Source organism: Flavobacterium sp. LMO8, from assembly GCF_009495755.1.
In the GTDB taxonomy this organism is placed as follows: Bacteria; Bacteroidota; Bacteroidia; order Flavobacteriales; family Flavobacteriaceae; genus Flavobacterium.
In genome coordinates, this window is record NZ_WIBJ01000031.1 from 230,686 (window position 1) to 288,356 (window position 57,671).

55 protein-coding genes (1 of these 55 running past the window's edge) are annotated in these 57,671 nt (G+C 32.6%); 23 read left to right on the forward strand and 32 right to left on the reverse strand.

The genetic code is table 11. From position 1 onward, the window contains the following. From GFJ94_RS08960 to GFJ94_RS08980, 5 genes are all read right to left on the reverse strand, one after another. Positions 1–1,513, reverse strand: partial view of an RND family transporter gene (locus GFJ94_RS08960; protein WP_153201208.1) — the 5' portion only. Its footprint begins 899 nt before the window's first position; the window shows 1,513 of its 2,412 coding nt (coding positions 1–1,513); it begins with the start codon at positions 1,511–1,513; the stop codon falls past the left edge of the window. Positions 1,514–1,588: 75 nt separating this feature from the next. Continuing rightward, a complete protein-coding gene (locus GFJ94_RS08965) occupies positions 1,589–4,072 on the reverse strand; it encodes a DUF5686 family protein (protein WP_153201209.1) in 2,484 nt (827 codons plus the stop codon). 162 nt (positions 4,073–4,234) lie between these two features. Continuing rightward, the gene (frr, locus tag GFJ94_RS08970; RefSeq protein WP_153201210.1) at positions 4,235–4,798 is read right to left on the reverse strand and encodes a ribosome recycling factor; all 564 of its coding nucleotides are present in this window, start codon (positions 4,796–4,798) and stop codon (positions 4,235–4,237) included. Positions 4,799–4,868: 70 nt separating this feature from the next. Further along, complete coding sequence (pyrH, locus tag GFJ94_RS08975) at positions 4,869–5,576, reverse strand: UMP kinase (protein WP_153201211.1); 708 nt, start codon at positions 5,574–5,576, stop codon at positions 4,869–4,871. A 119-nt stretch (positions 5,577–5,695) separates the two neighbouring features. After that, on the reverse strand, positions 5,696–6,478 hold the full coding sequence (locus GFJ94_RS08980) for a patatin-like phospholipase family protein (RefSeq protein WP_153201212.1): 783 nt from the start codon (positions 6,476–6,478) through the stop codon (positions 5,696–5,698). Positions 6,479–6,542: 64 nt separating this feature from the next. Between GFJ94_RS08980 and GFJ94_RS08985 the strand changes: the two genes are divergently transcribed. Then, positions 6,543–7,148: a thioredoxin family protein gene (locus tag GFJ94_RS08985; protein WP_153201213.1), complete on the forward strand. Its 606-nt coding sequence runs from the start codon at positions 6,543–6,545 to the stop codon at positions 7,146–7,148. Between the two features lie 77 nt (positions 7,149–7,225). Here the strand turns inward: GFJ94_RS08985 and GFJ94_RS08990 are convergent, their stop codons facing one another. The 6 genes from GFJ94_RS08990 to GFJ94_RS09015 form a co-directional block, all read right to left on the reverse strand. Beyond that, positions 7,226–7,843, reverse strand: a complete 618-nt coding sequence (locus GFJ94_RS08990) for a YiiX/YebB-like N1pC/P60 family cysteine hydrolase (protein WP_153201214.1) — start codon at positions 7,841–7,843, stop codon at positions 7,226–7,228. Position 7,844: 1 nt separating this feature from the next. After that, complete coding sequence (locus GFJ94_RS08995) at positions 7,845–8,405, reverse strand: hypothetical protein (protein WP_153201215.1); 561 nt, start codon at positions 8,403–8,405, stop codon at positions 7,845–7,847. Beyond that, positions 8,395–9,093, reverse strand: a complete 699-nt coding sequence (gene truB, locus GFJ94_RS09000; RefSeq protein ID WP_153201216.1) for a tRNA pseudouridine(55) synthase TruB — start codon at positions 9,091–9,093, stop codon at positions 8,395–8,397. The genes GFJ94_RS08995 and truB overlap by 11 nt, the downstream gene beginning before the upstream one ends. Next, the gene (locus GFJ94_RS09005) at positions 9,093–9,878 is read right to left on the reverse strand and encodes an undecaprenyl-diphosphate phosphatase (RefSeq protein WP_153201217.1); all 786 of its coding nucleotides are present in this window, start codon (positions 9,876–9,878) and stop codon (positions 9,093–9,095) included. The genes truB and GFJ94_RS09005 overlap by 1 nt, the downstream gene beginning before the upstream one ends. A gap of 67 nt (positions 9,879–9,945) precedes the next feature. Then, positions 9,946–10,185 carry a DUF3098 domain-containing protein gene (locus tag GFJ94_RS09010; RefSeq protein WP_153201218.1) on the reverse strand — a complete coding sequence of 80 codons (240 nt, stop codon included), beginning with the start codon at positions 10,183–10,185 and terminating at the stop codon, positions 9,946–9,948. A gap of 48 nt (positions 10,186–10,233) precedes the next feature. Then, positions 10,234–11,109: an ABC transporter permease gene (locus GFJ94_RS09015; protein WP_153201219.1), complete on the reverse strand. Its 876-nt coding sequence runs from the start codon at positions 11,107–11,109 to the stop codon at positions 10,234–10,236. A gap of 137 nt (positions 11,110–11,246) precedes the next feature. Between GFJ94_RS09015 and leuS the strand changes: the two genes are divergently transcribed. From leuS to GFJ94_RS09035, 4 genes are all read left to right on the forward strand, one after another. Next, positions 11,247–14,204, forward strand: coding sequence for a leucine--tRNA ligase (gene leuS / locus GFJ94_RS09020; protein WP_153201220.1), 2,958 nt, complete (start codon positions 11,247–11,249; stop codon positions 14,202–14,204). A gap of 256 nt (positions 14,205–14,460) precedes the next feature. Continuing rightward, complete coding sequence (locus GFJ94_RS09025; RefSeq protein ID WP_153201221.1) at positions 14,461–15,057, forward strand: hypothetical protein; 597 nt, start codon at positions 14,461–14,463, stop codon at positions 15,055–15,057. 139 nt (positions 15,058–15,196) lie between these two features. Next, entirely contained in the window at positions 15,197–15,619 is a 423-nt protein-coding gene (locus GFJ94_RS09030) for a hypothetical protein (protein WP_153201222.1), read from the forward strand. A 104-nt stretch (positions 15,620–15,723) separates the two neighbouring features. Further along, positions 15,724–16,419, forward strand: coding sequence for a zinc metallopeptidase (locus tag GFJ94_RS09035; protein WP_153201223.1), 696 nt, complete (start codon positions 15,724–15,726; stop codon positions 16,417–16,419). Between the two features lie 161 nt (positions 16,420–16,580). Here the strand turns inward: GFJ94_RS09035 and GFJ94_RS09040 are convergent, their stop codons facing one another. Next, positions 16,581–17,051, reverse strand: coding sequence for an Lrp/AsnC family transcriptional regulator (locus GFJ94_RS09040; protein ID WP_153201224.1), 471 nt, complete (start codon positions 17,049–17,051; stop codon positions 16,581–16,583). Positions 17,052–17,154: 103 nt separating this feature from the next. Then, a complete protein-coding gene (locus GFJ94_RS09045; protein ID WP_153201225.1) occupies positions 17,155–18,525 on the reverse strand; it encodes a saccharopine dehydrogenase family protein in 1,371 nt (456 codons plus the stop codon). 126 nt (positions 18,526–18,651) lie between these two features. On the opposite strand from GFJ94_RS09045, the gene GFJ94_RS09050 reads away from it, so the two are divergent. Both GFJ94_RS09050 and pckA read left to right on the forward strand, forming a co-directional pair. Next, entirely contained in the window at positions 18,652–19,038 is a 387-nt protein-coding gene (locus GFJ94_RS09050) for a DUF423 domain-containing protein (RefSeq protein ID WP_153201226.1), read from the forward strand. Between the two features lie 72 nt (positions 19,039–19,110). Further along, positions 19,111–20,736, forward strand: coding sequence for a phosphoenolpyruvate carboxykinase (ATP) (gene pckA, locus GFJ94_RS09055; RefSeq protein WP_153201227.1), 1,626 nt, complete (start codon positions 19,111–19,113; stop codon positions 20,734–20,736). A 67-nt stretch (positions 20,737–20,803) separates the two neighbouring features. Here pckA and GFJ94_RS09060 read toward each other — a convergent pair whose 3' ends face one another. From GFJ94_RS09060 to GFJ94_RS09080, 5 genes are all read right to left on the reverse strand, one after another. After that, complete coding sequence (locus GFJ94_RS09060; RefSeq protein ID WP_153201228.1) at positions 20,804–21,001, reverse strand: hypothetical protein; 198 nt, start codon at positions 20,999–21,001, stop codon at positions 20,804–20,806. Beyond that, on the reverse strand, positions 20,998–21,579 hold the full coding sequence (locus GFJ94_RS09065; RefSeq protein ID WP_153201229.1) for a hypothetical protein: 582 nt from the start codon (positions 21,577–21,579) through the stop codon (positions 20,998–21,000). Before GFJ94_RS09065 ends, GFJ94_RS09060 begins: the two co-directional genes overlap by 4 nt. A 3-nt stretch (positions 21,580–21,582) precedes the next feature. After that, positions 21,583–23,058 carry a hypothetical protein gene (locus tag GFJ94_RS09070; protein ID WP_153201230.1) on the reverse strand — a complete coding sequence of 492 codons (1,476 nt, stop codon included), beginning with the start codon at positions 23,056–23,058 and terminating at the stop codon, positions 21,583–21,585. 309 nt (positions 23,059–23,367) lie between these two features. Then, positions 23,368–24,117, reverse strand: coding sequence for a uroporphyrinogen-III synthase (locus GFJ94_RS09075; RefSeq protein ID WP_153201648.1), 750 nt, complete (start codon positions 24,115–24,117; stop codon positions 23,368–23,370). 17 nt (positions 24,118–24,134) lie between these two features. Continuing rightward, entirely contained in the window at positions 24,135–24,800 is a 666-nt protein-coding gene (locus GFJ94_RS09080) for a DUF4271 domain-containing protein (protein WP_153201231.1), read from the reverse strand. Between the two features lie 105 nt (positions 24,801–24,905). Between GFJ94_RS09080 and GFJ94_RS09085 the strand changes: the two genes are divergently transcribed. Genes GFJ94_RS09085 through GFJ94_RS09095 form a run of 3 tightly spaced genes read left to right on the forward strand, consistent with a single transcriptional unit; the run spans position 24,906 to position 27,366 of the window. Beyond that, entirely contained in the window at positions 24,906–25,628 is a 723-nt protein-coding gene (locus tag GFJ94_RS09085; RefSeq protein WP_153201649.1) for a polyprenol monophosphomannose synthase, read from the forward strand. Continuing rightward, positions 25,628–26,980, forward strand: coding sequence for a dihydroorotase (locus GFJ94_RS09090; protein WP_153201232.1), 1,353 nt, complete (start codon positions 25,628–25,630; stop codon positions 26,978–26,980). The genes GFJ94_RS09085 and GFJ94_RS09090 overlap by 1 nt, the downstream gene beginning before the upstream one ends. Next, positions 26,980–27,366, forward strand: a complete 387-nt coding sequence (locus GFJ94_RS09095) for a DUF4296 domain-containing protein (protein WP_153201233.1) — start codon at positions 26,980–26,982, stop codon at positions 27,364–27,366. Before GFJ94_RS09090 ends, GFJ94_RS09095 begins: the two co-directional genes overlap by 1 nt. Here GFJ94_RS09095 and GFJ94_RS09100 read toward each other — a convergent pair. Next, positions 27,344–28,339, reverse strand: a complete 996-nt coding sequence (locus GFJ94_RS09100; protein WP_153201234.1) for an NAD-dependent epimerase/dehydratase family protein — start codon at positions 28,337–28,339, stop codon at positions 27,344–27,346. The two genes, GFJ94_RS09095 and GFJ94_RS09100, sit on opposite strands and share 23 nt — an antisense overlap. A 178-nt stretch (positions 28,340–28,517) precedes the next feature. Between GFJ94_RS09100 and tyrS the strand changes: the two genes are divergently transcribed. Next, entirely contained in the window at positions 28,518–29,807 is a 1,290-nt protein-coding gene (tyrS, locus tag GFJ94_RS09105) for a tyrosine--tRNA ligase (protein WP_153201235.1), read from the forward strand. Between the two features lie 70 nt (positions 29,808–29,877). Here tyrS and GFJ94_RS09110 read toward each other — a convergent pair whose 3' ends face one another. The 6 genes from GFJ94_RS09110 to GFJ94_RS09135 form a co-directional block, all read right to left on the reverse strand. Next, positions 29,878–30,858, reverse strand: coding sequence for an acyl transferase (locus GFJ94_RS09110; protein WP_153201236.1), 981 nt, complete (start codon positions 30,856–30,858; stop codon positions 29,878–29,880). Between the two features lie 83 nt (positions 30,859–30,941). Beyond that, on the reverse strand, positions 30,942–32,996 hold the full coding sequence (locus GFJ94_RS09115; protein ID WP_153201237.1) for a T9SS type A sorting domain-containing protein: 2,055 nt from the start codon (positions 32,994–32,996) through the stop codon (positions 30,942–30,944). 171 nt (positions 32,997–33,167) lie between these two features. Then, positions 33,168–34,085: a T9SS type A sorting domain-containing protein gene (locus GFJ94_RS09120; RefSeq protein WP_153201238.1), complete on the reverse strand. Its 918-nt coding sequence runs from the start codon at positions 34,083–34,085 to the stop codon at positions 33,168–33,170. Positions 34,086–34,176: 91 nt separating this feature from the next. Further along, complete coding sequence (locus tag GFJ94_RS09125; protein WP_133608599.1) at positions 34,177–34,518, reverse strand: T9SS type A sorting domain-containing protein; 342 nt, start codon at positions 34,516–34,518, stop codon at positions 34,177–34,179. Positions 34,519–34,625: 107 nt separating this feature from the next. Continuing rightward, positions 34,626–35,774, reverse strand: coding sequence for a hypothetical protein (locus GFJ94_RS09130; protein ID WP_153201239.1), 1,149 nt, complete (start codon positions 35,772–35,774; stop codon positions 34,626–34,628). 142 nt (positions 35,775–35,916) lie between these two features. Continuing rightward, positions 35,917–38,700, reverse strand: coding sequence for a TonB-dependent receptor (locus tag GFJ94_RS09135; protein ID WP_153201240.1), 2,784 nt, complete (start codon positions 38,698–38,700; stop codon positions 35,917–35,919). A gap of 178 nt (positions 38,701–38,878) precedes the next feature. Here GFJ94_RS09135 and GFJ94_RS09140 point away from each other — a divergent pair, with 178 nt between their 5' ends. Then, complete coding sequence (locus GFJ94_RS09140) at positions 38,879–39,568, forward strand: response regulator transcription factor (protein WP_153201241.1); 690 nt, start codon at positions 38,879–38,881, stop codon at positions 39,566–39,568. Beyond that, on the forward strand, positions 39,568–40,611 hold the full coding sequence (locus GFJ94_RS09145) for a cell wall metabolism sensor histidine kinase WalK (protein ID WP_153201242.1): 1,044 nt from the start codon (positions 39,568–39,570) through the stop codon (positions 40,609–40,611). Before GFJ94_RS09140 ends, GFJ94_RS09145 begins: the two co-directional genes overlap by 1 nt. On the opposite strand, the gene GFJ94_RS09150 is transcribed toward GFJ94_RS09145, so the two are convergent. Then, complete coding sequence (locus GFJ94_RS09150; protein WP_153201243.1) at positions 40,585–41,640, reverse strand: glycosyltransferase; 1,056 nt, start codon at positions 41,638–41,640, stop codon at positions 40,585–40,587. The genes GFJ94_RS09145 and GFJ94_RS09150 overlap by 27 nt on opposite strands. Then, positions 41,640–42,461 carry a UDP-2,3-diacylglucosamine diphosphatase gene (locus tag GFJ94_RS09155; protein ID WP_153201244.1) on the reverse strand — a complete coding sequence of 274 codons (822 nt, stop codon included), beginning with the start codon at positions 42,459–42,461 and terminating at the stop codon, positions 41,640–41,642. The genes GFJ94_RS09150 and GFJ94_RS09155 overlap by 1 nt, the downstream gene beginning before the upstream one ends. 119 nt (positions 42,462–42,580) lie before the next feature. Between GFJ94_RS09155 and trmB the strand changes: the two genes are divergently transcribed. The 7 genes from trmB to GFJ94_RS09190 all read left to right on the forward strand — a co-directional run bounded on the left by trmB (position 42,581) and on the right by GFJ94_RS09190 (position 47,295). After that, entirely contained in the window at positions 42,581–43,255 is a 675-nt protein-coding gene (gene trmB / locus GFJ94_RS09160) for a tRNA (guanosine(46)-N7)-methyltransferase TrmB (RefSeq protein ID WP_162523831.1), read from the forward strand. 3 nt (positions 43,256–43,258) lie between these two features. Further along, positions 43,259–43,885, forward strand: a complete 627-nt coding sequence (locus tag GFJ94_RS09165; RefSeq protein WP_153201245.1) for a LysE family transporter — start codon at positions 43,259–43,261, stop codon at positions 43,883–43,885. A gap of 1 nt (position 43,886) precedes the next feature. After that, positions 43,887–44,225, forward strand: coding sequence for a methylated-DNA--[protein]-cysteine S-methyltransferase (locus GFJ94_RS09170; RefSeq protein WP_162523832.1), 339 nt, complete (start codon positions 43,887–43,889; stop codon positions 44,223–44,225). Between the two features lie 145 nt (positions 44,226–44,370). Beyond that, positions 44,371–45,513: an Mrp/NBP35 family ATP-binding protein gene (locus GFJ94_RS09175; RefSeq protein WP_153201246.1), complete on the forward strand. Its 1,143-nt coding sequence runs from the start codon at positions 44,371–44,373 to the stop codon at positions 45,511–45,513. Between the two features lies 1 nt (position 45,514). Beyond that, entirely contained in the window at positions 45,515–45,754 is a 240-nt protein-coding gene (locus GFJ94_RS09180; RefSeq protein WP_153201247.1) for a NifU family protein, read from the forward strand. A 74-nt stretch (positions 45,755–45,828) separates the two neighbouring features. Continuing rightward, positions 45,829–46,887, forward strand: a complete 1,059-nt coding sequence (locus GFJ94_RS09185; protein ID WP_153201248.1) for an NAD(P)/FAD-dependent oxidoreductase — start codon at positions 45,829–45,831, stop codon at positions 46,885–46,887. Positions 46,888–46,962: 75 nt separating this feature from the next. Continuing rightward, on the forward strand, positions 46,963–47,295 hold the full coding sequence (locus tag GFJ94_RS09190; RefSeq protein WP_153201249.1) for a 2Fe-2S iron-sulfur cluster-binding protein: 333 nt from the start codon (positions 46,963–46,965) through the stop codon (positions 47,293–47,295). A gap of 31 nt (positions 47,296–47,326) precedes the next feature. On the opposite strand, the gene GFJ94_RS09195 is transcribed toward GFJ94_RS09190, so the two are convergent. The 5 genes from GFJ94_RS09195 to GFJ94_RS09215 form a co-directional block, all read right to left on the reverse strand. Continuing rightward, complete coding sequence (locus GFJ94_RS09195; protein WP_153201250.1) at positions 47,327–48,109, reverse strand: DUF3050 domain-containing protein; 783 nt, start codon at positions 48,107–48,109, stop codon at positions 47,327–47,329. A gap of 124 nt (positions 48,110–48,233) precedes the next feature. Then, entirely contained in the window at positions 48,234–49,412 is a 1,179-nt protein-coding gene (locus GFJ94_RS09200) for an acyl-CoA dehydrogenase family protein (RefSeq protein ID WP_133608551.1), read from the reverse strand. Positions 49,413–49,611: 199 nt separating this feature from the next. Continuing rightward, the gene (locus tag GFJ94_RS09205; protein WP_153201251.1) at positions 49,612–50,271 is read right to left on the reverse strand and encodes a tRNA1(Val) (adenine(37)-N6)-methyltransferase; all 660 of its coding nucleotides are present in this window, start codon (positions 50,269–50,271) and stop codon (positions 49,612–49,614) included. Between the two features lie 53 nt (positions 50,272–50,324). Further along, the gene (rimM, locus tag GFJ94_RS09210) at positions 50,325–50,852 is read right to left on the reverse strand and encodes a ribosome maturation factor RimM (RefSeq protein ID WP_153201252.1); all 528 of its coding nucleotides are present in this window, start codon (positions 50,850–50,852) and stop codon (positions 50,325–50,327) included. 15 nt (positions 50,853–50,867) lie between these two features. Beyond that, a complete protein-coding gene (locus GFJ94_RS09215; RefSeq protein ID WP_153201253.1) occupies positions 50,868–51,422 on the reverse strand; it encodes a 30S ribosomal protein S16 in 555 nt (184 codons plus the stop codon). A gap of 172 nt (positions 51,423–51,594) precedes the next feature. Between GFJ94_RS09215 and GFJ94_RS09220 the strand changes: the two genes are divergently transcribed. The 3 genes from GFJ94_RS09220 to GFJ94_RS09230 all read left to right on the forward strand — a co-directional run bounded on the left by GFJ94_RS09220 (position 51,595) and on the right by GFJ94_RS09230 (position 57,611). After that, positions 51,595–52,290 carry a DUF6252 family protein gene (locus GFJ94_RS09220; protein ID WP_153201254.1) on the forward strand — a complete coding sequence of 232 codons (696 nt, stop codon included), beginning with the start codon at positions 51,595–51,597 and terminating at the stop codon, positions 52,288–52,290. 156 nt (positions 52,291–52,446) lie between these two features. Beyond that, the gene (dnaE, locus tag GFJ94_RS09225; RefSeq protein WP_153201255.1) at positions 52,447–56,970 is read left to right on the forward strand and encodes a DNA polymerase III subunit alpha; all 4,524 of its coding nucleotides are present in this window, start codon (positions 52,447–52,449) and stop codon (positions 56,968–56,970) included. A 65-nt stretch (positions 56,971–57,035) separates the two neighbouring features. Then, positions 57,036–57,611, forward strand: coding sequence for a peroxiredoxin-like family protein (locus GFJ94_RS09230; protein WP_153201256.1), 576 nt, complete (start codon positions 57,036–57,038; stop codon positions 57,609–57,611). Positions 57,612–57,671: the final 60 nt, after the last annotated feature.

Below are 57,671 nucleotides of genomic sequence, written 5' to 3' on the forward strand. Positions count from 1 at the left end.
CGGGTTTTGATAATTCCGGAATTTCTTCAATAGTTTCCTGGAGTTCTTCAATTCGTTTTAATGTAACCGATTTCAAAGCACCTTTTGGTCTTTTGGTGTCAACTACAATTTCTAAAGGCATTACTCCGTCAAATTCTTTTTCGTAGAAAACAATATCTTTAAAGAAAGGTGCTTTTTTAGGCATATCTTCAATGATGCTTCCCGATACTTTAATTTGATAAATTCCGATAATTCCTGAAACTAGTATTCCAATTGCAATTGAAAAAACAGCTACGCGATGATGTCTGATTGTATTTTCAATCCAATTTATGAATGCTGCCATATAGTTTTTCCCTAGATGTGCCAAGTGTTTTTCTTTTGGCATTGGCATATAACTATAAACTATTGGGATGATGATTAAGCATAAAATAAACAAGAAAACAATGTTTAATGAAGCTACAGTTCCAAATTCACTTAACAGTTTACTATCGGTAAAAATAAAAGTACCAAAACCAGCGGCTGTTGTTATATTGGTTAATAATGTGGCATTTCCAACTTTTGAAATAACTCGTTGCAACGACTTGGCTTTATTGCCATGATTCTTAATTTCTTGTTGGTATTTATTGATAAGGAAAATACAATTTGGAATACCAATTACAATAATTAATGGTGGAATAATCGCAGTTAAAACTGTGATTTCATATCCCAGAAGACCAAGAGTACCAAACGACCACATTACACCAATGATTACTACAAACATGGAAATCATCGTAGCTCTAAAACTTCTAAAAAAGAAGAAAAACAACAAAGATGTGATTCCAAGTGCGGCTCCAACAAACAATCCAATTTCACTAATAATGCTATTTGCATTTAATGTTCGAATGTATGGCATTCCCGAAACGCGAAGATCTAATCCGGTTTCTTTTTCAAAAGCACTGATTTTTTCTTGGCTAAGATGTTTTTCGATAAAAGCTTTTCTAGCAGGTGTGTTTACAATTTTTTTATCCATATAAATTGCAAAACGAACAGCGCCACTTTCTTTGTTAAAAAGCATTCCTTCGTAAAAAGGTAAGTCGTTAAAGAATTCTTTTTCTTTTATTTTGAGATAAACATCAGAAATACTATCGTTGTTTATGAATGATTTGAGTTTGAATTTTTGAGTAATTGTATCTTTTTCTAATACTCGTAAATCTTCAATAGAAAGTGTAAGTTCAGTTGCTTTGTCTTTTTTGATTTCAGAAACAAATTTTTCCCAAGCTTTATAATTTTTTTCGGTAAAGAAATTTTTGTCTTTAAATCCTAGAACAACTAAATTTCCTTCTTCACCAAATTTTTCTAAAAACGAATTATACTGAATATTTACCTCATGATCATCAGGTAATAAGTTGGCTTCGGTAAAGGTAAAACGCATATTTTGCCATTGGAAAGCCATGAAAATGGTAAAAAGCAAAACAAGAATTAAAAGAAAAACGCGATTTCTTAAAATTTTACCGGCAATATAATCCCAAAAACTGGTGCTTAACCACTTTAACATCTCTCAAAAATTAGGGTGCAAAGGTAAAGGTTTTTGCTTAATTTATTGGTTTAGAGTGTAAGATTTAGTTTAATTTTACAGTCCTAAATCCAAATGATACGAAATTTTTATAGCAATATTGTCATCAAAATTAGCTAATTGATATGGTCCATATCTGTAAAAAGCTACTAAACCAATTCCTTTGTATATTTTATTACATTCAATTCCGCTTTCAAAAAAGCCGTCTTCCATAGTTTTGTAGTTGATACCAATATGCTGATTATTGTTGTTATCTGAACCGACTGCCATTCTTGTAACAATGGTAAATTCTGGGTTAATTTTATAACCTAATTTAATTTTATTAAAAGTATGTTTTAACTGTAATGAAGCGTATTTATTAGAGAAGAATTCATTAAAATACATGGTTTCAAAACTGTTTTTTCCTGCAAAAGTTACTCGTTGTAAGATAGCCTCACGATTTAAATTATTAGGAACAATACTGTATAAATGAGTAATTGGAACATCACCAAACGCTATACCAGTTTGAAACAAAAACGAACTTTTTTGTCCAGATAAATAAGGTAATTCATAGAAAGTTTTGAAATCTATTTTTGAAAAGGCAAAATCATTTTCTAACACACCAGGTAGAGTTTGTGTAAGTTGAAGCGAAAATTTTGGATGGCGTTTTTCATATTCAATTTTTCCAAATGGTGTTTGCATGTAATTGCTAAAAGGATTCCATTGAAAAGCTAGCTGAACTGCTGTTATATTATAATTGGTGAATGCTTTACCATTTTTTACAAAAGTATAATTAAACAGGGGTTGAATTTGATTATGAGAAACTCCTAAATAACTCGATGTTTTTGGTAAAACTTTACTTTCTATAAAAACCGAACTCATTCTATTGTTGTAAAAAGTGGAAATATTGATTGGTCGAGGATCATAAATTTTAAATCTTCGAGAATCTGTAATAAAATAGGTTTGTGCAATCTCGCTAATATCTTCTGAATAAGATGCACTAACCCATGTTTCAGATTTTGAGTGCGCCAAAAAGGAAGGTGTAATTCCGTATTTGAATTCGTCATCTTTTAATCCGTAGGCACAATAAAAAGTCACTTTGTATTTTTCAGAAAGTTTAGAATTTGTAACAGCTCCAGCTCCAAATCTAAAGCCTTCGAAATTATTATATTTAACAATACTTCTTAGGTCGATATCAAATATTGAAACTGGAAAATAGCCATTGATAATTTTTCTTCCCAAGAATAGTTTGTGTTCAATTCGTTCTGAAAGTGATAGACTGTCAATTGAAGTATAAGTTCGGAGTTTTCTCTTATCGAGTGAATCTTTTTTAAACGTATTCCAATACTCGCTTTCTTGTTTTAAACTCGATTGAGGAACTTCAATTTTTACTCTCGGTTTAGAAATAGTAATTGGTTTATTGATTTCAATATCAAAAGGTGTAGATTCTAAAGAAATATAGGCCTGATCAGTAGTGTTTTTACTTTCAACTTCACCTAAATCAGAACTAAATTTTATAGTACCTCCTAAGATTTTAATATCGTCTTGGTTATTTCCTTTTGAAACTTTGAATTTTCTGTTTTTTGGAAACCAAATATCAATATCTTTTCTATAATCAAATGTGTAAGTAGCATTGATATTTACAATGCCATAAATACGAAAATAGGCTTTACAAATAGCATAATTTTGAGAATCGATATAAAGTAGCCCTCTTAATCGATTGGTATTGAGCTTTTTTGGTTCAAAATAAATTCGGTAAGCATTTCTGCCATCTATTTTTACAGAATCAATTAATTTGTAATTGTAAAGATTACGTCCAAAATTTGAAATTGGATTTTGCACCGGAATTTCTAAAATCTCAAACGGATTTTCATACACTGAATAGGAGATTAGTTTTAAACCTAAATATTCATAAACAGGTTGCTCAAAACCTGCCATTCTAGTGGCTAAAACTGTTTCTTTGCTTTGATATTGATTATGTTGAATTAAATTAACTTTTTCAGTTTGATACAAATGTTGTCTTTCTGAGAACTTCTTAAATCTGTAATTTGATGAATCTAGTTTGATTAAAGATTTTCTAAAAAGTCTTTTTTTATAAATGGTATCAATTTTTGATGAAATACTATCCGGATTTGCTGTTACTTGAACGTATTCGTAGTTTTTATATTGAAAACTCGAAAGTGCTTTTTCAGGGTCATTCGATTTTCGATTTTCAATTACTTTTTTGATAATGTTGTTAACGCTGTTTTCTGTATAGATTTCGGTTTTTTTTTCGTTTAAATCGTTTATTAACTTAATCGTAACATTGACAACCCTTGGTTCTGGATAAGTTATTTTTTCATAATAACCTTTAAAATTTACTTTTATGGGTAATTTAAAATCTTTAACTTCAACTGTGAATTTTCCTTCCCAGTCGGCATTGAATTTAGTGTTGTTATAAGTAATTGTAGCAAAAGCAATAGGCACTTTTGAATCAAAGTCGATAATTTGTCCTTTTATTTTGGTTTGCGCTACTAAACTGTTGGTGATGATAAAGCACAAAAAAAGCCAAAAATATTTCATGTAAGTAATTTCAAGTATTTCTACAAATATATTGTTTTTTTTAGTTCAATATCATGATATTTAATCATTGAATTCTTTTAAAAATAAAAAAACTCCCAATATTGAATTGAGAGTTTAAATGTAATTTTATAAGAGTTCCGTAGGAACGAAATTTTGGTAAAATTATACTTTCATGATTTCAGCTTCTTTAACAGCTAAAAGTTCATCTATTTTCTTGATGAAAGAATCGGTTAATTTTTGAACATCTTCCTCTGCTTTTTTGCAAATATCTTCTGCAGTTCCGTCTTTTTCTTCTTTTTTGATGTCAGAATTAGCATCTTTTCTGTGGTTTCTGATGCCAATTTTAGCATCTTCAGCTTCAGCTTTTGCTTGTTTTACCAAGTCGCGTCTTCTTTCTTCAGTTAATGCTGGAATATTGATGATGATGTTGTCGCCGTTGTTCATTGGGTTTAACCCTAAATTAGCAATCATAATTGCTTTTTCAATAGGATGCAACATGTTTTTTTCCCAAGGTGTTACCGTTAATGTACGCGCATCAGGAGCATTAATGTTAGCAACTTGCGATAATGCAGTTTGTGAACCATAATAATCTACAAATACACCACCTAACATTTGAGGTGAAGCTTTCCCTGCTCTAATATTTAAAAATTCTTTCTCTAAATGCGCAACCGAACCTACCATAGCTTCTTTTGCACTGTCTAAAATAAAGTTAATTTCTTCTGTCATTTTTTTGTTTCAAGTTTAAGGTTTCAGGTTTCAAGTTAAGAACAATTACAACATGAAACGTGAAACAAAATTATATTGTTACCTTTGTTCCGATAGTTTCTCCTTCGCATACTTTTAATAAGTTACCATCTTTATTCATATCGAATACAATAATAGGCAATTTATTTTCTTGACTCAATGTAAAAGCAGTTGTGTCCATTACATTTAATCCTTTTGCTAATACATCTTCAAACGAAATAAAGTCAAATTTTACCGCATCAGCATTTTTTTCTGGATCTGAAGTGTAAACACCATCAACGCGAGTTCCTTTTAAGATTACGTCAGCACCTACTTCAATTCCTCTTAAAACTGCAGCAGTGTCAGTTGTGAAATACGGATTTCCTGTTCCTGCACCAAAAATCACGATTCTTCCTTTTTCTAAATGACGCGTTGCTCTTCTTTTGATATAAGGTTCAGCAATTGCTTCAATTTTTAAAGCCGTTTGTAAACGGGTTTGCATTCCAGCTTCTTCTAAAGCGCCTTGTAAAGCCATTCCATTGATAACTGTTGCTAACATTCCCATATAATCCCCTTGCACTCTATCCATGCCGTTACTCGCGCCAGCTACACCTCTAAAAATGTTTCCACCACCAATAACGATAGCGATTTCTACTCCTTTATCGTGAATTTGTTTTATCTCTTCAGCGTACTCAGCTAAGCGTTGTGGGTCAATTCCATATTGTCTTTCGCCCATTAAAGCTTCACCGCTTAATTTTAGAAGAATTCTTTTGTATTTCATTCCAGTTTATTTTTTTTATGGAGTCATGCTTTCGCAAGCTCAAGTCATTTTGTCGTGTTGTATTATTTGTGGTGCAAATATAGTTAAATAGCTTTTTTCTAAAAAAAATGTTTTGACATTTATGTTGCTAAATTTTCAAATGTCTTTTTTGCTTCGTTATAGCCTGTTTCAAATATTAAATCCATTTTAGATTTATTGGTTTCAAACGTACTAAAGTTAATCAATTCTTTGGGTTCTATGATTAAATCGCAATGATTAAATTTTTGAAGATTGGAATTAGCTGTTAATAATTCTAATGCGCGATATGTTACGGATTTGATTGAATTCAGATTTTTAGCTTCGATATTTTGAACTGGACTTACGTAAACACCGATAATTGAATCACATTTTCCTTGTAATAAATCGGCTGGGAAATGATTCAAAATGCCGCCATCACTGTATAATTTTTCTTTAATCACGTAAGGCGAAATCATGCCAGGGACTGCAGTTGAAGCTAAAACAGCATCTACAATTTTGGTTTCGGGACTAAAAATTTTTAGTTTTCCTTTTACCATATCGGTTGCCGTGATGTAAGTCGGAATTTTTAAATCGCTAAGTGTAGTAGTTTCTCCAAAAATCTCTTCAAAATATTTTTTGAATGATTCTGAATCTACAATTCCAGGTTTTTTAAACGTAAAATGTTTCCAATGAAAAAAATAAATCGACTTGAAAAAATCTAAAATTTCTTCTGGCTTTTTACCAAATGCATACATAGTTCCTACAATGGCTCCTGCGCTTGAGCCTGAAATACAAGAAGGTTCAATGCCTTGTTCGGTTAAGAATTTTAAAACTCCAGCATGAGCAATTCCTTTGGAACCACCACCAGAAAGCGCTAATCCGATTGATTTTGAAGTTAAATCCATATGTAACAATTCTTACATTTAATTTCCAAAATTAGACTTAAATTTGCCAAATAAAGTTAAGAAGATGATAAATACTTTAAAGCAAGCATTAGAAAATAGTTTTTCTTTTGCCGATTACAGAAAAAAAGTAACCAGTTTAATTGCTGAAGGAAAATCTACGGGTCATACACAATCGGAAGATTTATTAAAATATTCCGAACTAAACGAAACCAGAATGAATCGTTTAGAAAAAACTATAGAAGTTACACCTGAAACGAAAGCTAAACTCCAAAACTTAGATAAAAAATACATTTGGTTAGTGCTAAGCGAAGGTTGGTGCGGTGATGCTGCGCAAATTGTTCCTGTAATTCATAAAATGGCAGACGCAACAGATAAGGTTGAATTAAAAATTGCTTTGCGCGATGATAACGATGCTTTAATGCAACATTTTTTAACGAATGGAGGAAAAGCCATTCCAAAATTAATCGTTTTAGATGCTGAAACTTTAGAAGTAATTGCTGATTGGGGACCAAGACCTCATGATGCCAAACAATTGATTTTAGATTACAAAGCGGCTCATGGAGTAGTAGATGAAACGGCTAAAATTGAATTACAAAAATGGTATTTACACGATAAAGGAATTTCGATTCAGAATGAAATTGTGGAAATGCATGAGCAAGTTTTAAGTTAAAATATTGGAACGCGGATGACGCGGATGTTTTACAACACAGATTTAAACGGTTTTTATTAAACTTTGTGAAACAAAAATCATTTAATTGTTCCAATAATCCTCAACTTATCAGAAGTGGAAATTCCGCCAGGGTTACAACCAAGTTGCCCTTCCGGGATTTCCATTTTTAGTTTTTCATAATAGTCGGCCCAAACTTCAAAATATTCGTTCGATTTAGGTGATTTGAAAGTCATTGGATACAAATCAAATAAAGGTTTTTTGTACGAATGTAAAAACGCATCGTAAATTAATTCCGAACAATAATACTTTCCATTGTTGTACAAATATTCATCATCATAAGGAACGCCAACTTGCTGCAATGAAAAAGTAATGGCTTCTGGAATATATTTTCGGTATTTGCGTTTCAATCTTCCAACAAACATTTCTTCATTTGTGTAGCTTTTAAAGGTTTTATATGGTGCTATTTTAACCGCTTTTCCAGCAGCTTCAATTACAAATATTGAATCATTTTTGACATACACCATTCCTAAATGACTAAAATCTTTTCCTTGATAGCCTTCGGTAACTTCGTTAATGGCTTCACAAAGTGGACCGCAATTCATCGACTGAAATAAAATGTCGCCTGTTTTTAGTTTTATGTTTTGGGAAAAACTATAAAAAGAAAACCATAAGGTGAATAGGATAATTTTTTTCATTTTAAAAAGATATTAAAGCAATGCCAAGACTTATACTTCCTTGACTATTGTTGTTTAATTTAAATCCATAGGAAACAACTTCAATAAAAAGTTGCATTTCATCAGCTTCTAAGTTTAATTTTATTCTTTTAAATGTTCCAGATAATTCACCTCTTCCAATAGCAAATGTTTGTCCTAACCCAATATCAATTCCAATTCGAGTTTCTTCACCAATTTTTGGCATAATTCTAAGGTTTGAAAATAAGGGAGCTACCACTAATTTTTCAGAAAGTTTCATCCCTATACCTGAATTGATACTAAAGCCCAGCCATTTATTAAAATGCAAGCCATAGCCAAAATTAGCATTGATACCATCTGGAACAAACCAGCTGTTATTGGTTCTTCCATCTGGATAGACTTCTCCTCGATTTTTATTTCCTTGTAACGGAACGGAAATTTCAAATTGAGTATATGTAATTTTATTTTTCGTTGGAATAGAATCGGAATCTTCAATAGTATATTCTACCTGTCCAAATGACAAGTTGAAAACAAACATGACAAAAATTAGAATTTTATTTTTCATCAAGGAGTGATTTTTCAAAATCATCTGGTGTAACTCCGTTTTCAACAGCATAATCGCCAATTTTTGTACGACGAAGCGCCGTTAAATGCCCGCCCGATTGTAACGCTAATCCAAAATCATACGCTAACGAACGAATGTATGTTCCTTTGCTGCATTTAACTCTAAAATCAACTTCGGGCAATTGAATTCGTGTGATTTCAAATTCGTAAATCGTAGTTTTTCTGGATTGAATTTCTACTTCTTCGCCAGCGCGCGCGTGTTCGTACAAACGTTTTCCGTCTTTTTTAATAGCAGAAAAAACAGGTGGTTTTTGGTCGATTTCACCAATAAACTGTTTTGTAGTTTCTAAAATTAAAGCTTCTGTAATATGTGCTGTTGGAAAAGTGGCATCGACTTCAGTTTCTAAATCATAAGATGGAGTAGTAGCTCCTAAAACAATAGTTCCAGTATATTCTTTGGCTTGCGCCTGAATTTCGGTAATGTTTTTGGTGAATTTTCCAGTACAAATAATTAATAAACCAGTCGCTAACGGATCTAAAGTTCCGGCGTGACCAATTTTAAATTTCTTTGGTAAATCGTACTTGCGTTTTAAAATGTATTTCAATTTGTTCACCGCTTGAAAGGAAGACCATTTCAAGGGTTTGTCGATTAAAAGTACTTTTCCGGCTAAAATTTCTTCGGCATTCATTAGATAATAGTTAATTTTTGTACGAAGAAATGAATCAATAGAATTGCAAATCCGGCAACGATTCGGTAATAACCAAAGATTTTAAATCCGTGTTTGGTTAAAAATCCGATGAATGATTTGATAGCAATTAAGGCTACAATAAATCCGACTACATTTCCAATAATTAATAAATTAATTTGGTCGTCTGAAAGTACAAAACCATCTTTATAATAATCGTATGATTTTTTCAAAGTCGCTCCTAACATGGTTGGAATCGCTAAGAAAAACGAAAATTCGGCTGCTGTTGTTCGCGATAATTTTTGTGTCATTCCGCCTACAATGCTGGCACCACTTCTGGAAACACCAGGAATCATCGCTAAACATTGGAACAATCCAATTTTAAAAGCGGTTAAATACGAAATTTCTGTTCCTTCTGAATTTCCAAACCAATCATCGACTTTCAACAATAAAAATCCACCAATAATTAAGGAAATCGCTACTGTGATTGGATTTTCTAATAAACCATCAATAAAATCACTAAGCAATAATCCGAAAATTACGGCAGGAATAAAAGCAACAAATAATTTAAAGTAAAAATCAAGTGATTGAAAAAAACGTTTGAAATACAAAACAATTACAGAAAGTATTGTTCCTAATTGAATTACGATTGTAAAGAGTTTAGTAAAATCGTCTTGTGCAATGCCAAAAAAAGACGAAGCAATAATCATATGTCCCGTTGAAGAAACAGGTAAAAATTCGGTTATTCCTTCAATAATGGCAAGAATAATGGCTTGAAATGTATTCATTTTAGTAATTAGAGATTAGTGATTAGAGATTAGCAAAACCTGCTTACTAATAACTGAATACTGAACACTATTTTTTAGGGTTTTTTAAAATCGAATAAATCGTAATTCCGAATCCGATTAAAACAACTGTTGGAGCCAAACGAATTCTTCTGAAACTAAACAATTCTTCACCATTAAAAACGTTAGGATCTTCGCTTCCGCCACCACTCATTAAAATGAATCCTAGTCCAATTACGGCCAATCCAACCAAAAGGATTTTATAATTTACTTTATCAAAAAGAAATTCAGGTTTATTGTTATTTTCCATATTATAAATTTTTAAATCACTGTACACTTAATACTGGAACACTGATTACTAGTAAAGATCATCTGTTTTTAAATTCAAGAAACGTTGTGTTGCAAAGAATGTACTGATAGAAGTAATTACGATTCCAACTACTAACACTCCTAAAATTACGATTGCAATAGAAACATAATCTTTTGCAATGCCTAAACTTGGGAATAAACCATCTACATAAAACACTAAAGCCAATAAAGCAACAATAGCCAATCCAGAACCAATTAATCCTAATTTAATACTTCTCCAAATAAATGGTTTTCTGATGAACGATTTTGTTGCTCCCACCATTTGCATTGTTTTAATCGTAAATCGATGTGAATAAACAGAAAGACGTAACGAACTATTAATTAACAACATCGCAACAACGGTTAAAATAGCACTGATGATTAAAATCCAAAGACTAATTTTAGTCACGTTATTGTTTACCATATCTACTAGTTCTTTATCGTAGATAATTTCCGAAACCATTTCGTTTTTACGAATGTTTCGCTCAATTTTCTTGATGCTATCTGCAATTACATAATCACCTTTTAAGTGAATGTCAAATGAATTTTGTAATGGATTGAAACCTAAGAATTCCATAAAATCCTTACCCACAATATCTACATTGTTTTTAGCGGCACTGTCTTTATGAACAAAAACGAAGTCCTTAATGAATTTGGCATTTTTCATTTCTGTGTCAAATGCACTTATAGTAGAATCATTAGCATCGTTATTGAAGAAAACCGTCATAGGAATGTTTTCTTTAAAATCATTCGTTATCTTTTTTGAATTGATTACAAAAAGTCCTAAAGCTCCTAAAAGAAACAATACTAAAAAGATACTTAAAACTACCGAAAAGTAGGACGAGATTAAACGTCGCTTGTTGTAATTTTCAAAAGATGATGCCATAAAATTCTATTTAAGCCGTAAAAATAGTAAAGATATTTTGTTTACATAGAATATAACAACAAAGTTTTAACTTTAGTATTATAAAACGTATTTTTGCACCTTATTTTTTCGGATAAAACCGATAACAGAAAACTGACATGAAATACCACCACGAAAAAATCGAAGCCAAATGGCAACAATATTGGGCAGAAAACCAAACTTTTGCTGCATCAAATAACAGTGAAAAACCAAAATACTATGTATTAGATATGTTTCCTTATCCTTCTGGAGCTGGGTTACACGTTGGGCATCCACTGGGTTATATTGCTTCTGATATTGTCGCAAGATATAAAAGACATCAAGGGTTTAATGTGTTGCATCCACAAGGATATGATTCATTTGGTTTGCCAGCCGAACAATATGCGATTCAAACGGGTCAACATCCAGCGGATACGACTCGTATGAATATTGAAGGTGGTGTGGATAAATCAGGAAACACGATTCAAGGCTACAGAAATCAGTTGGATAGAATTGGTTTTTCTTTCGATTGGAGTCGTGAAGTGCGTACTTCTAATCCCGATTATTACAAGCATACGCAGTGGATTTTCATTCAATTATTCGAATCTTGGTACAATAAAAATTCGGATAAAGCGGAAAGCATTTGTACGTTAATACAAGAATTTGAAAAAAACGGAAATGCAAATGTAAATGCGGTTTGTGATGATAACATTGCGCCATTTTCAGCTGAAGATTGGAAAACATTTTCATCAGAAGAACAACAAAAAATACTTTTACAATACAGATTAACCTATTTAGCTGAAACCGAAGTAAACTGGTGCGCAGCTTTAGGAACCGTTTTAGCGAATGACGAAATTGTAAACGGCGTTTCAGAACGTGGTGGACATCCAGTGGTTCGTAAGAAAATGACACAATGGAGTATGCGAATTTCTGCTTATGCGGAACGTTTATTGCAAGGTCTAAACGAAATCGACTGGAGTGAATCGATCAAAGAATCGCAAAGAAATTGGATCGGAAAATCAGTTGGAGCAATGGTTTCGTTCAATGTAAACAATCACGATGAGAAAATTGATGTCTTTACAACTCGTCCTGATACCATTTTCGGAGTTACCTTTATGACATTAGCTCCAGAACACGATTTGGTTGCTCAAATTACCACTCCAGAACAAAAAGCTGCGGTGGAAGCCTATGTAGAAGCTACAGCAAAACGTTCAGAACGTGAAAGAATGGCAGATGTAAAGACCATTTCAGGAGTTTTCACAGGTGCTTATGCCGAACATCCATTTACAAAAGAACCAATTCCGGTTTGGATTGGCGATTACGTATTAGCAGGTTACGGAACTGGAGCTGTAATGGCCGTTCCATGTGGTGATGAGCGCGATTATGCTTTCGCGAATTTCTTCAAAGGAACGCAAGGAATGCCAGAAATTAAAAACATTTTCAACCAAGATATTTCAGAAGCAGCTTTTGGAGAAAAAAGCGGTTTCGAATTAATAAATTCTGATTTCTTAAACGGATTAGATTACAAATCGGGAACGAAAAAAATCATCGAAGAATTAGAAAAAATAAGCGCAGGAAATGCAAAAGTAAATTACCGTTTACGTGATGCCGTTTTCTCTCGCCAAAGATATTGGGGTGAACCTTTTCCTGTTTATTATGTGAATGGTTTACCACAAATGATTGACAAAAAACATTTGCCAATTGTTTTACCAGAAGTTGAAAAATATTTACCTACCGAAGACGGTCAGCCACCATTAGGTAACGCAACCGTTTGGGCTTGGGATACAGAAAAAAATGCAGTAGTTAGCAATGATTTAATTGATAACACAAAAGTTTTCCCACTAGAATTAAACACCATGCCAGGTTGGGCAGGTTCTTCTTGGTATTGGATGCGTTATATGGATGCACACAACACCGAAGATTTTGCTAACGAAGAAGCTATTAAATATTGGGAAAGCGTAGATTTATACATTGGTGGAAGCGAGCACGCAACCGGACATTTATTGTATTCTCGTTTTTGGAATAAATTCTTAAAAGACAGAGGTTATGCACCAACCGAAGAACCTTTCAAAAAACTGATTAATCAGGGAATGATTTTAGGGATGAGTGCTTTTGTTTATCAATCCGTAAGTGAAAACAAATCAGCTCCAACATTATATATATCAAAGGAACTACTCAATAAAGATTCTATTGAAAGTAATTGGATTGAAAGAAAAAGAGAAATTTTTTCAAATGCAGGTTTGTCAGAAGAAGAAATTAAAGCAGTTGTTTTTAGAGCAATTCATATTGACGTTTCTACTCTTAAAAATGAAAATGAAGTTGATTTAGTCAAATTAAAAGATTGGAGAAGTGAATTTAATGACGGGGTTTTCTTAACTGAAGATGATGGTAAATTTATCGTTCTAAGAGAAGTAGAAAAAATGTCGAAATCGAAATACAATGTGGTTTCGCCAGATGATATTTGTGAAGAATATGGAGCAGATACTCTACGTTTATACGAAATGTTTTTAGGACCATTAGAGCAATCTAAACCTTGGAACACAGCAGGAATTACAGGAGTTGCTGGTTTCTTGAAAAAACTATGGAGATTATACTTTGATGACAATGGTTCAGTAATTGTAAACGACGAACCAACGGCAGAAATGTACAAATCGTTACATAAAACCATCAAAAAAGTAACGGAAGACATTGAGAATTTCTCATTCAATACGTCGGTTTCTCAATTCATGATTTGCGTGAACGAATTGCAACAATTAAAATGTAATCATAGAGAGATTTTAGAACCGTTAGCGATTTTAGTTTCACCATATGCGCCACATATTGCAGAAGAATTATGGAGCGCTTTAGGTCACGAAGGGTCAATTGCAACCGTTGCTTTCCCAAAATTTGAAGAAAAATATTTGGTTGAATCTGAAAAAGAATATCCGGTTTCATTCAACGGAAAAATGCGTTTCACCATTAAATTACCATTAGATTTAACCAAAGAGCAAATTCAAGAAATTGTTTTAGCAGACGAAAGAACTATTGCACAATTAGCAGGAAATACACCAAAGAATATTATTATCGTTCCAGGTAAAATTATTAATTTGGTAGGGTAATCCTAAAAGCAAATAAATTTTAAATTTATAATCCCAAGCTTTTCTTAGCTTGGGATTTTTTATTTGACTTTGAAATTTTTAAACAAAAATGTTTGTTTTAGGTATAAAAAACATGTTTTTTGTTAAATTTTTGCATTTTAACATGTTAATCTGAGGTTAGTTGTTGAAAAATGTATATATTTAGAAATCAAAAAATTATGATTATTATTTTTTTAAAATAAATCTACTAGTTTTATTAATCCCAAATCGATAAACTATGAAGAAAAATATAACTATTTCAGTAGTGCTGTTTTTTGTTTCTTGTTTTGTATTCTCTTTAAATGCTCAAGTTTCAGACAGTAATTTGTCAAAAAAGTTTTCAACTTTATTCAACAATTCATCTAGCTATCAAAATTATAAGATGGTCAATAAAGATGACGCTTTAGATTTTCAAACCTATCTTCAGAATTATATTCAGCTGGAACAGTCTAATCAACTTGCTTTAAAAAATACGTTGATTGAAAATGAAAAAGAACTTTTGGTTTTAAAACAAGAAATGTCCGAGTTGATTACTATAAATCAAATGTTAATTCAAGATAGCGATAATGTTAGTCTTTTTGGAATGGCAATAAATAGAGATACCTATTATGTTTTTGTTTGGGTATTGTTTTTAGGGTTACTACTTTTTTCAATTGCGATGTATTATCGATTTAAAAAAGCTAACAAAATAACGGAAAGTTCTAAAATGGTTTTGCAAGAATTAGAAGATGAATATGAAAATTTCAGAAGAGTATGTATAGAACGTGAACAAAGTTTAAGAAGACAATTGTTTGATGAGATAAAAAAAACCAATGAATTAAGAGATGCTTCTTAATTAGAAATTTTTAGTATTTAAACCTTCTTAGAAAAGAAGGTTTTTTTTTGAGTTTAAAAAAATAATAGTTCAAACGAGAATTTTTTTTGTAACATTTTTCATTTTTTACGTATAATAGATAAACTAAAAAACTATAAAAATGGAAAAGAGAAACATTGGAAAAATAATTGCTGGAGTTGTGGTCATTGGGTTTATATTTATTGCCGCTTTAATGTTTGGTTTGCCAAGATATAACGTATGGCAACAAGAAATGGCAGGAAAAGCAGAAATGGCAAAAGCCGAACAAAATCGTAGAATTTTAGTAGAAGAAGCAAAAGCCAAATTAGAAGCAGAAAAATTAAACGCCCAAGCCGAAATTGAACGCGCAAAAGGTATGGCAGAAGCAATGAAATTAGAAAACGGAACATTAAGCGAAACCTATAACCAATATTTATTCATTAGAACGTTAGAAAAATTAGCAGATAAAGGCGATTTACCGCAAATTATCTATGTGCCAACTAACGGAATGGTTCCAGTAATGGATGTTTCTAAAAAATCACCAGTAAAGCAAATGAAAGAGTAATTGTTTTTAGAATTATTTAACGAATGCCAAAATGTCATTTTGTATCTTTGGCTTGTAATTTGTTGTTGATTTTAGTAAATTTAGAAATTTAAAATATAAAAGATATGTGGACATATTATATCATTATTGGAGCTATTGCTCTTGTGAGTTGGTTAGTAAGTAATAAATTGAAGAGCAAGTTTGCTCATTATTCTAAAGTTACGTTACGAAACGGAATGAGTGGTGCTGAAATTGCAGAAAAAATGTTGCAAGACCACGGAATTACCGATGTAAAAGTAATTTCAACACCTGGTCAATTAACAGATCATTACAACCCAGCAAACAAAACAGTTAATTTGTCAGAAGCAGTTTATAACCAAAGAAATGCTGCGGCAGCGGCAGTAGCGGCTCACGAATGTGGTCACGCTGTGCAACATGCTCATGCGTATCAATGGTTAACGATGCGTTCTAAAATGGTGCCTGTAGTAAACATTTCGTCAAGTATGTCGCAATGGTTAATTATGGGAGGTTTAATTTTAGGATTTGCTTCAAAATCAGGTATTGGTTTTTATGTAGCGGTTGCAGGTTTAATTTTAATGGCAATTGCAACTACTTTTAGTTTTGTAACACTTCCAGTAGAGTACGATGCGAGTAACAGAGCTTTAGCTTGGTTAAAAAATAAAAATATGGTAAGTCAGCAAGAATATGCTGGTGCTGAAGATTCATTAAAATGGGCAGCAAGAACATATGTAGTTGCCGCTTTAGGAGCTTTAGCGTCGTTATTATATTGGGCTTTCCAAATTTTAGGTTCGAGAGACTAAACGAATATTTTATAAAATTAAAATCCGTCAGACGCAAGTATGACGGATTTTTTTAATAAAATTATATTAGTTTGTCATTTCGACGTAAGGAGAAATCTCATAATTCGAGACTTTTGATATGTGACTTCTCCTTACGTCGAAGTGACAATATTTAAAAAAAATTACAACTGAATTTGTCTCTCAATTTGTTGCTCCAAAGAAATATATGTTTCCGTTCGTGAAACACCATCTATAGGTTGGATTTTTTTGTTGAGTAATTGCATCAAATGTTCGTTATCTCTACAAATCAGTTTGATTAAAATACTCCAATTTCCCGTGGTATAATGACATTCCAATACTTCCGGAATCTTCTTCAATTCTTTCACCACTTCAGGATTACTAGAAGCTTTTTCTAAATAAATTCCGATGAAAGCCATCGTACTATAACCCAAAACTTTCGTATCCACAATAAATTTCGAACCTGAAATCACACCCGCTTGTTCCAGTTTTCTTAGTCGTTGATGAATCGCAGCGCCAGAAATCCCAATTTTATTCGCAATCTGTAAAATAGGTTTACGAGCATCGTCCATTAAATCGCGAAGGATTTCTTTGTCAATTCCGTCGATTTCAATTTGTAAGTGATTTATCTTCATTTTTAGGTAATTTGAAAGTAAAAATACAAAATCGATTTCAAATAGAATAAAAAAAATCCGAAACCAATTACGATTTCGGATTTTTAAAGTCTTGAAATAATGATTAATTGTTCACATTTAGTGGATTGTAACCTAAATAAGGTACTTCCATTTCTTTGAAAATTACACCGTAATCTTCTAATTCTTTTAGTATTGGATTGTACACTTCTTTTGTAATTGGTAATTGTACGCCAGGAGTGGTAATTTCTTTGTTTAAAATTTTTAATGTTGCAATTGCAACAGGTAGCCCAACTGTTTTCGCCATTGAAGTATAAGTTTGATCATCACCAATACAAACCATTGTTGAATCAATTTGTTTCTTTTCTCCATTTAATTCATAACCAAATTTATGATACATAACAATCATGTCTTTATCATTTGGTTCCAAAGCCCATTTTTCTGATAATATCTTTTCTAATATTTGAGCTGGAGTTGCTTTTACTAATCCTACTTTTTTGTTTGGATTAAATAAGTCAATTTCAACTAATTTGTCCCAAATAATATCGTCTTGATCAATTTTTTGAATGTGTCGTAATTTGATTTCTACAGTATCAGTTGGATGATAAGGTAAGAATGAATTCGTAAATTCTCTATAGGTCATGCTTTCCGAGTTGTCAATAGTATACGAATCGTCAGTCATTCCAAGTTGTACTAAAATGTCCCAAGCTCTTGAGTACCCAACTCTTCTAATCGTTCCTCGGTAACAAGTTAAAGCGTCGTCTAACCCATAAACACTTCTGTATTTTAAGGAATCTCGGTTGGCATACGCTTCAAATCTTCCGTAACCTTCCACTTCTAAAAATTCAGTTCTTCTAAATAATTTTGAATACGGAATGTACTTGTAATTTCCTTCTTGAATAAATTTTGCAGCACCACCTTGTCCTGCTAAAACAACGTTTCTAGGATTCCAAGTGAATTTATAATTCCATAAATTAGTATCGCTTTCAGGAGCTACTAATCCACCGCAGAACGATTCAAATAAAATGATGTTACCCCCTTTTTCGCGAATTTCATCCAATACTTTCATCGCACTCATATGATCGATTCCTGGATCAAGCCCAATTTCGTTCATGAAAACCAAGCCATTTTCTTTAGCCGCAGCGTCTAGTTCTTGCATCGCGGGACTAATGTAAGATGCCGTCACCATGTGTTTTTTGTAAGTAATACAATCTTTAGCCACTTCTAAATGCAAATGTGCCGGCAGCATAGAAACTACAACATCTGCTTTTTGAATTTCTTCTTTTCGTTGTGCCTCATTAAAAATATCAAAAGCAATGGCTCTCGCATTTTTGTGATTGTTAGTCTTTTGTTTAGCTAATTCTTCCGATAAATCAGCAATTGTAACATGTAGATTTTCTTTTTCCGAATTTCCTAAAAGGTATTTTATGAGTGATGAAGCTGATCTTCCTGCTCCAATGACTAAAATATGTCTCATCTTTGGGTGTGTTGTAAAAATATCACACGAAGATAGTAAAATGTTATATTTATGAAAACATTTTATTGATTTATGTCATAATTTAACATAAAAACTTTTCCTATCTTTGGTCTCAAATTTAAAAAAATGGACAAAAGAATACTATTAGTTGCCGCATTTTTAGGGATAACGGCAATAATTTTAGGGGCATTTGGAGCTCACGCATTAAAAAAATTACTTTCGATGGAGCAATTGGCAACATTTGAAGTTGGGGTGCGTTATCAAATGTATCATGCATTGTTTCTTTTGTTTATTGGAACTTTTACTTTTTTAGGAGAGAAAGAACGCTCAATCATTTTTTATTTAACGATAGTAGGTGTTTTGTTTTTTTCAGGGTCTATTTATCTTTTAGCGACAAACACGGTTACCAATTTGAAGACTAAATTTCTAGGACCTATTACGCCAATAGGCGGTTTGTTCTTGGTTTCGGCTTGGGGATACTTATTTTATGCTGTTTTATCTAAAAAACAGTAATTAAAAAAACGCTATCTAAAATATAATTTATAATTTTGCACTTTATTAAATACACAACATAACAAACAATTTATGGATACGAATACGCATATTACGAAATCGATTTCGTTAGAAAAGTACGGAATCGTTAATGTATCAGAAATAATATACAATCCTTCATACGACTATTTATATAATGAAGAATTAAATCCAGCTTTAGAAGGATTTGAAAGAGGGCAGTTATCTGAACTTGGTGCGGTTAACGTAATGACAGGTGAATTCACAGGTCGTTCTCCTAAAGATAAATATATTGTTAAAGATAGCGTTACAGAAAACACGATTTGGTGGAATTCTGATAAAGCAGCTAACGATAACAAACCGATTTCACAAGATACTTGGAATGCTTTAAAAGAAACTACGGTAAAGCAATTGTCAAACAAAAAATTATATGTGGTTGACGCTTTTTGTGGTGCAAACGAAAATACTAGATTGAAGGTTCGTTTCATCATGGAAGTAGCATGGCAAGCACACTTTGTTAAAAACATGTTCATCCGTCCAACAGAAGCTGAATTAGATAATTTTGGAGAGCCTGATTTTATTGTAATGAACGGTTCAAAAACAAGTTTCAAAGTTTACGGAGCTCACGGATTAAACTCTGAAGTATATGTAGCGTTCAACTTAACGGAGAAAATCCAATTAATTGGAGGAACTTGGTACGGTGGAGAAATGAAAAAAGGATTATTCTCAATAATGAACTATTACTTGCCATTACAAGGAATCGCTTCTATGCACTGTTCAGCTAATAAAGGAAAAGATGGTGATGTGGCTGTTTTCTTTGGTTTATCAGGAACAGGAAAAACTACTTTATCAACAGATCCAAAACGTGAATTAATCGGAGACGATGAGCACGGATGGGATAACGATGGTGTTTTCAATTTTGAAGGTGGATGTTACGCAAAAACTATCGATTTAAGTGCAGCAAACGAACCAGACATCTTTGGAGCAATCAAAAAAGACGCGTTGTTAGAAAACGTAACAGTTGATGCTAACGGAAAAATTGATTTTAAAGATGGTTCTGTTACTCAAAACACACGTGTTTCTTATCCAATTAACCATATTGAAAATATTGTAAGACCCGTTTCTAAAGCAGGTCACGCTACTAAAGTTATTTTCTTAACAGCAGATGCCTTTGGAGTAATGCCTCCCGTATCTAAATTAACTCCTGAACAAACTAAATATTACTTCTTGTCAGGATTTACAGCTAAATTAGCAGGAACTGAAAGAGGAGTAACACAACCAGAACCAACATTTTCAGCTTGTTTCGGAAAAGCATTCTTATCTTTACACCCAACAAAATATGGTGAAGAATTAGTTAAGAAAATGGAGCAACACAATGCTACAGCTTACATGGTAAACACAGGTTGGAACGGAACAGGAAAACGTATTTCAATCAAAGATACAAGAGCAATTATAGATGCTATCTTAGATGGTTCAATCGAAAAAGCGGAAACAAAAACAGTTCCAGTATTTAATTTTGTAGTTCCTACTGCTTTACCAAATGTAGATACCAACATTTTAGATCCAAGAAATACCTATGCTGATGCTGCTGAATGGCAAACAAAAGCAGAAGATTTAGCTTCAAGATTTATCAAAAACTTCGTTCAATATACGGATAACGAAGAAGGAAAATCTTTAGTAGCAGCTGGTCCTCAATTGTAATATAATAAAATTAAATAGTAAAAGTCCTGAAATATTCAGGACTTTTTTGTTTGCGTAATAAGTGTTATTATTTTTTTATTTTTCCTAAGATTAATTTAGTAAGTAAAATTAAAAACAATATCACTGCTATTAATGTAGTTATTGTATAATAAGGAATTACATAATAATTATCATAAATACTAAAGAAAAAAAAGTCTTCTTTTAATGTTAAACTAGCAGTTGACAACACAATAATGGTTGTAACATAAATCATTATTTTTTTCATAGTTTGTTTTGATTTAAAAAGAAAGCATTGAAAAAATTAAATTCCCCCATTTCAATGTCTTGAAAATTAATATTTGGAATTGTTTCATTTGCTAATTGAATAGGAAATTTATTAAAACCAGTTTGTTTCTCAATTATGCATGATATAGTTTTGATTTCTTCTAAAAAAATCGATTGCTCTTTTTCGGGATTATGCATAGGAACTGTTTTCCATTTATATGGATTTAATTCAATTTCATTTTCTAGTATATAAATCAAATATAAGGGAACTAAAAAACTAATATGAATACAAATTTTATTCAGAGTTGAGTCTCGTAAAACATCTATTTCTAAAGAAATACATCTGTCCTCCCAATTAGAAACAGTCACGTCGGTAATGTTTTTTAAATGGTCAATGTTTTTTATTTCATCAATTATCTTGATATAAAAATCAGATTCTAAATAATTAGAAAATTCATTTAAAGTATTTGTTAAATTCTTATATTCAAAAGTTTTCAAATAGTTTTCCTTATCAAGTATATTATCAATATTCTTTGGATAAAATAAATAAGCTAAATTTTTTAAATTTTTTTGTATCATTTTTTAATTACAATTTCCATTACCAAAACTAGTTCTATATTGAGTTGGTATAATAGTAAAATTATTTGCGTTGAAGTTAACTCTTCCTCCAGGAATGTATAAAGGATAATTATGTTTTAATCTTTGTTTAAAGTACATGTCGACTATCATTCCAGATACTGGCTTGTTGCCAAATTTCTTTACTGTTTCATCCATTGCTTGTTCTAATGCATGAGCTGAGGTATTTGCGGCTAATCCAGGGCTAATATAAGTACTTCCAACACTTAGATTTATAGGGCAACCAAATAAAATGGCTTGAGGAAATTCGGATAAATGATTGACATAAATTCCTTGAGGTGAAATAACGGTTACTTGAAAATGAATATTTAATACAGCTGATTCTTGCCAATTAGAGCCTGTTTGCTGAAAATTGAAACTTTCACAATTTGGATCAATATCTACGTTCTCCGGTTCTACATCGTCGTTTTCAGGATTTAAAATATCAATGATAATCTCTGAAATAAAGTTGTGGTTTTCAGTTGTATTGCCATATGAGTTTAAATAGTCATTTGCCAAATCAATCAACTCCATTGCAAAAGCTGGGTCGGCATCAACTTGAGGTAAATAACTAGAAATTGAAGCTACTGCATCATCATTTACAGGATTAGTCCACCAAGCAAATTGAGTTGGAGATAAGTTTTTCACAAATTCTTTTACAATTTGAGCGGCCATTGTTGTGGTTATCGGGGCAGTTGTTACTGTTGTGGAACCAGTTCCAGCACCTAATCCACCATGATTGTTAGAAGAACTACCGCCAGCACCCCCGCCCGTTGAGTAATGAAAACTCCAGTAATAACTACAAGTAGAGTTTATTAAGGTTATTGTACTTTCTCCTGTTGAAGGATTGGCAACATCCATGTAGCCGTATTCATTAGTAATTTCATAAGTTTCATCGCAATAATAATTTAAATTACCAGTTTCATCACTATAAACAACAGTATTACTGCTTGAATAAAATATTTTGTTATTTAAATTTTCAGTGTTAAACACTATTTCTCTAATAGAAGCATTAGTATTTTGACCATTCATTGCTGCTTCTTTATTTGGTCCATAGTTAACTAAATAAGTTTTTGTTGTGTTATCCATTTGTTGAACAACTAAATTTTCAAAATCGTTTGAATTTTCTCTATAAACTGGAAATGTTAACGAGGTAAAGTTGTCGCCTTCAATCAACATTGCTTCTTCCGTATCAATTAATATGTCCAAAACTGGATCTATAATTATTTTTGAATTTATATTTTCTTTTTTTACGTTATTAATCGTGTTGATTTTTTCAAGAGCAAATGAATAATTGTTTATTCGATTCTCTTTTATTTTCTTTACTTTTATTTCGCTTTGGTTTTTTGAAGAAACAACATCTTCTTCAACTTGACAGCTTATAGTAGTTAGAGTTAAACTAAATGATAGTAAGAGTGATAATAATTTGATTTTTCGTTTCATAATTGTTTGTCTTTAAAATTACTGAATTTTTTCCTAATTTGTTTTAAAAGTTAATAAATATTTAGGCAATTTATAAAGTAATATTTTATTTCTGTTACAGATTTTCTGTACATTTTCAATTTGATTTTCCAGTGTTTATTGAGTTTCTTTATTTTAAAATTATATTTTGTTGTTCTGAGGCGTCTTATTTTTACTTATCATAGAATAAATACTTATCACGAATTACACACTGTAGATATTGAGTTGTATTTTAAAACAAAAAACCCAAACTCTTTCGAATTTGGGTTCTATATAATTTTCCTTGTTTTTTTATTTTCCTTTATTAACCTCGGCAACATATTTTTCTAAAGCTCCCGTCATCGATGGAGTTCCAGGGCTTGGCGCCATGATGTCTACTCGCAAACCGTGTTCTAAAGCTTCTTTTTGAGTAGTACTTCCAAAAACAGCAATACGAGTATTGTTTTGTTTAAAATCTGGGAAGTTTTTAAACAATGATTTAATTCCGGTTGGACTAAAGAACGCTAAAACATCGTAATAAACATCTTTTAAATCTGTTAAGTCACTCATTACTGTTCTGTAAAAAACTGCTTTTGTCCAATCAACTTTTAAGCCGTCAAGTGTTTGAGGAACATCTGCATTTAATTGGTCGGAAGAAGGTAGTAAAAACTTCTCATCTTTGTATTTTTTAATAAGAGAAGACATGTCAACAAAGTCTTTTTGTCCAACATATATTTTTCTTTTTCTATAAACTACATATCGTTGTAAGTAAAAAGCAACGGCTTCAGATTGACAGAAATATTTTAAATCTTCTGGCACTTTATAACGCATCTCTTCAGCTACTCTAAAAAAATGGTCAACAGCATTTCTACTTGTTAATATTATGGCAGTAAAGTTATTTAGATCTATTTTTTGAGCACGAACTTCTTTAGCAGGAACACCTTCTACGTGGATGAAAGGTCTAAAATCAACCTTTACTTTCAGTTTATTTTGAAGCTCAAAATAAGGAGAATTTTCTACTTTAGGCTCTGGTTGTGAAACTAATATTGTTTTCACTTTCAAATTTGACATATTTCTCTCTAATTTTTTGTAAACCAATTATAAATAAAATAGTAAGGTGCTATTTCAAGGGTGCAAAGATATAAAATAAAATAAAATATTTTACGTAATAGTAAATTTTGATATAATTTCAGCGCAACCAAGTAAGTAGTGATGTTTATAGTAATTAAGACTGTCAGTAATGACCAAAAGAACCAATCTGAATTAAATGAATTGTAAAATAAAATGATGTTAATAGGTAATAAAATGAAACCAAAATAAGCTCTATAATTCACTTTCAGTAAGTTAAATTGCTCGTTAAATTCTTCAATTTTAAATGCAGTTGCAATAATTTTCTCAATTAAGAATTTCGAAAGTATAAAAACAGTTAAAAAAGTAAAAACTTGAATGTAAACAATAAAGTCAGTTTTTTCGGCTCTATCAAATTGATTTAATATTAATAAAGTAAAGAATGAAAACGAAATTAGCTGTAAGATAAACATTGAAATAGTAAAGCCGCTCATTAAGTTACTACTGTCTCGGTAAATTTTAGTGTATTTATCGGAAAAAGCCAATCGAATAAATTCGTTAAATCGAACAGAAGAAATTGTTTTATTTATGGCAATAATTCCCACGCAAATAACAAACAAGATGGTTGCCCAGTCCTTGCTTTCGATGATTCTATCGTGTAATTGAATTGCTAACATACTGCCGCAAAATTACAAAAAATAGTATCACTTTCATTATTATAAAATTATTAAGAATTGTCAACAAGAAATACCTTATTTTTGCAGTTGAAATACAAGATTTTTATGGCTCAAGGTATTGTTGTAATTCCAACTTTTAACGAAATTGAAAATATTGACGCTATCATTAAGGCTGTTTTTGCATTGCAAACGCCATTTGATGTTTTAGTAGTAGACGACAATTCTCCAGATGGAACTGCTGCAAAGGTAAAAGAATTGCAACAAGAATTTCCTTCGCAATTGCATTTAAAAGTTCGCATGAAAAAATCGGGTTTAGGAACGGCTTATGTAGCAGGTTTTAAATGGGCGCTTTCTCATGGATATGATTATATTTTTGAAATGGATGCCGATTTTTCTCACAATCCTAATGATTTAGAAAAGTTATTAGTAGCTTGTGAAAATGGAGCGGATGTTGCTATTGGTTCTCGATATTCAAACGGAGTAAATGTGGTAAACTGGCCTTTAAGCCGAGTTTTGTTATCTTATTTTGCTTCAGTTTATGTGAGGATTATAACCGGAATGAAAATTGCGGATGCAACAGCAGGTTTTAAATGTTACAGAAGAACTGTATTAGAAAAAATTAATTTAGATAAAATAAAATTTGTGGGTTATGCGTTTCAAATAGAAATGAAATATCGTGCCTTTGTAAATAAATTCGTTATTGTTGAGGTTCCTATCATTTTTACAGATAGAACTAAAGGACAATCAAAAATGAGCGGTGGAATTATTCGTGAAGCCGTTGTTGGAGTAATAATGTTAAGAATACATAAAATGTTTAATAGATTATAATGAGTGCCAATACATATTTAATTAGAAATGCCAAAATTGTAAATGAAGGTGTTGTTTTTGAAGGGGATATATTGATTGAAAATGAATTCATAAAAGAAATCGCACCTCAAATTAGTCTGAAATCGTCCGACTGTGTTATTATTGATGCAGAAGGGAGTTATGTAATGCCAGGAGCTATTGATGACCAAGTGCATTTCAGAGAACCAGGACTTACTCATAAAGGAACTATCGAAACAGAAAGTAGAGCAGCGATTGCGGGCGGAATTACTTCATTCATTGAGCAGCCAAATACGGTTCCAAATGCGGTCACTCAAGAACTTTTAGAAGATAAATACCAAATTGCTTCTCAAACATCGTATGCGAATTATTCGTTTATGATGGGAGGAACGAATGATAATTTGGAGGAAGTTTTAAAAACTAATCCAAGGAATGTTGCCGGAATTAAATTATTTTTAGGTTCTTCTACTGGAAATATGTTGGTGGATAATCCAGAAGTTTTAGAAAAGATTTTTTCATCAACGAAGATGTTAATTGCGGTGCATTGTGAAGATGAAGCAACAATTAAAGCTAATACACAAAAATATAAAGACGAATTTGGAGACGATATTCCAATGAAATACCATCACTTGATTCGTAGTGCCGAAGCTTGTTACTTGTCTTCGTCAAAAGCGATTGAATTAGCTAAGAAAACAGGTGCGCGTTTACACGTGTTTCATTTGTCAACAGCAAAAGAAATGGACTTGTTTACCAATAAAATTCCATTAGAGGATAAACAAATTACTGCCGAAGTTTGTATTCACCATTTATGGTTTACAGATGCTGATTACGATGCGAAAGGTTCGTTAATAAAATGGAATCCAGCAGTAAAAACTCAAGAAGATAAAGATGCTTTGTGGAAGGCCTTGTTAGATGACAGAATTGATGTAATTGCAACTGATCATGCTCCTCATACTTTAGAAGAAAAATGTAATCCTTATTTGACGTGTCCTTCTGGAGGTCCATTGGTTCAGCATGCTGTTGTGGCTATGTTTGAAGCGCATCACCAAGGAAAGATTTCAGTAGAAAAGATTGTAGAAAAAATGTGTCACAATCCGGCCAAAATTTTTAAAATCGAAAAGCGTGGCTTTATTAAGGAAGGATATTATGCAGACATTGCAATTGTAAATGCTTATTTACCTTGGAATGTTAAAAAAGAAAATATTATCGCAAAATGTGGTTGGTCTCCGTTTGAAGGCTATAACTTTAAATCACGTGTAACACATACTTTTGTTAACGGGAAATTAGTTTATCATAATGGTAAAGTAAAAGAAGCAAAAGCAGGACAACGTTTGTTATTTGAAAGAGAAGTGTAATGAAACAAATACTATTTTTATTACTAAGTTTATTGGTGTTTTCTTGTTCTAAGAATCCGGTTCCAAAACCTGATAATTTATTAGACGAGGAAGTAATGGTGGATATTATTTATGATGTTTCGATTTTACAAGCAACAGATGGTTCTATGCCACATAAATTAAAAGAATATAATATTGAAATGGATCAATATATTTTTAAAAAATATAAGATTGATAACATAACTTTTCGACAAAATCAACGCTATTATGCCGCAGATGTTAGAAAATCAAAAAGAATATATAAAAGGGTAATTGAAAAATTTGAGCAAGAAAAATCTAAAATATCTGGCGATTCAAACAAAAAAAAAGATAAAGATGGAAAAATTATTTACGAGCCCGTAAAATAGCTTTTAAATAATCTTCTTTTTTTAGAAAAGTAAAATTAAGTTCCTTTTCAATTTTTGAAGTATCAAATGTAGTTTTAGTATGTGACGATTTTGCAGTACTTCTAGTTAATCTTCTTTTTCGATTTGCTATTTTTGAAATCAACCAATCCATTCGCCAAGCGATAGAAGTCATGAATTTACTTGCTTCAATAGAAGGCTTTTTTAATTTCAATTTTTCTGCAATAAAATCAAGTAATGCTTTTGTGGAAATATTTTCACCAACTAAAGTATAACGTTCTCCATTGCTGTTACTATTCATTAATTGAATCATGCACTTCGCAACGTCTTCAACCGATATAATTCCAATGTTGCCTTTCGTATAAAACGACAATCCCTTTTTTACCGATTGAATAATCACATCGCTACCTTTTTTTGGAAAACCATAACCAAAAATCACACCCGGATTTATAATGACAACTTCCAAACCTTCCTGATGTCCGCGGAAAACTTCCATTTCTGCACCATATTTCGTAATGGCATAATCACTATGCAATTCTTCTGGATTCCACTCAGTTTCTTCTGTAATAGTAGTTTCGTGTTCTTTTGGATTTCCTAAAGCGGCAATCGAACTCACATGACAAAGTTTTTTTATGCCAAAATCAATACAACAATTTACTACATTAGCCGTTCCTTCGATATTGATTTTTCGCAGTTCGTCTTCGTCATTTGGGTCGAATGTAATCAAAGCTGCACAATGATAAACATGAGTGATATTTTCAAAAGCAATTTCCAAAGATGGAATATCTGTAATGTCGCCTTTTACCCAATTGATTTTATCAAAAAGAGCAGTTTGATTATGAAAAGCAAAAACATTTTTCACTTTTTCAATTTGTTTTTCCGAACGAAATAACGCTTTTACTTCCTCATTTTCTTGAAGAAGTTGCACTAACAAATGTGAACCTACTAATCCTGTTGCTCCTGTAACTAAAATCATGATGTAAAGATAATATTTTTTGAGAAGATAGAATATAGATATTAGAAGTTAGAAAATAGACTTGACTTTATTATTGATTTTTGCATTTGAAATTGAACTTGAAATTGCCCTTGAATTTTGAATAAAACTTTTAAACTTTTAAACTAAAAGTTATCTTTGCTCAAATTATTTGAAAATCATGAAAAATTTTATTGAAGAAGTGACTTGGAGAGGAATGCTCCACGACGTAATGCCAGGCACCGAAGAACATTTGATGGAGCAGATGCGTGTGGCGTATGTGGGTATTGATCCAACCGCCGATTCATTGCATATAGGACATTTAGTTGGGGTTATGTTATTGAGACATTTTCAATTGAGTGGTCATAAACCATTAGCGCTTGTAGGTGGAGCAACCGGAATGATTGGTGATCCATCAGGAAAATCTAACGAAAGAAATTTATTAGATGAAGCTACTTTGCGTCATAATCAAGAAGCGATTAAAGGGCAATTGGCTCGCTTTTTAGATTTTACTTCTGCGGAAGCAAATGCTGCTGAGTTAGTAAACAACTACGATTGGATGAAAGAATTCTCCTTCTTAGATTTCATTCGCGATGTGGGAAAACACATTACGGTGAACTATATGATGGCGAAAGATTCGGTTAAAAAACGTTTAACTGGAGAAACTTCAGAAGGAATGTCGTTTACGGAATTTACGTACCAATTAGTGCAAGGCTACGATTTTTTGCATTTATACCGTGCAAAAAAATGTACGCTTCAAATGGGCGGAAGTGACCAATGGGGGAATATCACTACTGGAACTGAATTAGTGCGAAGAATTGAATCTGGAAAAGCGTATGCTTTAACTTGTCCGTTGATTACAAAAGCGGATGGAACGAAGTTTGGTAAATCAGAAGGTGGAAATATTTGGTTAGATGCAGAAAGAACTTCGCCTTACAAATTTTACCAATATTGGTTAAATACTTCGGATGTTGATGCAGAAAAATACATTAAAATTTTCACTTTCTTAGATAAAGAAACAATTGAAAGATTAATTGCTGAGCATAACGAAGCACCTCATTTAAGAGCTTTACAAAAACGTTTAGCAGAAGAAATTACCATTATGGTACATTCTGCAGCAGATTTAGAAAATGCAATCGCAGCTTCAAATGCGTTCTTTAGTCCGTCTATGGATGAATTAAAAAAGTTAGATGAGAAAACGTTTTTAGAAGTGTTTGATGGTGTTCCTCAAGCTGAAATTTCAATGGAAGATTTCAATGCAGGTTTAGATATGATTGCGGCATTAGCAGCAAAAACGAACTTCTTAGCTTCTAATAGTGATGCGCGTAGAGAATTGAAACAAAACTCGATTTCTTTGAATAAAGAAAAAGTGGGTGAAGATAAAATCATTACAAAAGAGGATTTAATCAACAATCAATTCTTGTTGTTGCAAAAAGGAAAGAAAAATTATTACGTAATTAAGGTTAAATAGTTTTGTCATACTGAACTTGTTTCAGTATCTGATTTTAGAAGCTGAAATGAATTCAGCTTGACAAAAAAACTTATATTACCATCAAATTACAACCACGAATATCAGAATTATCAAAACGTCCCAACACTTCGAAAGAATGGTTGGGATATTTTTTTCCCAAATCTTGCGTAGCAATAAACGAACACGAATTGATATTAGCTAAATCAATCACGTTAATTCCGCCTGTTTTTCCTTCGGAAACATAAGTTAAAGCATCTTCCGTATCACGAATAAGAATTTGCATCCATTGAGGACATTCAAAAACACCATCGCCAAGAGAATACGCTTGTGAAAGTAATTCGGTCATACCATATTCTGAATGAATTTTTGAAACACCAAATCCGTTGCATAGAAGCGAATGTAATTCTTCGCGAATCATTTCTTTTCTTTTGCCTTTCATGCCGCCGGTTTCCATAATAATGGTATTTTTTAATTGGAATTTTTGCTTCTCAATTAAATCCAACAAAGCATACGTAACTCCAATTAAAATCACATTCTGACCTGAATTATCTAACTCAATTACTTTAGAAATTAATTCATCGTAATTATGCAAATAAAACCCAGAATCTGAATGATTGCTACTTTGGATTAAATCTTCCACCATGTAAATTAACGAAGAACCTTCGCGCTCTAAATAGGATGGAAGTAAGGCTAAAACACAATAATCTTCAATATTTCCATAAAATTCTGAAAAGCCTAAGCGATAACTTTCTTCGTACCAACTTACATCGGTAACTAAGTGTTTACTGGTTTGCATTCCGGTTGTGCCGCTACTGGTAAACGTTTGCTGAATAGCTTCAGGCGAACTTAAAACGTTATGACTTTTAAAAAATTGAATGGGTAAAAATGGAATTTCAGTTAATGATTTCACGTTGGTTTTGTCTTTCTTCAAGAAGTTGCAAAATTGTTGGTACACCAAATTGTTATCGTACTGATGACGAAATACTTTTAAAGTAATTTTTTCAAATTCTTTTTTAGAACCAATTTGGAAAATGTCTTCTTGTGAAATCATGGTGCAAAAATAGCAAACAAATTTATCTTAAATAAAAAAGCACCAACTTTCGTTGATGCTTTTCAATATATTGTAAAAACTAATTATTGAATAACTAATTTTCTTGTAGCAGTTTTACCTTCTTCGGTAACTTTTACAATGTAAACGCCAGCATTTAAACCAGAAACGTTTACAGAATTGTTGATTACATTAGAATTAATAACTTCTTTTCCTAGTAAGTCAAAAATTTGAACAGACATTTCAGCATTAGCTGTAGAAGTCAAGTATAACGTATTTCCTTTTAATGGGTTTGGATACATAGTTAAACCGTCTATTGCATTGAAAGAGTTAGTTGTTAAATAGGTGCCTAATGGATAAGGAACAGTACATGCAGCATTAGTAGTAGCGCCTTCTAATTGGTTAATTCCACTAAATGTCCAGTTTCCAATTACAAATGAAGTTCCGTCAGGACCAGTATTTGAAACTCTGTAAGCCCAACCATCTAAATAATCCCAAGGTGTTCCTGTACCGTCTGCATTTACATCTCCAAAAGTATCGATAATTACACCGTTTTCGTATAACTCAATAGCATCATCACCGTTAATACCAACTACTCCGGTTGTATAATTAGGTGCAAATCCAAAGAAGTTTGTAAATTCTGTTGCTTCAGAAGCTACAAAAATACTTTGTCCGGCGTTTAGAGTTCCTGCTGGAAAAGTAAATTCAATTGTAGATCCATTTGAACCAGCTCCATTTGTAACAGAACTAATTCCGTATAAAGATAAATCAGCTATATCAGCTAATGCGTATAATTCAACACCTTTTGGAGTTCCACCTGTATTTGGGCCATCATACGCACCAATAATAACTAAAGAATTTGTAGGCGCACCGAAAACATTTCCAGTAATCGCTACCAATTGATTAGCAGCAGGTGAAGATGATACAGTAATATCGCCACTATAAGAATTTATTGCTAATCCTGAGGCAAGTCTAATAAATACTTCTGTAGAAGCAACGGTTCCAGATGCTGGAGTAATAGAAACAGAAGGTCCGAATCCTGAACCAGAAGTTAAAGAAACTTCAAAGTTAGTTGGAGCAGTAATTGTAATATTTGAAGTTAAGAATAATCCTTCTACAAATATTGAATCTTCATTTGAAGGACCAGCGCCAAAAGTGTAATTCATTGCTGCAGGAGCTCCACCTGTAATTGTGAATTGAGGAGCAGCAGGTGAAACAACACCAGTTAAAGCTAATATTTGATTTGTTGCACCAGTTGAAGAAGCTGTAATATCTCCATTATATGTGTTAGCTGATAACCCAGCCATTAATCTTACATATACGGTAGTTGGATTTACAGTTCCACTTGTTTGAGTTAACATTACTGATGAAGCAAAACCTGAGCCAGAAGTTAAAGAAACTTCAAAGTTGGCTGGAGCAGCAACTGTAATATTTTGTGTTAAATTTATTCCTGATACTGAAAATGAATCTTCTGCAGAAGGGCCATTACCTTCAAAATAATCTAAACTATTAACTGTTCCTGAAACAGAAATTGTAGGAGTTGAAGAAGCAGTAGTTGAATATGTTCCAAATGGAACTAAAGTGCTTAGTGCAGTTGCGGTATTACATAATCCTTCATTGTCTAATAGATTTTGTGCCCCAAAAGTAAAGTCAACAACATTAAAAGCGCCTCCATTTGCTGGTACACCAGCAACTCTATAATAATAGGTGTCAACATGTTCCCATGCTGTTCCAGTTCCGTCTACCGTAGCATCGCCAAAACGATCTATAACAGCTGTAGTTGCATCAATAATTTGAAAAGCATCATCGCCATTGTCATTAATTGCTGCTGAAAGAATTACATTCGCTCCTGAAATTCCAAACTCAGCGCTTAAAGTAGCTACATCATTAGTAATGTAAGCAAATGAATTTGTTAATGAACCAAGAGTTGTTAAATCAATATTAGTAATAAAACCACCGCCGTTTGATTGTCTTACTAAATTCCATCCAGTTAAATCGACAGTTCCATCAACATATATTTCGACAGTTCTTCCTAGTTGTGTTGGGCAAGGAGAGTCGAAATATCCGGTAATGATAACTTCTTGTGCATTTGCAAAAGTAAATGCAAAAAGCATTGAAAATAAAAAGTAAATTTTTTTCATGTTTAAAAATTATAAATTGAGAACAAAGTTAATGAGAATTAATTTTATTTAAGAAATTAAGATGTTAACTTATAATTAAATTTGTAAAGAGTTGATATTTATGATTTTATATTTTTTTAAAACTAAAAAGGCATCTATTAAGATGCCTTTAAAATTGTATTGCTATATTAATTATTCTATAACTAATTTTCTTGTAGCAGTTTTACCATCTTCAGTAATTTTAACGATATAAACACCAGTAGTTAAGCTAGAAACATTTACAGTATTGTTTGTTACTTCTGAGTTTAATACATTTTTACCTAATACATCAAAAATTTGAACCGACATTTCGTTATTAGCAGTTGAAGTTAAAAGTAAAGTGTTTCCTTTTAATGGATTTGGATACATTTTTAATCCTTCGATATTATTAAATGAAGAAGAACTTAAAACATCTACATTTCCAGAAAAAGCAACATTATCAATGCTAAAAGTTCCACCAGAACCTTCTGCGTTGAAACCATAAAAACGGAAAGTTACATTGCTTGTAAGGTTTTCAAATGCAGTTCCTAAAGTTATAGTCATTCCTGGTAAGTTACTTGTTGTTGCGTCTAAGATAACAAAAAAGATATCGTTTGGTTGAACCGAAACTAATGTGCTTGCTCCTACAGATGCAGGTAAGTTGGTTGTAAAACCATCTAAACTTGAACGTACAGCAAAATTTCGCACACCTGTTCCAGATCTTCTTCCTACAAAGGTTATTGATGATAAATCGATTTGACCACCAGAATTTGGACCAACAGTAACTTCAAAAAAAACACCTGTGTCGACAAAACCAGAAAAGTTTGAATAATTGTCGTCTCCATTAATCCCACCTTCGGGTTGATTAATAAATGAAAATCGTCCACTAGCCGTGGAGTTTGTAGGAGGTGCAACTAAGTTAGTAGCTACAAAAGAGCTAAAATAAACGCCAGCAGCAACAGGTACTGGTGTAGGGTCTGTAGCTCCAGAAGCATTAGTTACTGATGCAAAATCGTAAGTTGCTGTAAAAGGGCCCTGAGCAAAGCCAACACTTGCTATAATTACAGATAATAAAGTGTAAAGTTTTTTCATGTTTATTTGTTTAAAAATTGAATACAAAGATAAAATTAAATATAATTTTCTGACAATAATAGTCGTAAGCTATTGTTGTATTTTAAAAGGTTTAATTAATAATTAATTTTCTAGTGGCAGTTGCATCACCTTCTTTTATCTTGATGATATAAACACCAGCTGAAAGATTACTTACATTTACTTCTTTTGAAGTAATAACCGTCTCTAGTACTTTTTTTCCAAGTACATTAAAAATTTCTACCTTTTTGTCTAAAGACGATTTGGTAGTAATGTAAATTTTTCCAGAGTTTACGGGATTTGGGTAAATGGCTAAGCCCTCAATTGTAGGTTCTTGAGTTTTAGTCGCAATAGCAGATTTGTTCTCTTGTGCCTGAAGGCTGAAAGAAAACAAAACCGTTAAAAGAAAAATAGTATAAAAGTATTTTTTTTTCATGCGAAACTAATATTGAGTGTAAAGATAACCATTTTTTAATTACAAATACAATGCCAAATAAAAAATCCCTCTTCGTGAGGGATTTTAATTTATTTTACAGCTCTATATTAGAAACCAGTTGTCCATCCTGTTGCCCAGTTTGGAGTATCTCCGCTATTTCCAGCTCCAGTATTTGTTCCTGTAGTCATATAACTTGTGTTTGTTCCAGCATATTCAGAATTAGTAGTGATTGATGCTCCAAAATAGATAGGATTAAAAGTAACATTTCCATTATCTACATTTGTATTTGCATTAGGGTCTTCTGTAGTGTTTTTAATTTTTAAACCTTTAGTAAATCCATCAATATAAATGTTTTGGCAATCCCACATACCAGCACCTTCTTTTAAGTAAATTCCATGTTCTGATCCAGCTAAACTTCCTTTTACAATTGTAAAGTTTTTTAAAGTTGCATTAGTAGTAGGAGTTGCTGCTCCATTATCTCCATTGTTAGAACCTTCAACACCAGCTTTAGCTACATCTTTGATGAAAACATTTTCAAGAGTTCCTGAATATCCATCTGCGAAATCTACTGCATCATCTTCACTGTGTAAAGCAATTAAATACTTAGCGTTTACAGCTCCACCAAAGAATTCAATACCATCGTCACCACTTTTGTATGCTTGAACGTATTCAAAAACAGTTCCGCTTCCAACACCAAATAATGATACTCCGTTAAACTCTTTATCACCATTAAATGCAGCACCAGTATATTCAACTCTTAAGTAACGGATAACTCCTGAACTATCTGTGTTTTCTGTACCACCATAAGTTAAATCTCCAACTTCTGATGTTGCAGTTTGACCAGTAGATCCACCTTTATTAGTGTTTGCTCTACCACAAATTACTAAACCACCCCAATCACTTGGAGCTTGAACTGCATTTCCACTTGTCATTACTACAGGGTTTGTTGAAGTTCCATTTACATATAATAATCCGTCTTGAGCAATTGCAATATAAGAAGAAGTACCACCAGTAGCTTCAATTCTAGTTCCAGCAGGAATAGTTAATGTTGCACCTGCTCTTACAATAAATGAACCAGTTAAGTTGTAAGTTTGTGTTGGGTCTAATGTTGCAGATTGCCCGCTTAATAATTCACCTTGAAAATTTGCAGGGTTAATTGTAATTGAATTGTTATTTCCGTCTGAATCTTCATCTCTTGAACAAGATGTGAAAGTTAAAACAGCTATAGCTAAAGCTGATAATAATAAATTTTTCATTTTTTGTGTTATTTAATTTGTTGTGACAAATCTATGATTGATTTTTTTTTAAATGTTTAACTAAATGTTATGAGTTTATTAAAAAAAGAAGGCAGATTTAATAAAAAATCTGCCTAATATTTATTTAGTGTTAACTAATTGTTTAGAACGAATATTTCATTGAAAGACTAAAGTTTCTTCCTTTTTTGTAGGAATCAACTACAACATCAGGACGTTGAGTTCCACCGTCATTAGCTCCTTGTTGATTTCTTTCTATCGTTGGGTCAGTTAAGTTTTTAGCACTTAAGCCAAATGCAATATTTTTATTTACATTGTATTTTAAAATAAAATCTAATGTGATAACTTCACTATCTACTAAGTCACCTTTTCCAGTAACTCCAAGAGCATAAATTCTGTCAGAGAAATAACCACCTGCTAAAGTTGCGGTTAATGATTTATTGTTTTTAAATTCTTTATTAAAACTAATATCTGAATTTACTAATAAATCTGAAGCACCAGTTAATCTTGAATCTTGATTAGTAAAAACAACATTCATACCCGGATTTTCTCTAATCACTTTTTCTGAATCTAAATCTTGTGTTGTATATAAGTAAGAAACGTTTAGGCCAAAACCTAAATTTGTTTTCTCTCCAGTTGTATTGTTTTCACGAGAAATTATGTTTTTTCTTAATTCTCCTTCTAAACCAAGACCTATTGCTCTTTCTCCCGAGTTTACCCAAGAAATGTCATTTGTAGCTGATGCAATTGTTGCTTGGTTAATTGGGTTTTGTATATATTTTCCAAATCCAGTGAAAGATACTACTTCGCCATTTTTAGGAAAATATTCCCATTTTAAATCAAAGTTATAATCGGTAGAGCTGTATAAGTTTTCATTACCAATATAACTTTGCCCAACTTCTTCAAACAAGAAAGGTGCTCTTTCTTTAAATTGAGGTAAAGTGTACGTCTTACTTGCTGCTAATTTAATATTTTGTTTTTCGTTAACTTCATATTTTGCTGTTAATGAAGGTAAATATTCCATAGTATCAGATAATTTTTTACCTGTTTTCAATGAGGTGTTGTAAAATATATCTTGAATAATGTATTCAGAACGGAAACCAGCTATTACAAATAATTTTGGTGTAAACTGATATTCAATAGCTCCAAAACCAGCAGATACTATTTGTTGGCCATTGTAGTTTTGAGGTTCTAAGGCATTTGGTGCGAATTGATTACCTCTGAATGTTTGAATGGTAAAATAATTTAAATTGTAACTATTTTGATTAAAATATCCATCAATGTTATTAATGTCAATAATTTCTTGTGAATTAATTCTAAAGTTTAATTGTGTTGCATCAAAGTTAATTTCTTTATATCGAGCACTATATCCAGCAATAAATTTACCTTTATAAGTGTCATCTGCTGTTTTTCCAAATTTGTAAGACAAAGTAAAGTTTCCTGCAACCTCATCATCAGTCATATCTTGGTAAAATCTATGATTATCTGATTGATTTAAATTTGAAACTATTAATGGTGATGTATTTGGGTTGTCATTGTCTAATGGTACAAAAGTGTTTTGCATTCTGTCTGGAATAAGATTATTCATCATATTGTAAGATAATCCCCAGTCAAAATTAATTCTATCGCTAAATGTATGATTACCTAATAATTGGTTAATTAATAGCGATGTTCTTTCAAAAGTAGAACGTCTTAAAAAACCACCGCCATCAGGAGCTGCATCAAATATATCAATAACACCAGTAAATTCTTCGTGTTTTTGAGATGTTGAGTTGATGTACATTGTATTCCATTTGATGTTATGGTTGCTATTAATCTTATAGTTCAAATTAGCCATAGCATTAGAACTTGTTTGATATTCGTAAGCTTTTCTAAAAAAATCTTTTTTAGCAATAGATTGAACACTTACACCACCTCTTCTGATCCCTTCTTTAAAATTGTAACCATTATCAAAAGAAGCGTTTAAAAATAAACTCAATTTTCCGTTTGAACCTACTGAATAAGAATCACCACCTCTTAAGTATAAAGAACTTCCAACAGGTGTTGCTGCTTGTTTATCCCAACTTGTGGTAAAATTATATCCAGATAATGGATCATTTGGAATTGGCTCGTTGCTGAAACCATGAAAATTGGGACCATCTTGTAAGTAAAATTTTCTTTGAGAAATGGCGTTAGAATTAGCATTCATACCACTTCCTACTTCAATCATTCCACTTCCTTTGTAGGTTTTAGAAACGATATCTACATTAGCTCCTGCAAAATCTCCGTAGTTTTTGTAGTTGAATGTTTTGTCAATTCCAATGTATTCTACAATATCAGTTGAAAAAACATCTAACGACATGTTTTTTGTTGATGGATTATTTGAAGGTAAAGGTAAACCATTCATAGTAGTAGAATTGTATCTGTCTCCAAGACCTCTAACAAAAATATCACTAGAACCTTCTTGTTTAGATATACCTGATGTTTTTGCAACCGCTGCTGCAACATCACTAATTCCTTTTTTAGAAATTTCTTCGGCTCCAATACTTTGTTTAATTTCAACAGCTTTTTGTTGTTCTTGTAATAAAGCACTTTCTTTTTCTTTAGAAACGGTTTGAACAATCACAACATCTTGCAATTGAACACCACTTGCTTCAAGTGTATGGTTAATTACTTTTTTCTCATTAGCTTTAATGGTAAATGGAATTTCTTTAGTTTCATAACCTAAATATCCAATTACTAATGTATAGTTGCCTGGTTTTAATGAAATAGAATATTTTCCATTTTCATCTGTAGAAGCTCCTTGTTTAGTTCCTTTAATTACTATATTAGCAAAAGGTAAAGGTTCGTTGTTAAATTCTTTATCTAAAATGGTTCCGGTTACCGTTCCATTTTGTGCAAGTAATGCTACTGAAAAGAATAATGTTAATAGTAAAAAACGTAGTTTCATTTTGTGTTGTTATATTTTGGTGCAAAGGAAATCATGTAGTGTTATAGAAAAGTTATTTACTTGTTATGAATTAGTTGTTAATGCGTTACTAAATTGTTAAGTAATTAAATAATTGTAAACTCCTTTGAACATTTTATTTTATCTTTACCTTTACAATCAAAACATAACAAATTTTGTAATGAAGAAAAAAGACATTAAGATCTTATTGGTTGATGATGAGCAAGATATCTTAGAAATTGTTGGATACAATCTTTCTCAAGAAGGATATCAAATTGTAACGGCTTCAAATGGAAAAGAAGCTATTGCAAAGGCAAAAAAAGAGCAACCGCAATTAATTATTATGGATGTGATGATGCCCGAAATGGATGGAATGGAAGCTTGTGAAAACATCAGAAAAATCCCTGAACTTAAAGATACAATTATTACTTTTTTAACAGCTCGTTCTGAAGATTATTCACAAGTAGCTGGTTTTGATGCTGGAGCTGATGATTATATTGCAAAACCAATTAAACCAAAAGTTTTAGTAAGTAAAGTACAAGCATTACTAAGAAGATTAAAAGGAATTGAAAATACATCGTCAAGCACAACATTAACTTTAGGATCAATAGAAATTAACAGAGAAGAATATAAAATTGTTAAAGATGGTGAAGAAATTGTTTTGCCTCGTAAAGAGTTTGAATTATTCTATTTGTTAGCTACAAAACCAGGAAAAGTGTTTACTAGAGAAGAAATTTTAGACAAAGTTTGGGGTAATGAAGTTGTTGTAGGCGGAAGAACTATCGATGTTCATATCAGAAAATTAAGAGAAAAAATCGGAGATAGTTTCTTTAAAACCATTAAAGGAGTGGGATATAAAATCGAATTTTAATGCAATTAAAATTTAAAAAATCTTATAAGTTCGCTTTAAAGTCATCGTTATATGTAACCTTGTTCTTTTTAGCGACTATTTTTTTATATAATTATCTCGTTCAGTCATTAAATTTACTGATTGTATTTGCTTTTTCGCTTATTTTTTATGCAGCTACATTTTTTTTAATTCAATTTAGAGTAGAACATTTTATCTACAAACGCGTTAAGAAAATCTATGACGATGTTTCACTTTTAGAAACTACTTCTTATGTGAATCAGCCTGTAACAACCGATATGGCAACTTTGACAAAAGAAGTAAAAAAATTCGCCAGAGATAAAAAATTAGAAATCGAAACTTTAAAAATTAGGGAAGAATACCGAAAAGAATTTTTAGGGAATGTTTCGCACGAATTAAAAACACCACTTTTTACCATTCAAGGTTATTTGCTAACGCTTTTAGATGGTGCAATGGAGGATAAAAATATTCGAAAAAAATACTTAGAACGTGCTGAAAAAGGTGTTGAACGATTGATTTACATTGTGAAAGATTTGGACATGATTACCAAATTAGAAGTAGGCGAAATTAATTTAGATGTTACTAAATTTGATATTGTTGAAGTGATTCAAAATGTGTTCGATTTGTTCGAAATGAAAGCAGCAAACAAAAATATTACCTTAACTTTTGATACCAAATATGATAAACCAATTTGGGTAATGGCCGATCAAGAAAAAATTCAACAAGTAGTTACAAATTTAGTCGTAAATTCAATCAAATATGGTAAAAAAGGTGGTACGACTGAAGTAGGCATTGAAGATTTAACCAAAAATAAAATCATCGTAAGAATTACTGATAACGGAGAAGGTATCGAAAAGCAAAACATCCCGCGTTTATTCGAACGTTTTTACCGGGTAGATAAAAGTGGCGCAAGGAGCGAAGGTGGTTCAGGTTTAGGATTAGCAATCGTGAAACACATTATTGAAGGTCACGAAGAAAAAATCTATGTGGAAAGTCAAATTGGAGTTGGTTCAGAATTCTCATTTACTTTGGAAAAGACGAAATAATTCGTTCCAATTTGGGTCAACCGAAAAATCCTTAAATCCTTTGTATAAGTGAATTTTTTCTAACTTGGAAGCTTTGAATTTCTCTTGCTTACAACTAGGAGCCACGATTTCGGATTTAAACTTTTTAGCTAAATATTCTTGTTCGTATTGCCCCGGTGTTGGTATAAAAAACGCTTTTTTCTCCAATTTCGCCAAATCCATAACCGTAGTATAACCCGAACGACACACCACAAATTCACTTTCGTTAAAAGCAGTACTTAATTGTTCTGAATTCATGAAATTGTAATAGGTAATCGAGTTTACTTTCTCTATCTGTTGTTGTGATTCTACAATTCCTTTTACAAAAAGAATTTCTTTCGAACTATTTTCTAATTCTTTGGTAAGTTTCTTTTCTAATAGAGTACGTTGTGGTTCTGGTCCTGATAATAAAACCATAATGTCGTACTTAATTGGTAACGATTTTTTTTCAATTCGACTTAAAGGTCCAATGTACTGAATGGTGTTTGTCATCTTTTCAGGATGGCCTAATTTTCCAGATAAATTTTCAACTCCCGCGACATCAGGAACCCAACAAGAATCAAATTTCGAAATGTAACGCGAATGTAATTTAGTAGTTAACCAAGACGTTTTTCCGGAAAGCACATTCAATTGATGCGTAATAAAAACAGAAGGCACTTTTGAAGAATAAACACCTAATCGATTGTCGCTAATAACACCATCAATTTCATAGTTCTCTATTATCTTATTGATTTTCGATTTCTCTTTTTTGATGGCAGAAACCATTTTAGGCATTTGAAGTGCCAATTTCCACTTGAAATTTTTCCCTTTTTCAGCATATTGAATGTTGTACGCAGGTAATTCAATACTTAAAAGTTTAGGAAATTCTTTTTTTAATAAAGCTAAAGCTACTCCGTCAGAAGCAATTATAGGTTCAAAGCCATTTTCTTCTAATGCTTTTATTATTGGAATGCAACGAGTGGCGTGACCTAATCCCCAATTTAAAGGTGCTATCAGTATTTTTTTCTTCATTATTTATTCAAAATAGCAATAAACTGCTCCGCTAATTTATTTTCATCTTCAAAATTATATTCATTCACGTCCGAACTAAAATTTCTGTCATGATGATATAATTTCCACTTTTTATTATTGTATTCTAATGCAGTTAAATTTTCTACCCAATCACCTGAATTTAAATAAAAAGTTTCACCATTTTCATTTTCCATAAACTCAATTTTTGGCTCGTGAATATGTCCGCAAATAACATAATCATATCCTTTTTCAATGGCTAATTCCACACAAACATTTTCAAAGTTAGTGATAAATTTAACAGCAGATTTTACATTGTTTTTAATTTTTTTCGAAAGCGAATACGGTTCTTTATCAAATCGAGCTAAAACCCAGTTGATGAATCGGTTGATTAAAATAAGGATATCATAACCCCAACCGCCTAATTTGGCCAACCATTTGGCTTGGGTTATGGAAGCATCAAAAACATCACCATGAAAAATCCAAGCTCTTTTGTGGTCTAATTCTAACACGAGTTTGTCAATTAAACTAATGTTTCCCATGTGTAAATCGGTAAATTTTCTGAGAAATTCATCATGATTTCCTGTGATGTAGTACACTTTTGTACCTTTGGTACTCATCGAAATAATTTTCTTAATTACTTCTAAGTGTTTCGATGGAAAATAAGATTTTCTAAATTGCCAAATATCAATAATATCGCCATTTAGAACTAAAATTTTAGGTTTTATCGAAGATAAATAATCTAATAATTCTTTTGCATGGCAACCATAAGTTCCAAGATGAATATCGGAAATAACAGCAACTTCAACTTTACGCTTATTCAAAATATAAATTTTAAGCAAAAGACGAAAACGTATCTAATGTTAAGGTTATTGAAACATTATTAAAAGTTTATTTATGTTGCTAATTATTTGCTTAATTTTGCCAAAAATTTAATGAAGTCGTGGGAAGTAAAAATAAATTAAAAAGATTCAGTGAGAACGAAACGTTTTCTAATGTTTTTCAGCCAACAAGAGAAGAAGTTGTAGGAAATGAATTTCCGTTAAGAGGTAAATGGAATAGTGAATTCTTTAAAAACGATAATCCAATTGTATTAGAATTAGGTTGTGGAAAAGGAGAATACTCTGTTGGTTTAGCCGAAAGATTTCCTGAAAAAAACTTCATTGGAATTGATATCAAAGGAGCTAGATTTTGGCGTGGTGCAAAAACTGCGGTAGAATCTGGTATGAATAACGTAGCCTTTGTTAGAACTCAAATCGAATTAATCAATCACATTTTTACCGAAAACGAAGTGTCTGAAATTTGGATTACTTTTCCAGATCCACAAATTAAATACAAAAGAACCAAGCACAGAATGACCAATTCTGAGTTTTTGAATAATTATAAAAAAATTCTGAAACCAAACGGATTGATGCATTTAAAAACCGACTCAGAGTTTATGCATGGGTATACATTAGGATTATTACATGGTGAAGGTCATGAAGTAATTTATGCCAACCATAATATTTACAAAAACGAAGGTGCGCCAGCAGAAGTAACTGGAATTCAAACGTTTTACGAAAGTCAGTATTTAGAAGTAAACAAAGCGATTACATATATTCAGTTTAAAATTAAATAAAAAATGACCATTTTACTTGCTTTGTTTTTAGGTTTTTTTATTGCTTTTGTTGGTATAATTCCTCCAGGAATGTTAAACATGATGGTGGCTAAATTAAGCGTAAACGAAAGTAAGAAAACGGCATTATTATTTGGATATGGAGCGGTTTTCATAGTGCTTATTCAGTGTTTTGTTGGGTTGTATTTTGCAAAGTTTTTAGACAGTCATCCAGCTGTAAGCGATAATTTAAAAAAGTTTGCCGTTGTAATTTTCGTTGTTCTAACAGTTGTTTTTATTTATAATGGGTTAAGAGCAAAGCAACCCAAAAAAGAAGTTGAAATCAAAAGTAAAAATAATCGTTTTTTATATGGGATGATGCTTTCATCATTAAATATGTTTGCCATTCCATATTATGTTTTTTCAAGTTTAACTTTAGCCTCAAAAGATGTTTTTGATTTTTCTATAGTATCTATTATAAGTTTTGTAATTGGTTCTGGTTGTGGTACACTGTTGGTTTTTTATATTTATGCTGTATTGTTTAAAAAAATTGAACACAAAGTAAGCTTTCTAGTCAATAATATTAATTTTTTTATTGCTGCAATTACTGGAATTGTAGCGTTATCATCAATATTTAAAATGATTAGTAATTAAAGTGACAAATAAAAAGACCGAAAACAACAACTTCTTTGAACGAGTTTACGCTATCGTTCGTCAAATTCCTGAAGGAAAAGTAACTTCTTATGGTGCTATTGCAAAAGCTTTAGGTGCCGCGCGTTCTGCTCGAATGGTTGGCTGGGCAATGAATGCTTCACATAATTTAGAGGATGTTCCAGCACATAGAGTGGTGAACAGAAAAGGGCTCCTTTCTGGTAAACATCATTTTGAGGGAACCAATTTAATGCAACAACTACTAGAAAACGAAGGAATAAAAGTAGTTGATAATCAAATTATCGATTTTGAAAAGCATTTTTGGGAGCCAAAACTGCAATAATTTTTTTCTATTTCATCATAACAAAACTTTAAACGTCTAAAGTTTCAAACTCCTAAACTTCTTATTATCTTTGCAATTCATATTCAGTTTAAATAAAAGGTTGTTTCTGCTTTAAATATTTAAACTCTAAACATTCAAACAAGAAATGAAATTAGATAGAAAAGAAATTTTAACTGCATTAGAAACTATTTCGGTAGCTGGTGAAGGTAAAAATATGGTAGAAAGTGGTGCGGTTCAAAATGTAATCACTTTTGGTGATGAGGTTGTAGTGGATTTGGTTTTAGCAACTCCAGCATTGCATATTAAAAAGCGTGCTGAGGTAGATATTATCAAGGTAATTCACGAAAAAGTGTATGAAAAAGCAAAAGTAAAAGTAAACATCAAAGTTGAGGCGCCAGAAAAACCAGAGAATCCTAATTTGATTCGTGGGAAACAAATTCCTGGAATTTCAAATATTATTGCAGTTGCTTCAGGAAAAGGTGGTGTTGGAAAATCTACAATTACAGCCAATCTTGCGGTAACATTAGCTAAAATGGGATTCAAAGTTGGAGTTTTAGATGCCGATATTTACGGACCATCCATGCCAATTATGTTTGATGTTGAAAATTCGAAACCCATTTCAGTTGAGGTTGACGGAAAATCAAAAATGCAACCAGTTTCAAGTTACGGAGTAGAAATTCTGTCTATCGGATTTTTTACAAAACCTGACCAAGCGGTTATTTGGAGAGGTCCAATGGCTGCTAAAGCATTAAACCAAATGATTTTTGATGCCAACTGGGGCGAATTAGATTTCATGTTAATCGATTTACCACCAGGAACTGGCGATATTCATTTATCAATTATGCAATCGTTGCCAATTACAGGAGCTGTTGTAGTAAGTACACCGCAAGCAGTTGCCTTAGCTGATGCTAAAAAAGGAGTTTCAATGTTTATGTCAGAGTCTATTAATGTTCCAGTTTTAGGAATTATCGAAAACATGGCGTATTTTACTCCAGAAGAACTTCCTGAAAATAAATATTATATCTTTGGTAAAGAAGGTGCTAAAAACTTAGCTGAAGATTTACAAGTGCCTTTATTAGGAGAAGTACCATTAGTACAAAGCATCCGTGAAGCAGGAGATTACGGTCGCCCAGCAGCATTACAAACTGCCTCGGTTTTAGAAGGTGTTTTCGAAAATATCACAAGAAATGTAGTGCAAGAAACGGTAAATCGTAACGAAACGTTACCGCCAACAGAAGCTATTAAAATAACAACAATGGCAGGATGTTCTGCTGTTAAAGGAAAATAATATGACTACACTAGAAATAAAAGATAATGTTGAAAAAGCATTAGAGGAAATTCGTCCGTTTTTGAATTCTGATGGTGGCAACATTTCATTAGTAGAAATTATTGATGACAAACATGTAAAAGTCCGTTTAGAAGGCGCTTGTACAAATTGTAGTTTAAGCATCAGTACAATGAAAGCAGGTGTTGAAACTACCATCAAAAAGTATGTTCCACTAATTGAAACCGTAGAGAATATTGCTTAGTGAAGCAATAGTATGATATAAATCATTTTTCTACTCTTTACGAGTTTGTTACTTTGTATTTCAAAATTTAAAACATGATTCAAACAGATATACTTATAATCGGTGCAGGTCCTACGGGACTTTTTGCCGTTTTCGAAGCCGGACTTTTACAGCTAAAATGTCATATTATTGATGCTTTGCCACAACCTGGTGGACAATTAGCAGAATTATATCCAAAAAAACCAATCTTCGATATTCCAGGTTATCCTTCAGTTTTAGCTGGAGATTTGGTTACGAATTTAATGGAACAAATCAAACAGTTTCAACCAGGATTTACATTGGGAGAAACCGCTGAAACCATTGAAAAATTAGAAGACGGAACCTTTATCGTAACTACTAACGAAGGAACGCAACATAATGCAAAAGCTATTGCGATTGCTGGTGGATTAGGAACTTTTGAGCCTAGAAAACCTGTTTTAAAAGACATCGAATTTTACGAAAAAGAAGATCGCGGAGTAGATTACTTCGTAAAAGATCCAGAAAAATACCGTGGAAAAAATATCGTAATCGCAGGTGGAGGTGATTCCGCTTTAGATTGGAGTATTTTCTTGTCGAATGTTGCGAATTCAGTTACTTTAGTTCACAGAAGAAATGAATTTCGTGGGGCTTTAGATTCAGTAGAAAAAGTTCAAGAATTGAAAAACGCTGGCAAAATTAAATTAGTTACTCCTGCAGAAGTTGTTGGGTTTAATGGAAGTGAAAGAATTACCGCTGTTGATATTGATGTTAACGGCGCCAGAATGAAAGTAGAATGTGATTATTTTATTCCGCTTTTCGGATTAACACCAAAATTAGGGCCAATTGCTAACTGGGGATTAGAAATCGAAAAAAACGCTATCAAAGTAAATAACGCATTAGATTATCAAACTAACATCGACGGAATTTACGCCATTGGTGACGTAAATATCTATCCAGGAAAATTAAAATTGATTTTATGTGGTTTTCACGAAGCTACATTAATGTGTCAAAGTGTGTATAACAGAATCAATCCAGGAAAACGTTATGTGTTGAAATACACAACAGTTTCTGGAGTAGATGGTTTTGATGGAACAAGAAAAGAAGCTGAAAAAGCCGTTGTAAAATCGATTGATTAAATAAAATTTTGTTTCAAGTTTAAGGTTTCAAGTTGAGTGAACCTTAAACTTGAAACCTTAAACCTGAAACTAAAAATGCCACAAGACGTAACCATTTTTATAACCGACAGAAACGGAGTACGACACGAAGTGTTAGCCCCAACCGACATGAACATGAACATTATGGAGTTAATTCGTTCTTATGAATTAGCCGAAGAAGGAACCGTGGGAGTTTGTGGCGGAATGGCGATGTGCGCTTCTTGTCAGTGTTATATTTTAAATGATGTAATCTCATTAGATCGGAATCCAGATGAAGAAGCAATGCTTTGGGAAGCCTATCACGTAAAGGATAATTCACGATTAGGTTGTCAAATTCCACTCACTGAAGATTTAGAAGGATTGGAAATTGAAATAGCACCAGAACAATAAAAAAAGCGAGAAGTAATTCTCGCTTTTCATTTTATACCAATTCGTGTTTATGCTCTACTTGCTCTTCAATTGCATTCCAAAGCTCGATTCTCTTTTCTAAAGCTAAAACCGAAACTTCTTCTACTTCTTTCCATTTTTGTTCTGAATCACCACAAAGTTCTGCAATCATTTGCATTGCCATTGGTCCGTGCTCATCGGCGTCTAATTCAATATGTCTTTCGAAATAATAAATTAGTTTTGATAAATCGGTTTCAGGGAAGTTTTGCTGAAAGTTTCTCAAGATTTCAGTAAACATATTCGGAATTAAATCTTCTCTTCCAAAAGTAAAGGCAGCTGCAATTTCATGTGGTTTTCCTTGTTCAATCACACGGAAAGTAAAATCTAAAAACGCTTTCACATTCGGATGTAAATCGCTTTGTTTTATGGATACAAAAATGTTTTTGGTTTCTTCTACATTCTTCAAAAAAGCATTGATTTGAGTTGTTGAAGCATCACATTGGGTCATCGCATCTAAATACATTTCAAAATGACTTTGTCGCGTTCCGTCTAACGTTAAATCGGTTTCTTCGGCTACAACTATCTCGTTAATTAAATAACGAATTTCTGGATTCCCAATTGGTAACCATGGAGTAGTAGTGCAAGTTAATTTATTCTGCAAGGCTTTTAGCAGCGACATAAAATCCCAAACCGCATAAATGTGGTTTTCTAAAAAACAATGTAAATCGTCAATCGTTTTTACTTTATTGTATAACGAATGATTTAATAATTGTTCTTTTTGACTTTGAATCGATTGGTTTATGGTTTGAATATTCATAGGGCAATTTTTATTTCTATATACGAAATTCTAACCTCTTTTGGTTTTGAATCCGTACACTACAAATGTAAAAATGCTTCCCTAAAAAGAGAAGCATTTTGTATCAATTTTATCTATTGTTTAATTACTTGAATGCTGGGAAACCTGTAACATCCATACCTGTAATTAACAAGTGAATATCGTGAGTTCCTTCATAAGTAACTACAGATTCTAAATTCATCATGTGTCTCATGATAGAATATTCACCTGTAATTCCCATTCCGCCTAACATTTGACGTGCATCACGAGCAATTGTTAGCGCCATATCAACATTGTTTCTTTTTGCCATCGAAATTTGAGCTGTAGTAGCTTTTCCTTCGTTTCTTAAAACTCCAAGTCTCCAAGTTAATAATTGTGCTTTTGTGATTTCAGTAATCATTTCAGCTAATTTCTTTTGTTGTAATTGTGTTGCTCCAATTGGTTTGTCAAACTGAATACGCTCTTTTGAATAACGTAAAGCAGTATCATAACAATCCATTGCTGCTCCAATAGCTCCCCAAGCAATTCCATAACGTGCAGAATCTAAACAGCCAAGTGGTGCTCCTAATCCAGATTTGTTTGGTAATAAGTTTTCTTTTGGAACTTTTACATTGTCAAAAATAAGCTCTCCAGTTGCAGAAGCTCTTAATGACCATTTATTGTGTGTTTCAGGAGTTGAAAAACCTTCCATTCCTCTTTCCACGATTAATCCGTGAATTCTTCCTTCTTCGTTTTTAGCCCAAACCACTGCAATGTCAGCAAACGGCGCATTCGAAATCCACATTTTAGCACCATTTAATAGATAATGATCACCCATATCTTTAAAATTAGTCACCATTCCACCTGGATTTGAACCAAAATCTGGCTCAGTTAAACCAAAACAACCAATAAATTCTCCAGTGGCTAATTTTGGTAAATATTTCATTCTTTGTTCTTCGTTTCCGTATTTCCAAATTGGATACATTACCAGTGAAGACTGAACAGAAGAAGTCGAACGTACACCCGAATCTCCTCTTTCAATTTCTTGCATGATTAATCCGTAAGAAATTTGGTCTAATCCAGCACCTCCATATTCCACTGGAATATACGGACCAAATCCACCAATTTCTCCTAAACCTTTTACGATTTGATGAGGAAATTCTGCTCTTTGCGCGTATTCTTCAATAATTGGAGATACTTCTTTTTTTACCCAAGCACGTGCAGCATCACGTACCATTTTATGTTCGTCAGATAATAATTCGTCTAATAAATAATAATCTGGAGATTGAAATAAGTCTGGTCTCATAGTTTTTGATTTGAAAGTAACAAAAGTAAGTAAAGATTTTTAACAAATCAATGAACAAGTGTTATAATTTTTTAAGAAGCTTGATCCAGCTGTCCGCTATATCTTTTTGTTTTATCGAATTCTAAAAACAAATCGTTATTTCATTATTAAAGAAGTGCTCGTAAAACAAAAAGGATGCCGCTACCATCTAGGCTATGGGTTACATCTTCAAATAGAAATCTTTCGTTAATTCTATGTATTCCGGAGTATAATTATGTCTAGAAATTTCAATCACTAATTCATCAATTAAAGGAGTTTGCTCTATTCTGCAAAAAGCTAATAAACTTCTTTTGATTTCCGATGTTGGCGTGCCTTTTACACGAGTAATTTTTAGTGGAAATAAATCTAATTCTTTACATAAAGAAACAAATCTCTCTTCTTCTTTATAAGGAATAATTACAGAAAAAATTCCGTTATCTGAAAGTAATAATGCAGCTGCCTCAATTAATTCTTCAAAAGGTAAAGCGTCTTCAAAACGTGCTAAATCTCTCGAAGTATTATCAGTTTTATAATCATCGGTGTAAAAAGGCGGATTGGAAATAATTAAATCGTATTCGTCTTCAGGCTCGTCTACAAATTCATCCAAACCTGCATGAAAACAGAATAATTTATCACCCCAAGGTGAGGTTTCAAAGTTTTCTACGCATTGTTCGTAAGCATCTTCGTCAATTTCAATCGCATCAATTTGTTCGGCGTTACTTCTTTGGGCTAACATCAAAGATAAAACTCCAGTTCCAGCTCCAATATCTAAAACATTGTACGGATTGTTGATTATCGGAGTCCAAGCACCAAGTAAAACACCATCTGTGCCAATTTTCATAGCACAGCGATCTTGATTAACGGAAAATTGTTTGAATGTAAAAGTCATTGGAATTATCCAAGATAAAGGTCAACCAATCCTTCAGGAGTTTCTAAAGTAATGGTTTTGTTTGCTCTGTCAAGTGCAATGATAAAGTCATCAATAAGCGGAATTAAGATTTCAGTTCCGTTTTTATCAATTTCAAAAAGTGGTTGAGCACCACTATCATTAATAGCAGTAATTTTTCCAATGTTTCCTAAACGGGTATCAATTACATCAAATCCAATTACTTCGTGATAATAAAACTGAGTGCCTTCTAATTTAGGTAACATAGAAAGTGGAAGATAGATTTCACTTCCCATAATTTCGTCTGCTTCTTCTTCTGTTTGAATGTCTTCAAAACGAACACGTAGGAATTTTTCTTTGTGAAGCGAACTACTTTCAATAAAAAATGGAACCAGACTTTTGTTGATTTCAACAAAAACTGATTCCAAATTTTGATACAATTCGGGTTCATCGGTATCTAAATATGCCAATACTTCCCCTTTGAAACTAAATTTTTTTGCGATTTTACCTAAATAGAAACAATCTTCTTTACGCATGGAATCGCTATAAAATTATGCTTGAGTTTCTTCGTTGTTTTCTTCAACAGCTGGAGTTTCTTCAGCAGCAGCTTCTACTACTTCTTCAGTTACTTCTGCTGCAGCTTCTTCTACTTTCGCAGCTTCAGCTTGAGCAGCAATACGTTTTGCGTTTGCTTCTTGTTCAGCTTTGAATGCTTTTGCTTTTGCATCAGCCTCTGCTTTAGATAAACCAGATTTTTTTGCATCAACTTTACCAGCTTTCTCATCTAACCAAGTTGCTAATTTAGCATCAGCTTGTTCTTGAGTTAAAGCACCTTTGCGAACTCCTCCATCTAAGTGGTGTTTTAATAAAGCACCTGTGTAAGATAAAATTGCTCTTGCAGTGTCAGTTGGCTGAGCACCATTGTGTAACCATTGTGCTGCTTTTTCGATATTTAAATCGATAGTAGCTGGGTTAGTGTTTGGATTGTAAGTTCCGATTTTCTCTAAGAATTTACCATCTCTTTTTGATCTTGCATCTGCTGCAACAACCCAATAAAAAGGTTTCCCTTTTTTTCCGTGTCTTTGTAATCTAATTTTTACTGACATAATCTTGTGATTAATTTGAGGTTCTCGACCTCGGTTATTTAAGGGTGCAAATATATAAAACTTTGCAATACAAATGTATAAGTTTGTGTAAAATATTTTTTCGTTGAAAATGTATTTATTTCAATAAATAAGTTATTTTTGTTACCTACATAAAATATAAGGACAAATTAAAATGAAAAAAATACTTTATCTATTAGTTGCAACAGTTTTATTTACTTCTTGTCAAGAAGATATTCAAACTAATACTCCTGCTTTTCAGGCAACTTTTAACAATGCGCCTTGGAGAGCTAATTATTCAGAGGTATCAATTGGAGAAAATGGTGGTTTAGTTATAACAGCATATACTCAATATGAAACAATTGTATTAAAAACTAGTAGCGCTAATGTAGGTACTTATGTTTTAGGAACTGCTAATTCAAATGATTTTGCTTCTTATGATTTTAATAGCCCAGAAATAACAGAATCTTATGATTCAAGAGTGTATGACGGTCCTGCGTTTAAATTGTCTGCAGTTCAAAATGCTGGTACAGGTTATGTGGCTAATGCTACTGGTGCTCAAACTACTGGAGGTTCTGGTTCAGGATTAAGAGTGGCTACAACTACGCTGAATGGATCGGTTACTGGAATTACTTTAGTATCAAGAGGTATTGGTTATAGAGCAGGTGATTTGATTACAATTGTTGGTGGAAATAATAATGCTAGATTTAGAGTAGTTAATGTGCAACAAAGTAATGGAGAAATTACGATAACAGAAGCGTTAGATGATAAGTATACTGGAAATTTCAAGTTTAATGTAGTTAATGAAGATGGAGAAGTAGTAACTTTTTCAGAAGGGGTTTTCTATAAAGTACCATTGGCTACATTCTAATATTTTTTATAATAGTTTACGAAACCATCCAAAGAAATTCGGGTGGTTTTTTGTTTTTGTTGATAACTTAAATTGGGATTCACTAACTTAAAATGTATTTTTGTTTTTATTCAAAAAGCGCAAGAGAGGTTAGTCTTTTGCTTAATTATCAGATAGATGTACTTAATTTTCGATACAGAAACCACAGGATTACCTCGCAGTTGGTCGGCACCCATAACCGATACAGATAACTGGCCTCGTTGTATACAAATCGCATGGCAGTTGCATGACGAAATGGGAAATCTTATCGAGCATCAAGATTATTTGGTAAAGCCCGAAGGTTTCAATATTCCGTATGATGCAGAACGAATTCACGGTATTTCTACTGAATTGGCAATGGAGCAAGGAATTCTCTTATCGGAAGTTTTAGAGAAATTCAACATCGCACTTTCTAAAACAAAATTTATCGTAGGACAAAATGTTGGATTCGATGTTAATATCATGGGATGCGAATTCCATCGTATGAATATTGGTTCCGATATGACTAAAATGCCAGTTTTGGATACCTGTACCGAAATCACTGCCAACTTATTAAAATTACCAGGCGGTCGAGGTGGAAGATTCAAATTACCAACGTTAACCGAATTACATCAATATCTGTTCAATCAACCTTTCGCAGAAGCACACAACGCAACTGCCGATGTGGAAGCTACAACACGTTGTTTTCTTGAGCTAATCAAAAGAGAAGTTTTCACCAAAGAAGAGTTAGATGTAACGCCTGAATATTTCAGAAGTTTCCGAGAAAAAAATCTGGGCGAAATCCAATTAATCGGATTAAAACATATCAATCTAAAACAAGCTTCTGACGAAATCAGAGCACGTTTGAAAAAGATCGAACAAGAGGAAGTTCAAACCACCATTTCAGACGAAGTAAAATCAGATTTAAAAGACGCTGCATTTGCACACTTACATAATCACACTCAGTTTTCGGTGCTCCAATCGACTATTGCGATTAATGATTTAGTCAAAGCTTCGGCAAAATTCAAAATGCCAGCGGTTGCTATGACTGATACGGGTAACATGATGGGCGCTTTCCATTTTGTAAGTGCTGTTATGAATCATAACAAAGTCGCTAAAGCAAAAATTGAAGCCGCAATTGAAGCTGGAGAAGAACCCACAGAAACCGAAATCAAACCGATAGTTGGTTGCGAATTCAATATCTGTGACGATCATAAAGATAAGACCAAGAAAGACAACGGTTATCAAGTAGTCTTATTGGCAAAAAATAAAAAAGGCTATCACAATTTAGCCAAAATGTCATCCATCGCATACACGGCAGGATTTTATTATGTGCCTCGTATTGACAGAAAAGTAGTTGAGCAATACAAAGATGACATCATTGTTTTATCCGGGAATTTATACGGAGAAATTCCGAGTAAAATCCTAAATGTCGGTGAAAGTCAAGCCGAAGAAGCTTTAATTTGGTGGAAAGAGCAATTTGGTTCCGATTTCTATTTGGAATTAATGCGACATAAGCAAGAAGACGAAAATCGCGTCAACCAAACATTAATAGCTTTCGCGAAAAATCACAATGTAAAGTTAATTGCGACAAACAATACCTATTACGTTAATAAAGAAGATGCCAATGCGCACGATATTTTATTGTGTGTAAAAGATGGCGAAAAACAAGCAACACCAATTGGTCGCGGACGTGGTTATCGGTACGGATTGCCAAATCAGGAATATTATTTCAAATCGGGTGACGAAATGAAGCAACTTTTTGCGGATTTACCCGAAGCGATTATCAATATTCAGGAAATTATCGATAAAGTGGAAGCGTATTCTTTGTATAGAGATGTATTACTTCCAAAATTCAAAATTCCTGATGAGTTTGAAGTTCCAGAAGATGTCGAAGACGGAGGTGTGAGAGGCGAGAATAATTATTTAAGACACTTAACCTACAAAGGAGCCGAAAAACGTTATCCAGAATTAACAGATGACATAAAAGAACGTTTGGATTTTGAATTGCTCACGATTTCCAATTCAGGTTATCCAGGTTATTTCTTAATTGTACAAGATTTCATTGCCGAGGCTAGAAAAATGGATGTTTCCGTTGGCCCTGGTCGTGGTTCTGCTGCGGGTTCTGCTGTGGCGTATTGTTTAGGAATTACGAATATCGACCCAATTAAGTACGATTTGCTTTTTGAGCGTTTCCTAAATCCCGACCGTGTTTCCATGCCTGATATCGATATCGATTTTGATGATGAAGGTCGTGGTCGTGTTATGGATTATGTAATCAATAAATACGGAGCAAGTCAGGTAGCGCAAATTATTACCTATGGTAAAATGGCAACTAAATCGGCTATTCGAGATACTGCTCGTGTATTGGATTTACCGCTTTTTGAAGCTGACAGAATTGCCAAATTGATTCCAGGAATGATGCCTTCCAAATGGAATTTAGCCCGATTTTTAGCCGAAGATGAAAGTGAAGTCAAAAAAGCATTACGTTCAGAAGAATTCGACAAAGTAAAAGAATTAATCGGAATTGCTAATTCAGAAGATTTAGCCGGAGAAACCATTCAGCAAGCAAAAGTGTTAGAAGGTTCCATGCGAAACACCGGAATTCATGCTTGTGGAGTAATCATCACACCAGATGATATTACGAATTTCGTTCCAGTTACAACAGCAAAAGATTCCGATTTATATGTTACGCAATTTGACAACTCGGTAGCGGAAAGCGCTGGTTTGTTGAAGATGGACTTTTTGGGATTAAAAACTCTTACCTTAATTAAAGACACGGTTAAATTGGTGAAATATCGTTTAGGAATCGAATTAGATCCTGATAATTTTCCAATTGATGACCAAAAAACATATGAGTTATTCCAAAGAGGTGAAACGGTTGGGGTTTTCCAATACGAATCGCCTGGAATGCAAAAATACATGAAGGACTTAAAACCAACTGTTTTTGCCGATTTAATTGCTATGAATGCATTATATCGTCCAGGACCATTGGAATATATTCCTTCTTTCGTTCGTAGAAAAAACGGCGAAGAAGAAATCAAATACGATTTAGAAGCGTGTGAAGAATACTTAGCAGAAACTTACGGAATTACAGTTTACCAAGAACAGGTAATGCTTTTGTCACAAAAATTAGCCGGATTTTCAAAAGGTGATGCCGACGTTTTGCGTAAGGCGATGGGTAAAAAACAAATTGAAGTTTTGAATAAAATGAAACCTCAATTTATCAATCAAGCCGCAGAAAAAGGTCACGACCCTGTTATTTTAGAGAAAATTTGGAAAGACTGGGAAGCGTTTGCAAGTTATGCGTTTAACAAATCGCACTCTACTTGTTATGCTTGGATTGCTTATCAAACGGCTTATTTAAAAGCGCATTATCCTGCAGAATATATGGCTGCGGTACTTTCTAATAACATGAACGATATCAAGCAAGTTTCGTTTTTTATGGAAGAATGTAAACGAATGGGATTAGCAGTTTTGGGTCCAGATGTGAATGAATCGTACTATAAATTTACGGTAAATGAAAACTATGCTGTTCGTTTCGGAATGGGAGCTGTTAAAGGTGTTGGAGCAGGAGCGGTTCAAACCATTGTTGACAATAGAAAAGATGGAAATTATAAATCTATCTTCGATTTAGCCAAACGTATTGATTTACGTGCTGCGAATAAAAAAGCATTCGAAAACTTAGCATTAGCAGGTGGTTTTGATGGTTTTATAGAAACACATCGCGCCCAATATTTTCATCATGACGGCGACGGAATTACGTTTTTAGAAAAAGCGATTCGTTATGGTTCGAAATTTCAAGAAAACGAAAATTCATCGCAAGTAAGTTTGTTTGGCGATGCGTCGGAAGTGCAAATTGCTGAACCAATCGTGCCTCCTTGTGAAGATTGGAGTACGATGGAAAAATTAGCCAAAGAAAAAGAAGTCGTTGGAATTTATATTTCGGGACATCCGTTAGACGATTACAAGTTTGAAATGAAATATTTCTGCACGGCTAAATTAGAATCGCTTAAAAATTTAGAGCAACATTTGGGTAAAAACCTTTCTTTTGGAGGAATTGTAACTAATGTACAACATCGAACCGCCAAAAACGGAAAAGGCTGGGCGACCTTTGTATTAGAAGGCTATGACGAAAGTTATGAATTCCGAATTTTTGACGAAGAATATTTGAAGTATCGTCATTTCTTGTTGCAAAATCAGTTTGTATATTTTAAGATTAACGTGAAAGAAGGTTGGGTAAATCGCGAAACAGGTAAAAAATCAGATCCTCGAATTCAGTTTTTAGACGCAAAAATGTTAGCCGATGTGTTGCCAACTTTCGCTAAGAAACTATTTATTCATTTAGATATTAAAGATTTGCATTCCAATTTTGTTACTGAATTAAACAATCTTTTTGCTGCAAATTCGGGTGATAATTCAGTAACTTTTGAAGTTATGGAATTGGAAAAAATTAAAACTATAGCAGCAGATGTTTCAGTAATAACGCCAATGGATGTGGAAGAAGAAGTTGTTGATGAATCTGGTGAAGAGGTAGAAATGAATATAGAAGTTCCAGTAGAAAAAGAAGAAATCATTGTAAAAACAAAGCTTTCTATGCCAAGTCGAAAATTGAAAGTGAAAATTTCCTCAGAACTGCTTCAAGAATTAGAAAAAATGCAAGTAAATTTTAAATTGAACTAATTGTTACTTAGCTAACATTTTGTTTTTATAATAGGTTCTAAATTTGTGTTATAAAAAATAGCATTATGAAAAAAATTGTAACATTACTTTTGTTGAGTTTAACAATGAACTCCTTTGCACAAATTGCCGATGCTCCAGAAAACATTTCTCCATTATTAATTGGTGAAAAAATACCCAATATTATCTTACATGATAGTGATGGTGTAGAGGTAAATACAAGCAAAATTTTAAGTAAAAAAACTGTTTTGGTTGTTTATAGAGGAGGTTGGTGTCCTTACTGTAATTCGCAACTAGCTGATATGCAAGAAATAGAAAATCAAATAATTGCTTTAGGTTATCAAATAGTTGCTGTTAGTCCGGATGCACCTTCATTTTTAAAACAGACCGAAGACAAAAAAGAATTGAAATATCAATTATATTCTGATAGCGAAGGAAAATTAGCGCAATCTTTAGGGATAGCCTTTAAAAGAGAAAAGCCAAAATTGGATAAATATTCAGAAGGTAAGAATCCAGGCTTTTTGCCTGTTCCAACGGTTTATGTCCTAAATAAAAATAATGAGATTGAGTTTTTATACATCAATCCTAATTATTCAAAGCGTTTAGATGGGAAATTATTATTAGCAGTGTTAAAATCTTTATAAATCAGTTTTATATATACTTAAATAAATAAAAGCGATTTGAGTTTTTGGTTTAGTACAAAA

What these genes read in the sequence shown, in the direction of transcription:
- GFJ94_RS08965 (WP_153201209.1), bottom strand. Translation starts at nt 4,072, where the DNA reads ATGAAATATTTTTGGCTTTTTTTGTGCTTTATCATCACCAACAGTTTA.
- frr (WP_153201210.1), bottom strand. Translation starts at nt 4,798, where the DNA reads ATGACAGAAGAAATTAACTTTATTTTAGACAGTGCAAAAGAAGCTATG.
- pyrH (WP_153201211.1), bottom strand. Translation starts at nt 5,576, where the DNA reads ATGAAATACAAAAGAATTCTTCTAAAATTAAGCGGTGAAGCTTTAATG.
- GFJ94_RS08980 (WP_153201212.1), bottom strand. Translation starts at nt 6,478, where the DNA reads ATGGATTTAACTTCAAAATCAATCGGATTAGCGCTTTCTGGTGGTGGT.
- GFJ94_RS08985 (WP_153201213.1), top strand. Translation starts at nt 6,543, where the DNA reads ATGATAAATACTTTAAAGCAAGCATTAGAAAATAGTTTTTCTTTTGCC.
- GFJ94_RS08990 (WP_153201214.1), bottom strand. Translation starts at nt 7,843, where the DNA reads ATGAAAAAAATTATCCTATTCACCTTATGGTTTTCTTTTTATAGTTTT.
- GFJ94_RS08995 (WP_153201215.1), bottom strand. Translation starts at nt 8,405, where the DNA reads ATGAAAAATAAAATTCTAATTTTTGTCATGTTTGTTTTCAACTTGTCA.
- truB (WP_153201216.1), bottom strand. Translation starts at nt 9,093, where the DNA reads ATGAATGCCGAAGAAATTTTAGCCGGAAAAGTACTTTTAATCGACAAA.
- GFJ94_RS09005 (WP_153201217.1), bottom strand. Translation starts at nt 9,878, where the DNA reads ATGAATACATTTCAAGCCATTATTCTTGCCATTATTGAAGGAATAACC.
- GFJ94_RS09010 (WP_153201218.1), bottom strand. Translation starts at nt 10,185, where the DNA reads ATGGAAAATAACAATAAACCTGAATTTCTTTTTGATAAAGTAAATTAT.
- GFJ94_RS09015 (WP_153201219.1), bottom strand. Translation starts at nt 11,109, where the DNA reads ATGGCATCATCTTTTGAAAATTACAACAAGCGACGTTTAATCTCGTCC.
- leuS (WP_153201220.1), top strand. Translation starts at nt 11,247, where the DNA reads ATGAAATACCACCACGAAAAAATCGAAGCCAAATGGCAACAATATTGG.
- GFJ94_RS09025 (WP_153201221.1), top strand. Translation starts at nt 14,461, where the DNA reads ATGAAGAAAAATATAACTATTTCAGTAGTGCTGTTTTTTGTTTCTTGT.
- GFJ94_RS09030 (WP_153201222.1), top strand. Translation starts at nt 15,197, where the DNA reads ATGGAAAAGAGAAACATTGGAAAAATAATTGCTGGAGTTGTGGTCATT.
- GFJ94_RS09035 (WP_153201223.1), top strand. Translation starts at nt 15,724, where the DNA reads ATGTGGACATATTATATCATTATTGGAGCTATTGCTCTTGTGAGTTGG.
- GFJ94_RS09040 (WP_153201224.1), bottom strand. Translation starts at nt 17,051, where the DNA reads ATGAAGATAAATCACTTACAAATTGAAATCGACGGAATTGACAAAGAA.
- GFJ94_RS09045 (WP_153201225.1), bottom strand. Translation starts at nt 18,525, where the DNA reads ATGAGACATATTTTAGTCATTGGAGCAGGAAGATCAGCTTCATCACTC.
- GFJ94_RS09050 (WP_153201226.1), top strand. Translation starts at nt 18,652, where the DNA reads ATGGACAAAAGAATACTATTAGTTGCCGCATTTTTAGGGATAACGGCA.
- pckA (WP_153201227.1), top strand. Translation starts at nt 19,111, where the DNA reads ATGGATACGAATACGCATATTACGAAATCGATTTCGTTAGAAAAGTAC.
- GFJ94_RS09060 (WP_153201228.1), bottom strand. Translation starts at nt 21,001, where the DNA reads ATGAAAAAAATAATGATTTATGTTACAACCATTATTGTGTTGTCAACT.
- GFJ94_RS09065 (WP_153201229.1), bottom strand. Translation starts at nt 21,579, where the DNA reads ATGATACAAAAAAATTTAAAAAATTTAGCTTATTTATTTTATCCAAAG.
- GFJ94_RS09070 (WP_153201230.1), bottom strand. Translation starts at nt 23,058, where the DNA reads ATGAAACGAAAAATCAAATTATTATCACTCTTACTATCATTTAGTTTA.
- GFJ94_RS09080 (WP_153201231.1), bottom strand. Translation starts at nt 24,800, where the DNA reads ATGTTAGCAATTCAATTACACGATAGAATCATCGAAAGCAAGGACTGG.
- GFJ94_RS09085 (WP_153201649.1), top strand. Translation starts at nt 24,906, where the DNA reads ATGGCTCAAGGTATTGTTGTAATTCCAACTTTTAACGAAATTGAAAAT.
- GFJ94_RS09090 (WP_153201232.1), top strand. Translation starts at nt 25,628, where the DNA reads ATGAGTGCCAATACATATTTAATTAGAAATGCCAAAATTGTAAATGAA.
- GFJ94_RS09095 (WP_153201233.1), top strand. Translation starts at nt 26,980, where the DNA reads ATGAAACAAATACTATTTTTATTACTAAGTTTATTGGTGTTTTCTTGT.
- GFJ94_RS09100 (WP_153201234.1), bottom strand. Translation starts at nt 28,339, where the DNA reads ATGATTTTAGTTACAGGAGCAACAGGATTAGTAGGTTCACATTTGTTA.
- tyrS (WP_153201235.1), top strand. Translation starts at nt 28,518, where the DNA reads ATGAAAAATTTTATTGAAGAAGTGACTTGGAGAGGAATGCTCCACGAC.
- GFJ94_RS09110 (WP_153201236.1), bottom strand. Translation starts at nt 30,858, where the DNA reads ATGATTTCACAAGAAGACATTTTCCAAATTGGTTCTAAAAAAGAATTT.
- GFJ94_RS09115 (WP_153201237.1), bottom strand. Translation starts at nt 32,996, where the DNA reads ATGAAAAAAATTTACTTTTTATTTTCAATGCTTTTTGCATTTACTTTT.
- GFJ94_RS09120 (WP_153201238.1), bottom strand. Translation starts at nt 34,085, where the DNA reads ATGAAAAAACTTTACACTTTATTATCTGTAATTATAGCAAGTGTTGGC.
- GFJ94_RS09125 (WP_133608599.1), bottom strand. Translation starts at nt 34,518, where the DNA reads ATGAAAAAAAAATACTTTTATACTATTTTTCTTTTAACGGTTTTGTTT.
- GFJ94_RS09130 (WP_153201239.1), bottom strand. Translation starts at nt 35,774, where the DNA reads ATGAAAAATTTATTATTATCAGCTTTAGCTATAGCTGTTTTAACTTTC.
- GFJ94_RS09135 (WP_153201240.1), bottom strand. Translation starts at nt 38,700, where the DNA reads ATGAAACTACGTTTTTTACTATTAACATTATTCTTTTCAGTAGCATTA.
- GFJ94_RS09140 (WP_153201241.1), top strand. Translation starts at nt 38,879, where the DNA reads ATGAAGAAAAAAGACATTAAGATCTTATTGGTTGATGATGAGCAAGAT.
- GFJ94_RS09145 (WP_153201242.1), top strand. Translation starts at nt 39,568, where the DNA reads ATGCAATTAAAATTTAAAAAATCTTATAAGTTCGCTTTAAAGTCATCG.
- GFJ94_RS09150 (WP_153201243.1), bottom strand. Translation starts at nt 41,640, where the DNA reads ATGAAGAAAAAAATACTGATAGCACCTTTAAATTGGGGATTAGGTCAC.
- GFJ94_RS09165 (WP_153201245.1), top strand. Translation starts at nt 43,259, where the DNA reads ATGACCATTTTACTTGCTTTGTTTTTAGGTTTTTTTATTGCTTTTGTT.
- GFJ94_RS09175 (WP_153201246.1), top strand. Translation starts at nt 44,371, where the DNA reads ATGAAATTAGATAGAAAAGAAATTTTAACTGCATTAGAAACTATTTCG.
- GFJ94_RS09180 (WP_153201247.1), top strand. Translation starts at nt 45,515, where the DNA reads ATGACTACACTAGAAATAAAAGATAATGTTGAAAAAGCATTAGAGGAA.
- GFJ94_RS09185 (WP_153201248.1), top strand. Translation starts at nt 45,829, where the DNA reads ATGATTCAAACAGATATACTTATAATCGGTGCAGGTCCTACGGGACTT.
- GFJ94_RS09190 (WP_153201249.1), top strand. Translation starts at nt 46,963, where the DNA reads ATGCCACAAGACGTAACCATTTTTATAACCGACAGAAACGGAGTACGA.
- GFJ94_RS09195 (WP_153201250.1), bottom strand. Translation starts at nt 48,109, where the DNA reads ATGAATATTCAAACCATAAACCAATCGATTCAAAGTCAAAAAGAACAA.
- GFJ94_RS09200 (WP_133608551.1), bottom strand. Translation starts at nt 49,412, where the DNA reads ATGAGACCAGACTTATTTCAATCTCCAGATTATTATTTATTAGACGAA.
- GFJ94_RS09205 (WP_153201251.1), bottom strand. Translation starts at nt 50,271, where the DNA reads ATGAAAATTGGCACAGATGGTGTTTTACTTGGTGCTTGGACTCCGATA.
- rimM (WP_153201252.1), bottom strand. Translation starts at nt 50,852, where the DNA reads ATGCGTAAAGAAGATTGTTTCTATTTAGGTAAAATCGCAAAAAAATTT.
- GFJ94_RS09215 (WP_153201253.1), bottom strand. Translation starts at nt 51,422, where the DNA reads ATGTCAGTAAAAATTAGATTACAAAGACACGGAAAAAAAGGGAAACCT.
- GFJ94_RS09220 (WP_153201254.1), top strand. Translation starts at nt 51,595, where the DNA reads ATGAAAAAAATACTTTATCTATTAGTTGCAACAGTTTTATTTACTTCT.
- dnaE (WP_153201255.1), top strand. Translation starts at nt 52,447, where the DNA reads ATGTACTTAATTTTCGATACAGAAACCACAGGATTACCTCGCAGTTGG.
- GFJ94_RS09230 (WP_153201256.1), top strand. Translation starts at nt 57,036, where the DNA reads ATGAAAAAAATTGTAACATTACTTTTGTTGAGTTTAACAATGAACTCC.